Origin of the sequence: Sulfobacillus harzensis (assembly GCF_012933365.1) — a bacterium.
Lineage (GTDB): Bacteria > Bacillota > Sulfobacillia > Sulfobacillales > Sulfobacillaceae > Sulfobacillus_B > Sulfobacillus_B harzensis.
The window spans coordinates 1-48,518 of record NZ_JABBVZ010000021.1 but is presented as its reverse complement, the minus strand read 5'-3'; the positions used below and the strand labels follow the sequence as shown (position 1 = coordinate 48,518).

The window sequence follows — 48,518 nt, the reverse complement described above, 5'->3', positions numbered from 1 at the left end:
CTGAGGGTCGAGTTAACGGGCTACTCTACATGCGGAGCGACGGCATCGCGGACCGACTACGCACACAAGCTGCTAGGGGCATGGTTATTATGCCGAGGGGCCATTCTGCGACGGAAAAGGGAAGGGCGCCGCCTCTTTTCACCCGTTTTGGGGCCACCGCCAGTGGCGCTGTGGTTGGTTCGCCGATTGCGCGCCCACATCAACCATTCCCGTTCCGGAACTTGCGAAAAGACAGGATTTCCTCCAACATATCACGAAGGATACGGGGTTGATGATGTGGAGGGGGAGATCGCAATGGGGCTCTTGGAGGGAAAAACCGCCCTGGTTACGGGGATTGCTAACAAGCGCAGCATCGCCTGGGGGATCGCGCGGGCGTTTGATCGCGAGGGTGCACGACTCATTCTCACCTATCAAAATGATCGTCTGAAGGAAAATCTGGACAAGCTGGTGGGGGACTTGTCCAATGCTCCCATACTGGTAGCGCCGTTGGATGTGTCTGACGATGGGTCGCTAACGGCGTTGGCCGAGCGGATTGGGGATGTGACGGATGCTCTCGATGTGCTGGTGCATTCGGTCGCCTTTGCGAAAGGCGAAGATCTTTCCGGACGATTCCTCGAAACCAGTCGAGAAGGATATCACCTTGCGCAAGACATAAGCGCCTATTCGCTCACGGCCTTGGTACGGGCACTCTACGAACCACTTAAGAATGCGGGCCGGGCGAGTGTCATGGCGATGACCTATCAAGGCTCGATTCGCGTCATGCCCAACTACAATGTCATGGGGGTTGCTAAAGCGGCGTTGGAATCCTCGGTGCGGTACCTAGCCTTCGATTTGGGTCGCGAGGGGATCCGCGTCAACGCGATTTCCGCGGGCCCGATCAAAACCCTGGCGGCGGCGGGCGTGAAGGGCATTTCCTCCGCGCTGCACAGTACCGTGGAGCGTGCACCCATCGCCGAGAACATAACAACCGAGGACGTCGGCAATGCGGCCGTGTTTTTGGCATCACCGTGGTCTGAGCGGATTACCGGGCATGTGCTCTATGTCGATAGTGGTTTTCATATCATGGGATTCTAAGGAGGCGGAGGAATGGACAAGACCATAGCCGTCATTGGGGCGGGCACCATGGGAAGCGGCATTAGTCATGTCTCGGCTTTGCACGGATATCGGGTGCTGATGTTGGATGCCCAGCCAGGCGCGGTAGAACGAGCGCAACAGACGATTGCCAAGCGGCTTACGCGCGAGGTGGAAAAAGGAGGCCTCACCGCGGAGGAGAAGGACGCCGTGTTGGGCCGTCTTGTGGCCGCCGAGTGGGATGCGGTATCTGAAGCATCCCTGGCCATCGAAGCGGTGCTGGAAATCATGGATGTCAAAAAAGCGGTGTTTCAAAAATTGGATGAGCTTTTGCCAGCTGACGCGCTGATGGCGACAAATACCTCATCGTTGTCGATTACAGAAATCGCGGCCACCACACGTCGCCCGGAACAGGTACTGGGTCTGCACTTCTTTAATCCCGCGCCGGTCATGAAGCTGATTGAAATTGTACGCGGCGAAGCGACCAGCGACGGTGCTGTGGAAGAGGCGCGCGCGTTTGCCTCGACCATTGGCAAGGAAACGGTTGTGGTGGAAAAGGATACTCCCGGTTTTGTCGTCAATCGGGTTCTCATGCCGCTCTTTATTGAGGCGATGCGGATATATGAGGAAGGAATCGCCAGCAAAGAGGATATCGACAAGGCCGTTAAGCTGGGTCTCAACCATCCTATGGGCCCATTAACCTTAGCGGATCTCACCGGCCTGGATGTCGATTTGCATGTTATGGACTATATGTTTAATGAGTTTCACGACGACCGCTTTGCGGCCCCGTTGGTACTCAGGCGGCTCGTGCGGGCTGGGCGCTTGGGCCGGAAGACCAAGCACGGGTTTTACGACTACGATGCTTAGCTGCGACCATCCTCCCCCCGCCCTGCGGGGGTTTTTTGATCTATGTTTTGAACTGATATATCATACGGATATATTTCATCCGAGGCGAGAATGATGTACGAACTCTTCATCTTAGGCGAGTTGTCGGATGGTCCCATGCACGGGTACTTGCTGCATCAGATTTTGCTCAATGTGTTAGGACCAATGCGGACGGTGAGCTGGGGGACGCTTTATCCGGTGTTGCAGAAGTTGGAGCAGGAGGGGCTCATTGCTCTGGCAGAGGAGAGCTCCGGACCTCAATCGGGACGCCCGAAGAAAGTCTATGCGATTACCGATCGAGGACGGGAACAGTTTCTTCGATTAATGGAGCGGCCCTTGGAGCACAATGCGGAGACCGAAGACATCTTTCGCATAAAGCTCAGTAAGTTTCATCTGATGCCGGCTAAACTTTGCCAGACCATTTTATCCCAATACAAAGCTTGGTTGGATCTTGTGCTGGACGCCCTGGCCATGACGCGAGCCCGTGTCGAGCAGGAGATGCATATCGCCGATCAGGAGAGGCCCGACATTCTGCAGGCCATCGACTACGAGACAACCGCCTATATGGCCCGCCTTGAATGGGTGGAAAACGCCTTATTGCGAGAGGAGACACGCCAATGACCCCGTCGATTCAAGAAGACCCCCGCCGCTGGTGGGCGCTCGGCGCCATTGCCTTCGGACTTTTCATGGCGCTCTTGGATGTCACCGTGGTGAATGTGGCGCTGCCCGCCATTCAAAAGGGGCTTCACGAGTCCTATACCAGCTTGGAATGGATCGTGAATGCCTACGCGCTGGTGGTGGCGGTCTTGCTGGTGACCTCCAGCCGGTTGGGCGACATTTTTGGGAGAAAAAAGATTTTTGGCGTGGGGATGGGCGTATTCACTCTGGGCTCACTGCTGTGTGCGTTGTCCCCGCATATTCATGTGGGGTCGCTGAGTGGGGCCGATGTGCTCAACATTTCTCGGGGAATTCAGGGAGTCGGCGGATCGGCCATGCTGCCCCTATCCCTGTCGCTAATTACGGCGACGTTTCATGGTCGCGAACGCGGCACCGCCTTTGGCATTTGGGGCGGTGTGGCGGGGCTGGCAACAGCCTTAGGACCGCTTTTGGGCGGTGTGTTGGTGAGTAAAGTCGGATGGCCATCGATTTTTTATCTTAATGTCCCGACCGGTATCATCGGAATTTTGCTGGGGTTATGGGCCATCCATGAGTCTAAGGACGAGCATCATCCCGGTTCGATCGATCTTTACGGGCTGGTGTCGCTGACGATTGCGCTCTTTTGCCTGGTATTGGCTCTCATGCGGGGAAATGACAAGGGTTGGGGCTCCACTTACATTCTGGTGCTCTTCATTGCGGGGGGCGTCAGTTTAGTCGCGTTTGTGGTGGGGGAGCTGCGCATTCGCCATCCCATGCTGGATCCGCGTCTTTTCAAAATCCCTAGTTTTACGGGTTCCGCCATCGCCGCGTTTACGGTGAGCGCTGGCGTCTATGCGCTGTTGTACTATCTCAGCATCTACATGCAGAACTATTTGGGCTTTTCAGCCCTCGGCGCGGGGGTGCGCTTCTTGCCGCTTTCGGCTCTGGTCCTGATCGGGGCGCCATTGGCTGGACGATTCACCGATCGGATTGGCGCAAAATGGGTGTTGGCGCTAGGCATGGCCTTTATGACGGGAGGCACCCTGTTTTTGACTCGGTTGGGGCATGCCACGGTGGCGGCCGATTGGACGATGCTGCTCCCTGGACTGATTCTCATCGGCGTTGGCAATGGTTTGGTGAATCCACCCATCTCCGCCCTAGCAATGGGGACGGTAAAACCGCGTCAGATCGGGATGGCATCCGGTACCAGCAACGTGGCTCGGCAAACCGGGATGGCGTTCGGCATCGCCGCGTTAGCGGCCTTCTTAGCCAACCGTTACAACCATACGGTTCATCAATCGATGGTGGCGCTAACCATTCCCCACGCGCCGGCATCGGTCAAAACGGCCATCATGCACGGCATCAAGGCGGCCGGCCCCATCGCGGGCAGTCTGGGGTTAAAGTCCGCCGGCCCGCAATACACCCATCAGGCCATTTTTCCTCAGATTGCGGCCATTGCCCGCCATGCATTTTTGGTGAGCACCCGCGACACCGTATGGTTGGCTACGCTCTTTGTGGCGGTGGGCCTTATCGCAACCGTGGTGCTGGTTCGAAAGCAGGATATGATGCATCACCAAGCATCGCCGCCAGAGCGCTCGACCCTTGGGATGCGCCGCCAAGCGCTTATCGTCGCAGTGACGGCGGCGTGGATGGCCCGTCGAGGAGCCGCGCCCGATGCGACGTGGGACGAGGAAGAAAGACTGAAAAAAGCTCTCGCGCTTATCAAGCAAATTCTTGAGCAGCGGTAACCAAATCTACTGGTAGTTTTTTAAAGCCTGACGCGACGATTGGTGCAGGCCAGCACGGGCCTTGTCGAATGCCTTGACCGAAGATGGCATCCATGCTATACTGTGTTTCGTCGTCGCGGAAGTAGCTCAGTGGTAGAGCATCGCCTTGCCAAGGCGAGGGTCGCGGGTTCAAATCCCGTCTTCCGCTCCAATTTTTCGCCTTATCATCCCGGCGACGTAGCCAAGTGGTAAGGCAGGGGTCTGCAAAACCCCTATGCCCCGGTTCGAATCCGGGCGTCGCCTCCAAGGTTTGGGTGGTTAGCTCAGTTGGTTAGAGCGCTCGCTTGACATGCGAGAGGTTCACAGGTTCGAGTCCTGTACCGCCCACCATCTTTTATTTTGCGCCCCTTCAGTCCGCGTTGTCTAGCCGTCGAATAGCCCTGCCCAAACTGCATATACTATCGTGGATAGACATGGCAGGGAAGGCAGGCGAGAGCGTGTCCCACTGGGTTGTGACTAGCAATCACCCCGTCCTAGGCGAAGGGCTGGGCGAATTCTTGGCGCGAAGCATTGCCGGTCAATGGACGGAATCTCGACAGGGTCAGCATGTCGCCTATACGCTAAGCGACTCGGGCGAGGAGCGCATTCGTCATGCATGGCCGATGGCCAGGGCGCTAGCTCAGTACTTGCTCATATATCATGAGCGAGATTGGCTCGACGAATTGCTCGCGCGGCGCTACCACAGCTTTGACCCCGACGAACACCGTCAGATTGTCAAGGACGTGTTAAGTCTTCTCCATAGCGATCGAGAGCAAGATGTCGGGCGTCTGGATTTGGCCGCCACACTGATATTCAGCTATTTAGAATCGAGCTCTACGGTGGTAGTCGAGGGCATTCGCACCTTTCTCCTTCCGGACATTCGGGTGGAATTCGAAGAGGCCATCGATCACGCGGTGGATATTTTTCTCATGGAGCAAGAATATCAGGAGTTTGTCCGTCTGCTGCGTCAATTGGTTCAGGTTGCCGGCCACTCCAAGGAGTGGATTCACGTTCGATTTCGCGACAACCGGTTTTTCTTTGAGGATGGGTCGGGCACACGAATTGGTGAGGATTTGGTGACCGACATGCTGGAGGGCGTGGACCACGAGGAAGGGGCTTTGGACGATGTACTGATCAGCGCATTGGTCACGTTGGCGCCCGCCCGGATTACCATTCACCGTGGGCAGCTGCATGCCGAGGGCCGCGAAACACTAAAGCAGGTCTTTGAGGGCAATGTGCTTTTTTGCCATGGATGTGCGCGTTGCTACAGCCGAGAGATTGACACGGACCGGCGAAGTTTCTAGAATAATGTCAATATCCATAGTGAAACGATGATGAGGACGATAGCAGAGAATCCTCGAGAGAGAATCGGTCATCGGCTGAAAGCCGATTCAGGCTCTTTTCTGTTAGACCACCTCGGAGTTCCGGCAACCCCTAAGAGCTAAGTCGGCGGAGCGTCCGATATCGCGCATCAAGTGGAACCTCTGTTCAAGGGTGGTGGAACCGCGGCCATGGCCGTCCCCCCGAGAGCCGGGGCTTTTTTAGTTTAAGGAGGGTATCTCATGGCAGCGTTGCATTTTGAAGTGGAGGGCCATCCCGTGGAAGGGGAACCGGGCATGCGGGCGGCCGATTTGGCGGAGGTGCCGAAAGACGCACTGGCTGTTTGGGTCAACGGACAAACGGTGGATCTTAGCCGGCCGCTGCATGACGGCGGGCAGGTCCAGTTCTTAACTTTCGCGGATTCGGCCGGACGTCATGTGTTTCGTCACTCCAGCGCACATCTTTTGGCCCAGGCGGTCAAAAGGCTCTGGCCGGAGGCCAAATTGGGGACCGGACCGGCCCTGGAAGACGGATTTTACTATGACATCTGGCTTCCGGAACCGCTTGCCGAGAAGGATTTGCCGCGCATCGAAGAGACCATGCGCCAAATCGTTCAAGAAAACTATCCCATTGAGCGGTTAGAATTGTCCCGCGAGGAGGCGCTCAAGCTCTTTCACGAGCGGGGCGAAACTTTTAAGGAAGAGATTATCGAGCGCATTCCCGACGGCGCTGTGATTTCTGCATATCGTCAGGGGGAGTTTGTAGATCTTTGTTCCGGTCCTCATTTGCCCGCTACCGGGCACATCGGGGCATTGAAGTTGACCCAAGTGTCAGGCGCCTATTGGCGAGGAGACGAAAAGAACCCGATGATGACTCGGATTTATGGCACCTCGTTTCCCGACCCGGAGGGTTTGGAGCAGCACTTGGCTCGCATCGAGGAGGCTAAATTGCGCGATCACCGGAAGCTGGGGCCGCAGTTGGAGCTCTTCACCTTTCGCGAGGAGGCCCCGGGCTTTGTCTTCTGGTATCCCAAAGGCCATGACCTCTACAAGCGGCTGGAAAACTTTTCGCGCGAACTGCAGTCGGCGCGCGGCTATGAAGAGGTGGCGACGCCATGGATTTACCGGGTCGGTCTCTGGGAGAGGTCGGGCCATTGGGATCATTATCGCGACAATCTATTTCTGATTGACCGGGATGATGAGCTGCAGGGCGTCAAGCCCATGAATTGCCCAGGCCACTGCTTGCTCTATAAGGGCCAGATGCATTCGTACCGGGACCTTCCTTGGCGGCTTGCGGAGTATAGTCCACTGTCCCGCTATGAGCGCTCGGGCACGTTACACGGCTTGATGCGGGTGCGGGGATTTCATCAAGACGATGCCCACCTGTTTGTACGGCCCGACCAAATTCGAGACGAGATGTTCGGTGTACTGGACTTGGTAGACGTCGTCTACCGCACCTTCGACATGCCTTACGAGGTGGTATTGTCTACACGGCCCGATGATTACATGGGAGAATTGGCGCTTTGGGAGCGGGCCGAGGCAGAGCTGGAAGAGGTGTTGAAGGCACGGGGCCTCAAATACCAGATCAATCCCAAGGATGGGGCTTTCTATGGCCCCAAGCTGGATATTTACGCCGTAGACAGCTTGGGCCGGCGGTGGCAATGCGCGACAGTGCAGTTGGACTTCCAATTGCCTGAGAAGTTTGAGCTGGAATATATCGATCAGGACGGCCAAGCCAAGCGGCCGGTGATGATTCACCGCGCTATCATGGGTTCCATTGAGCGCTTTCTCGGCATTTTGGTGGAGCACTATGGCGGATCCTTTCCCATGTGGTTGGCTCCCGTACAGGTGCGGGTGCTGCCCATTACCGACGCTCAGAACGCTTACGCCGAGGCTATTGCCGACCAGTTGAGGAAGCAGGGCGTGCGGGTGGAAGTAGACAGCCGCAACCAGAAGATTGGCTACAAGATTCGCGAGGCACAGGTGGCCAAGATTCCGGAGATGTTGGTGGTGGGAGGCCGCGACCAGGCAGCCAATACGGTGTCAGTTCGGTCCCGCGAAGCGGGGGACTTGGGCGCTCAACCGCTGGCCGATTATCTGGCGGGGATTAGTGAAAGAACCCGAATTCCCAGCTAAGGCAAGCATTGACGCCGCCTACACCACTCAGTACAATATGGTCAGGAACTCCGAACAAAGCAGAAGTATCAACTTCTCACCCCGCGGCACAGGCCAAAAGGGTTGGATTTGGAAGAGGATCAAGGCGGAAACAAGACACCAGCCGGTAAATCTTCTGTTTGGACGGGTGACGAGACCCGTCCTTTCCTCGCTTTGAGGTAGTTTCCTGAGGCGAACCGTTTTGAGACAAGGAGGGACGCGATTATTAAGGATCTTCGGATTAACGAGCAAATCCGAGTGCGCGAGGTTCGCGTAGTCGGTGACGGCGGTGAGCAGTTCGGCGTGATGTCGACCCGAGACGCGTTGCAGCTGGCCCAAGATCGCCACGTAGATTTGGTGGAGGTTTCGCCGACGGCCCGACCTCCCGTTTGCCGCTTGATGGATTATGGGAAGTATAAATACGAGCAGGCCAAACGGGATCGCGAATCCCGCAAGAAGCAAAAGATTGTTAGCGTCAAAGAACTGAAGATGCGGCCATCCATTGAGGATCACGACTTTGACGTCAAGGTCAAAAACGCCCGGCGCTTTCTTGAAGAAGGCGACAAAGTCAAGTGCACGATGGTCTTCCGTGGCCGTGAGATTGTTCATGCGCCCTTGGCTCAGCAGACGTTGTCCAAGTTGGCCGAGCTCGTATCGGACGTGGGTGCCGTTGAACGTGTGCCGCGTGTCGAAGGACGAGCCATGATCATGATTTTGGCACCGAAAAAAGGAGCGTAAACAATGCCGAAAATGAAGAGTCACCGGGGTGCGGCCAAGCGCATCAGCTTGACGGGCACGGGCAAACCGAAGCGCCACAAAGCGGGCAAGAGCCACTTGTTGGAGCACAAGTCGGCGGGCCGCCGTCGTCGTCTCCGCCATCCGGAGCTTTTGTCCAAGAGTGATCAGCATCGCACCAAGCGGCTCTTGCCGTACGGCTAACTTTTCGCGTCAACATCAGGTTTCGGAGGGAGCTTAACAAATGGCACGTGTAAAAAACGGCATGGTGCGCCACCGCCGCCACAAAAAGATTCTTAAATTGGCGAAGGGGTATCGTGGAGCGCGCTCACGGCACTTTCGCCCCGCCAATGAGGCGGTCATGCACTCTCTGTGGTATGCATATCAGCACCGCAGGAAGCGCAAGGGCGACTTCCGGCGTCTTTGGATTTCGCGCATTAATGCAGCTGCCCGTATGAACGGGATGTCCTATAGCCGCTTAATGAACGGTTTGAAGCGGGCTGGTATTGGCTTGGACCGGAAAGTGCTGGCTGATTTGGCAGTTCGCGACATGGACAGCTTCCGCGTTTTGGTCGACAAGGCGAAAGCGGCTCTCTAAATGGTCATCCAACCGCTCGACTCAGCTGACAACAAAATGATCCGGCGCATCAAACGGCTGAACACGAGCCGCCAAGCCCGGATCAAAAGCAACGCCACCGTTGTGGAGGGCGGGCGGCTTTTAGAGGAAGCCTTAGCTGCGGGGTTTCAGCCGCAGTTGGTCGTCTACAGTCCCAAATGGGTGGAACGGGTCGAGGGGCGCGCGATGTTAACGCGCCTGCAAGCCCGTTCCACCTCTTTGTTTTACGTGACCGACCGGCTCTTTGAGGAACTCTCGCAGGTTGAAACTCCCCAGGGTATTTTAGCGGTCATCTCGCTTCCTCGCTCCGTAACGCTCGGCGACTTGTTGGACAAGAGTCCCCAGCCCTTGCTCTTTCCCATTGCTTTGGGGATTCAAGACCCCGGCAATCTTGGCACCCTGATGCGGGCAGCGCTGGCGGCCGGTGCTCATGCCCTGGGGGTCGCCTCCGGAACGGTGGAAGCCTTCAATCCAAAATGTCTGCGGGCTTCTGCGGGCGCAGCCTTTCGGTTGCCGGTGGTGTCCTTGGACGAGGGCTGGCCTGACGTTCTGCGGACCGCGGGTGTCACCATCCGCACGACCGCCGTCGACCGCGGCTTGCCCTACCACCAAGCCGATTGGACGGGGTCGACGGCACTGGTGCTGGGCAACGAAGGAAACGGGCTTGACCCTGCATGGTATCGCGATACTGAAGTCGTCACCATTCCGATGTCCCCGGCATCGGAGTCTCTCAACGTCTCCATGGCAGGCGCCATCGTTTTATTCCATGCGGCATTTCGGCGGCAGGAGAAGGGCATTGGCTTCGCACCGCCTGCTATGGTATAGTCCCATTATCAACGCGATGATCCAGACTAGTAGATAGATTCGGGAGTTGCCCAGGGAGCGCATCCGCGACTGTAAGCTGCGCCTTCTCCTCCTATCGAATTCCCTGGGGAGTGCTTGCTTGAACCATGGAGTAGGGCAGGCCGGTCGAACCCGTTACGTTCGTGCGAGTGGATTCCACGCGTGTGCGTTCGGGATCAATGAAGGTGGTACCACGGGAGAGTTTTCCCGCCCTTTAGGGGGCGGTTTTTTGTTGTTTAGGGGGAGGATATGATGGCCGAACCGTTTGATTTAGATAGCGCACTGAGTTCCATTCAACAGGCAGGGTCCAAAGCGGAAATTTTGGAACTGCGCGGACGCTTTGTGGGTAAAAAGGGATGGATTACCCAAGAGATGAAAGGGTTGGGTGCCCTGTCGCCCGATGACCGCCGGACCCGCGGGGCGGTCTTAAACGGCTGGCGGGAGCAGGTGCTCAATGCCTTGGCCGCACGCGAACAATGGCTGGAGGAACAGGAGGAAGCGCGCCAACTTCGTTCAGAGCGAATGGATTTGAGTCTTCCCGGACGCCTTCCCACGGTTGGTTTATTGCACCCCTTAACGCGGATGCGCCGACGCATCGAGGACGTTCTCATGCGGCTAGGATTTTCTCTCGCCTATGGTCCGCAAGTGGAGTCAGAATGGTACAACTTCGAAGCGCTGAATATTCCGTCGGGCCATCCCGCTCGGGAGATGCAGGACTCCTTCTTCGTGGACGTTCCGGGGTTGGTACTGCGCACGCATACCTCACCCGTGCAAATTCGGACCATGCAAGCGTATGAGGGCCGTTTACCCATCCGTGTCGCGGCGCCCGGCTTCACCTATCGCCGGGATGACGATGCCACCCACGTGCCCATGTTTCAGCAGGTTGAGGGTTTGGTGGTGGATCGCGGCATTAGTTTAGCCGATTTAACCGGCACGCTCACGGTGATGGTGCGGGAACTCGTGGGACAGGAGGTGGGGACGCGGTTTCGCCCCAGCTATTTTCCTTTCACCGAACCCTCAGTGGAAATGGACGTGACCTGTGCGTCCTGTGGCGGCGGCGGGTGCCGGGTTTGCAAGGGGACCGGGTGGGTCGAGATTTTGGGCTCGGGCATTGTCCATCCCACCGTCCTGAAAAATGGTGGGTACGATCCGGACCAAGTCTCGGGTTTCGCGTTTGGGATGGGCATTGAGCGGGTAGCCATGCGGCTCTTTGGACTGGATGATTTGCGGCTTTTATACCAAAACGACCTTCGGTATTTGGAGCGCTTTCAAAGTGGGGGAGGGCACGGACTATGATTGTAAGTCACCGCTGGCTCAAGCGGCATTTGCCGAATCTTCCGGAACCCCGCCAGGTGGTGGCGGGGCTGGAACAAATCGGCGTGGAAGTTGCTGCCACTAAAGCCTGGGGAGAAAACTTTGCCATGGTGGAATTGGTGGAGGTCGTGGCTCGGACGCCTCATCCGGAGAGTGACCACCTATCTTTAGTCGACGTCCGGCGAGGGCGGGGAGAGGTCACCCGTATCGTCACCGGTGCCTCCAACGGATTTCCCGGTGAGCGGCTGTGGTATGCACCGCCTGGGACTACCTTGCCTGATGGGCGGACGTTGAGCGTACGGGCCTTGCGCGGCATTGATTCGCCGGGCATGCTTCTCTCGCCTGAGGAGTTGGGATATCAGACGGCGGGCGGCGACCTTTGGGTCTGGGATGGTCCAGATCCACTGGGCACCACATTCCTTCAGGTCATTGGGGGTCCCGATACCCTATATGAGGTTGAATTGACGCCTAATATTGCCCAGTATTTGCAAAGCGTGCGCCACTTGGCGCGGGAACTGGGCGCCATTTGGCATCTACCGCTCGCTCCCGCCGTGGCCCCCTTTGCCTACCAAGACAATCCCCTGGCTGTGGTGGAAGCGCCGGAGCGCTGTCCGCTGTACGGTTTGGTGGGGTTGAAAATAAAACCGGGGTTGGTCTCCCCGCTCTGGCTGCAGACGCTGCTTTTGGCTATGGGACATCGCATCATCCATCCGGCCGTGGATGTGACCAATTTTGTCCTCTGGGATTTAGGCGAACCGCTGCATGCCTTTGATCAACGGCGCGTGAACGGGCCCATTCGGGTGCGCCTGGCTCAGCCGGAGGAATCCCTCACGCTCTTGGATGGGGCGGTCATCACGCTGGACAGCCGCGATCTCGTGATTGCGGATCAAGACAAGGCCTTGGCGCTGGCTGGCATCATGGGGGGGATAGACTCCGGGGTTGCGCCGGACACCGAGGAGATTTGGTTGGAATGCGCCCACTTCAGCGCCCCCGGTATTTACCAGAGTTTCAAGAAACATGGCCTGATGACCGATGCGGCGGTCCATTTTGGACGCGGCACCGATCCCCTGGCGGTCTTCGAGGCGCCCGCCGTGGTTACCCAAATTTTGGCCGAGGCGGGGGTTTTGGTTGAGGTGCAGGTCAGCGGGGTGGTGGGCGATCTCCCCACGGAGCGTCTCATTCCGTTTAATCCGGCCCGTATTCGTGCGCTGTTGGGCGTTGAGTGGGACGATGAGAAGATGCGACAGGCGCTCCAAGGCTTTGGGTATGCCTTTCTTGATACCCAGGTGGTGGTGCCCCGATATCGGCACGATGTGGAGTCCATCTATGATCTAGCCGAAGATGTGGCGCGCTTCCACGGTCTGGACAACATCGCCCCGCGCCTTCCTTACGGGGTAACGGGTCTGGCCCGACGAAGCGCTGCGGTGCAGTTTGAGGAAGAAATGCGCGATGTGGTGGCGAGCGCTGGGTACCACGAGGTGGTGACGCGGACGTTTGCCAATCCCGCCTGGGCACCCCTATTTTCTGAGAGCGAGGCCGCCTCGGTGCGCGTCACCAATCCCCTCCGGGAGGAGGAGAGCGTTCTGCGCCAGCACATTCTCCCGAGCCTGCTTGAGGTGGCCCGCTATAACCGCTCACGACACGACTTGGCCATTCGCATTTTTGAGCTGGGTTCGGTGTTCGCCCGCGAGGCAGCGCAAATACAGGAGGGGCGCGAATTGGGCGTGCTGTTATCCCTGGAGCCCGCCGCGTCGTTTCCCCCTCGTGAGGAGGCGACCATTTACGATCTGACCGGCCTCGCGGATTTCTTGTTTTCCCGACTCGGTCTCGGAGGACACCGTGAAGCCATGCCGAATCCTCCGGCCTATGTTCACCCGGGCCGGGTGGAAGCTCTGGTTGTGGAGGGCAAGACTATCGGTTGGGTGGGGGAGCTTAGGCCTCGTATTGCGCAGCACTACCGGGTGCGCCGTCTAGGCGCGCTGGTGATGCAGGTGGATGCGAATCTCATCCGCCGGGTGTCACAGCCGGGGAGGCCATCGCGATTCCCGGAAGTGGAACGCGACTTGTCCTTGGTGATTCCTGAGGCGGTACCATATCAGGCGTTGGTACAGGCGATTGATCAATTGAACATTGGCGTATTGCAGGCGATGCGTCCCATTGACCGATATCACGGTGATTTTGGCACCTCGTTAACGGTTCGCCTTCGCTTCCAATCCGACCAGGAAACGTTGACCGATGAGCAGGTGGACCACGAGGTGGGCCGAATTCTTGAGCAGTTGGCAGCGTTGGATGTGAAAATCCGCCAATAATTTTCCAATTTCAGCAGGATTTTCCCCGCATTGTCGAGAATTGGTATAAAACTTGACACGAAGGGGCGAATGTTGTGGGTGAACAGATTCGGACCACCGTAACCATCTACGGGGAGGATTACTCGCTGGTCGGCGACTTGCCGGAAGATGTGGTTAAAGCTCTGGCATATCATGTGGACAACCGGATCCGGGTATTGGCTTCCAAAAATCCCCGGGTCAGCCTTAATCGCCTGGCTGTCTTGACCGCCCTCAACATCGCCGAAGAGTTCTTTGAGCTGCAAGAACAGCACCAGGAACTGATATCGGCTATGCAGCAGCAATGGCGCTCCAAACGCGAGGTCAAGGACGCCACCAAGTAAAATCGCCAGCGGGAACCTGGTATAATAGAAGGAACCGGAACCACAGGTCGGCATTGTCCGGCCTGTGTCTTTGCGAAGGCGGGACAGAATGACCTTAGAATTGCCTGATACCCTGGCTGTGTTGGAGTGGGACACGGTATTAGAGCGCATTGCTCAATTGGCTGGCACCCGGATGGGCCGCAGAATGGTGCTGCTGTCCCGGCCGATGTCGGACAGGGTGTGGTTGTTTGAAATCCAAGCGGCCGTCCGAGAATGCCTGGTGTGGATTGACGCAGGACTGCCGACGGCGCACGGTGCTGAGCCGCTGGACGACATGGTGGAGCGCATGAACAAGGGCGGGGTGTTGTCCCTGGCCGACTTTGTGGCGCTCTTGAAAACCTTGTCGGTCTTCCAACGGCTGGATGAGGTGGCTGATGTTGAGCGCTTTCCGCATATCGCCGAGCGGATTGGGGGGACTGTGCTACCGCATGGCCTTATCGAATCCTTAAATCAGGTGATTGACGCGGAGGGTCAGATCCGTGATCAGGCCTCGCCGGAGCTGGCCGATATTCGCCGGCGTATGCGGCAGTTGGAGCGCGAGATTGATGATGTCTTTGAGCGGGTGCTGCGGAGCGCAGAATGGTCCAGATATCTTCAAGACGGCATCATCACCGTGCGTTTTGGACGGCGGGTTGTGCCGGTGCGAAACGAATTCCGACACTCGGTGCCGGGCATCGTGCATGATCAATCTGGCAGTGGGCAAACCGTGTTTGTTGAACCGTTGGCCGTTGTGGAGCGTCAAAATCGGCTGACCACCCTGCGCCAGGACGAAGCGCGGGAAATTGAGCGTATTCTGGCGGCGCTCACCGCCAAGGCATCTCAGGTGGCTCCGACGCTCAGCGCCATTCATGACCATCTGGCCTGGTTCGACCGGCAAATGGCGGCGGCCCAATACGGCCGGCTGGTCGACGGCACGCTCCCTGAACTGGGAGGTCACACCCTCGTTATCCAGGAAGCGCGCCATCCCCTTTTAGAAAATCCGGTCCCCATTTCGTTGGAACTGTCGCGCGAGCGCCCGGCGATTATTATCACCGGGCCCAATACCGGGGGCAAAACGGTTGCGCTGAAGACCACGGGCATTATTGTGTTGCTGGCGTTGTCAGGGTTTATGGCGCCCGTGCAAGAGGGAACGCGTATTCCGTTGTATCGCCAAATATTTGCCGACATTGGCGATGAACAGAGTCTAAGCCAAAATCTGTCGACCTTTTCTAGTCATTTAGTCCGCCTAGGGCCGATGATGCGTCAAGCGGGACCGGATACGCTGTCGCTCATTGATGAGATTGGGGCCGGAACTGATCCAGAAGAAGGCGCGGCCTTGGCTGAGGCCATGATTCAGCACTTGGTGGACAAGCAATCACCGGTTATTGCGAGCACCCATTATAGCCGCCTGAAGCTTTTGGGCCTGAAAGATCCCCGGATTCAAAACGCTTTGGTGGAGTTCGACCGAGAAACCTTGGCGCCAACCTATCACCTCGTGTTGGGATCGCCCGGCAGCTCCCACGCATTCTACATCGCCCGGCGGTTAGGATTTCCGCCGGAACTGGTCGATCGCGCCGAATCTCTCTTGGACCGGGAGGCTGTGACCTTATCGGATGCCATTTTGGAGATTAACCAGCTGCAAAGGACACTGCGCGAGCAGGACGAAGCACTCCGGGCTCGCCAAGCCGACTTGGATGTTCGTCAGCGGGCGTTGGACGACAAAGAGCGGATTTTAACCGAACGTTTGGAACGGGATCGGGAACGGGCCGAAAAGGCTTGGCGGCGCGAGCTGGATGACATGACCCAGAAATTCAATCAGGCGTTGGAAGCGGTGCGGCAGCAGGAGGGCAAAGAGCGGGCACGTGCCGTGGAGGCCTTGCGCGAGCAGTATCGTGGCATCGCCAAGCTTCCTCGAAGTATCGCGCGCCGGCAAGCTCAGGCTGGGACGCCGCCCGACGCGGTGGGAGACCGCGTCCGCGTGGCGGGTTTTCCCGACGTGGGTACCATTGTTGAGCTTAAAGGCCGTACGGCGACGGTCGAAGTCGGATCGCTGAAATTGAAGTTGGCCGTCGATGAGTTGGAGCGCATCGAGGGGGGCGTCCGCCCCGCGGCCGCGAGAACGGGAAGCCCACCATCGTGACTTAGGCCGTGCAAAAAGCGAGAGCATGGGCTTGGAGTTGGATTTGCGCGGCATGACCGGGGAGGAGGCCGCCGAGGCGCTGGATAAGTACTTGGACGATGCGGTATTGGCGTCTGCGCCTTTTGTGCGCATCATCCATGGCAAAGGCACCGGCGTGCTGCGGCGAGTGGTCTCGGAGCAGTTGAAGCATGACCCTCGGGTCGTCACCTACCGATTAGGAGGTCCTGGCGAGGGCGGCGATGGAGTCACGGTCGCACAACTCGAGGAGACCGACTAAACTTTTTGATCCCAAAAGGGCTGTGCTATACTCTCGGCAGTAAATAGGGGAGGACCATCGTGTCGGATATTCAAAACGAGGTTGAATGGCTGCTCAACGGGGCGGATGACGTGGTCAGCCGCGAAGGACTGGAACAAAAGCTGGCCCGTTCCAAAACGACCGGCAAGCCGTTGATTGTGAAGCTAGGGGTGGATCCCACCGCGCCAGATATTCACTTGGGACATACCGTGGTGCTGGAAAAACTTCGCCAATTCCAGGAGCTGGGCCATCAAGTGGTCTTTCTCATTGGCGACATGACAGGTCGCATTGGGGACCCGACAGGGCGATCAGAAACGCGCCGGCAACTATCGCAGGAGGACGTGGAAGCCTTTGCCAAAACGTATGTGGCACAGGCAGGCAAGGTCCTCGACGCCGACCGCCTGCAGCTTCGCTACAACAGTGAATGGCTGGCCCCGCTGAATTTGGTCCAGTTAATCGAGCTGATGAGCCGCGTGACCTTGGCCCGCATTCTGGAGCGGGACGACTTTCATGAGCGATTTGCTTCCCATTTTCCTATCCATTTGCACGAACTGTTGTATCCCTTGATGCAGGCGTATGATTCGGTGGCGCTCAATGCGGACGTGGAGCTGGGGGGAACCGATCAACGCTTCAACATCCTGACGGCGCGCCAAATTCAAGAAGCGTACGGTCTTGAGCCGGAGGTCGGCATCTTCATGCCGCTTTTGGAAGGAACCGACGGAGTGCGGAAGATGTCCAAGAGTATAGGCAACTATGTCGGGATCGAAGAGCCGCCCGGGGAGATTTTCGGCAAAGTGATGTCCATCCCCGATGACCTCATGGTACGCTGGTATCAGTTGCTGTTGGGCGAACGGCCTGAGACGTTGAAAACGCGTTTGGAATCCGGGCAAAACCCCCGCGATTTGAAGGCTGCGTTGGCCCGACGGTTGGTCTCCCGCTTTTGGGGGGACGCGGCCGGTGCCGAGGCGGAAGAAAGCTTCAATCGTACGTTTCGACACCGAGAAGTGCCCGAGGACGCTCCCGTTTTGCCCTATGAGGACACATTGGCCGCCATTGCGGCTTTGGATCTGGTGGGTGGGCTTCCTGATATGCCGAGCCGTCAAGAAGCACGGCGGTTATTGCAGCAGGGCGCCGTGGTGGTGGATGGCGAACGGGTGGAAATGAATCAAGTATTGCATCTGAAGCCGGGGTCGTGGATCAAGGTAGGCAAGCGCCGTTACTTCCGGGTTCAAGAGATTAATTCGTAGAGGGGTTTTAGATGTCGGCACTGGACGAAGGACAAAAAGGTTGGGCGAGCGTCGAAGTTCAGGACTGGGCTGACGCCGAAAAGCACTTTCGTAAGGCTTTGGAGATGGACCCCTTTCAGGCCGACGCGTTGACGGGTATGGCGGCGCTCTATCTTAGAGCGGGCGATGCGGACCAGGCTCGGGAGTTGTGCGAGTTGGCGACGGCTCAGGCGGAGCGCGACTTGCCCCGCACCAAGCGCCACACGGGATGGGATGATGAGCAGGTGCGTCCCTACCTCCGTGCGCTCTATTACTTATCCTTAACCTATATTGAACAGCATGCGTGGGCGTTGGCGCAGCCGGCGTTGGAGGAAATTGTGGCTTGGGACGTGACTGGCATGCAGGGGCGGGCCCTGGATCTGCTGGCGCAGGTTCTCTACCGCATCGAGCGGTGGGAAGAGGCGGTGCATGCGTTTTTAGAAGCTGCGGAATACATTCCTGAGGATTACTATTCTGCCGGATTGACTCTCTTTAAATTAGGCCGCACCCGCGAAGCAGAGCGTTTTTGGCGCCGGGGGCTGGAGCGGCGACCGCGGTTGGCCGCCCTCATTGCCCATTACCCCCACGTGTTGGTAAACCCGCGCGGCAGTTTTTGGGATCAGGAGTTTCGTGACGCCGTAAAATATCTACAGCATCAAGCGGAATTGTGGGATGCGGCTAGTCAGCGAGAACTGGCCGGTTTTCAAGAGCGGCGCGCGATTTCCAACGGGTGATGGTATGAAGGCTGCGATTGTGGGGGCCGGGGGCATCGGAAGCCCGTTGGCCCAAGCGTTGAAGGAGACCGAGGGATTCGACGGGGTTTGGATTATCGATGGGGATCACGTCCAGCGTTCGAACTTGCCGCGTCAGCCTTGGTATACTGCCGATACACTGGGGGATAACAAGGCAGAGGCATTGGCCGCCGTTCTTGGCGCGCCGTTTCATGCCGTCCATAGCTTCGTTGATGCTCAATTCAACTGGCCGGATCTCGACATTATTTTTGACGCCAGCGACAACTGGCCGGCTCGTTTGGCCATTCAAGACGCCGCCCGTCGAATGCATATTCCCTGGATTTTTTCGAGCGCCGTGCGCTGGGAGGGTCAATCGGCCTTCATGAGCCCGGATGGGCCGTGCCTTGCCTGTCTATTCGGCGAAACGCTGACGGAGGGCCTCCGCTGTTTTGAGGCGGGGGTGGTCGGATTCGTCACTCTAGCGACGGCGGGCCAGGCGCTCGACTTATTTTTGCGTTGGCGGGAGAATCCCGAAGATCCTGAACTTCGTCGCCTGCATCTTTTGGAGGGGCGACAGGGGCTCAAGTGGTCGGTGGGTTTTCCACCCGGGAGGTGTCAGCATGGAATGGTCCAATGAGGTATTGGAGCAATATTCGCGGCAGATGTTAGTGGATGAAATTGGCTTTGAGGGGCAGGCTAGACTGTTTGAGACTGCCGTTGTGCTCCGGGGTCCCGAGCCATGGCGGGGCTGGGCCTCACGATATCTGCGCGCCAGTGGGGCGCAGGTTGAGGAGGTGGAGGCGGACCGACTTTCGCTTGAAGAGGCCGACGGTCGCATTATTGAGATTGATCTTGGGGACGGCCGGGGCGCGAGTCTTCGCCATCTCGGCTTGGCTTTGGCGGGTTGGCTTTATGAGCATGTGTCGTCGACATGAGGAGCGGACTTGTGGGCATACGCATGGATGCGGGCGCGGTGGTGAAGGTCATCGATAGGTTGACGATTAGGCCGTAACCCCTATTTCCGGTCCGCGGGTGACCAAAGCGCTGGTTTGCGTTCCGATCCGAAGGATGAGGACAGCTTGCCGCCGTATGATATATTGGATCAGATGCTGAAAGGGTATATCGAAAATGATATGACCCCGGGACAGTGAGTACGGATGGGTTTAAACGCGGAGGTGGTCCGCTGCGCCATGAAGCGGGTGGGCCAGAACGAGGGCGAGCGGCGGCTGGCGTCGGTGGGGATAAACGTAACTCCGCGCGCGTTCGGCCGTCATCGCCGTATGCCCATTACCGGCCGATTTTTGTAAAGGGGGGGCTCTCATGTCGGGACATTCAAAGTGGGCCAATATTAAGCGCAAGAAGGCCAAGGTTGACGCTGTCAAGGGCAACGTGTTTTCGCGCCTGACCAAAGAGATTATGGCAGCCGCCAAGCGGGGCGGTGGGAACCCGGACACCAACTTCAAATTGCGCATTGCTATTGACAAGGCTAAGGCCAACAATCTGCCAGCTGCCAACATCGAGCGGGCTATCCGTCGTGCCACGGGTCAGGAGGCGGGAGTCAGCTATGAGGAGGCCGTCTATGAAGGCTACGGTCCAGGTGGTACGGCGGTTTATATGGAGATTTTGACCGACAATCGCAACCGCACGGCGGGCGAGGTACGGCACATCTTCTCGCGGCACGGCGGGTCGTTGGGTGAAACGGGCTGCGTGGCATGGATGTTTGAACCTAAGGGCCGTCTGGTTTTGGGCGAGACCACGCTCGGGGAAGAGGAATTGCTGGATATCGCCATCGAGGCAGGAGCCGACGATCTATCCCAGGATGAGGGAGAGTCGGTGGTGCTCACGGCGCCGGAACTACTTGACGAGGTGCGCCAAGCGTTCGAGGAAAAAGGTATTCATGTCGAGGAAGCCGAATTGGTACGTCTGCCTAAAACGACCGTGGCGATTGCGGGACATGAGGCCGAACAGTTGATGGAACTGTTGGATCTCTTGGAGGAACACGACGACATTCAAAAGGTGTATTCCAACGCTGACTTTCCTGACGAGATGCTGGAAGAGGCCTGAGACAGCAGAACCCCGGGAAGCCGGGGTTTTTTATTTGTGGTGTTGTAGGACGTGCCCATCTTCTACCAGGCCTTGGGCATGACTCCCAACGGAGTTCTGAAGGAAATCCTCATCGGCGGTCCACGCGTGGCGGAGGATGCAGCGGCTGATTCGCTACTAGGAAGCTTTCCTCTTACCGTGCCGTCAGTCTTTTTCAGAACCTGTGGCTCTTGACTGGCGTCAACCAGATTCAGATAGTCCCTCGGTTGAGGCGCGCGAAACCATGCAGGCATCGGACGTTTTGACCCGCAAAATCTCCGATCAGCCTTGTCGATCGTTGCCCAGGCCTCGATGAGGCAACCGAGCGCGGACCCATTAACCAACGTCGTGCCCTTGGCCGATTGTTGCGCCATCAGCCATAGTGTGGAACGGAGGGATGGGGGGGGTAATGTGCGGGCGCGCAACCGTCCAGCACAAAAGCAATCGTCGAAGGCTCCAACGATGCGTCTGAAACTTGAACGACGTTCCGATGACGTAATGGTTGACGTAGAGTCTAGTCAGGCTGTTTGGGTTGGGAGGGGCACAGATGAACCGCACCAAATACGGGATTTTCGGAGCTGCTGCGGCCGCGGTCGCCCTGGGTTCCGGAGCATATGCCGCGACGACGACGAGGGCTGCGTCTATCACAAATACGCCACCCACGTATGTCGTGAAGATTGCCGAACAGCAAGCAAAGGAGAATGGTGACCCGACGCCGGCGGGAGCCGTGGTGATCGACACAACCCGGGGAGCTGCCATGCATGCAGCGGAGGTCGGTGGGGTCGACGGGTCCCAGATCCCGGTGTGGCTCGTCGTGCTGCATGGATATTTCAAGGATCGTAATGCGAGCGTCCCCGCGGGACAACCGTTGCCAACGGGCCATGTCATTTTGTTCACTATCAACAAGCGCACCCATCAAATCATGGATTTCGGGATCGGAGACCGATCGCCCAATCTATCATCGTTTGGAACACTCGACAACTTCTCGTGACAGCGTATTCTTGTGGGACATTCAGGGGTATTAATCCCGCAGCCATGGGGTCCCTGGAACAGATTTTTGGACTTCACCGGGGCGATATTCCGGCCATTTCCGTTTCTTAATGAGCGGTCGTCCTCAGGATATCGCGTCTAGCCGCGCTAAAATTTGGGAACCTCACGCCATTTGGTTAGAAGGCGATCGAGTTTGTTTTCTTGCCATTGCTCGGGGGGAAAAGAAGCTCGAGGCGGCCGTAACGGACATAAATTCGCTGGCACGTACGGTAAGGGAACAAGGCGACTCGTTGCGCGACGCGATGTCCCATATGTCAACCGACAGTAGTCCTGCTCGCACGGTGCACGCGAGGGCGCGTACCGGAGAATGCAGCTTGGCTCATCTGTCTGTTCCTTCGCGCAACGACTGATTGAGAATCGGGGACGAGGGGCTTTTCGCGATCCTTGACACGGCCATCTCGCCCCGAAGTTCCTCAGGCTTAGTCTCGCCTTATCCCTTCGCATGACTATCTAGTCCAACACCCTTCGGATGTCCTTCAAGGCGCGGTCACACCCCGCTAGTTTTTTCCGAAAGTGGGAACACTCTGGGAGACAACAGGAATGTCACACTTCGGAGGACGACACCATGGCAACTTATGACGCCAAACTCATCAACCAGGCAATTGACAGCGTGGTTGAAAAGCATAGTCCGCGCGGGAATCGTATTGGCTGGCTTATGATCGCTTCCATTTTCGTGGAAGCATGGGACCTGTATTCGATTTCGTTTGTGCTGATTTTCTTAGAGAAAATTTATCACCCGTCATCGTGGCTTTTGGGCATGGTGGGTGCCGCCGTACAAGGCGGGGCCGTCATTGGCGCCGTGGTGGGCGGGTGGCTTACCGACCGGTTAGGGCGGCGCACCGTGTTTTTGGGTACGATGCTGATGTTCTTTGTGGTCGGTATTGCTCAAGCCTTTTCGCCCAACATGGGCGTTCTCACGGTGCTGCGCTTCATTTTGGGCATCCCCCTAGGCATGGATATTGCCAATGGCTACACCTACATTATGGAATCGGTGCAGCGGGGCCATCGTGACGTCATGGGCAATCGCTGGCAGTTCGTGTTCGCCGTTGGCGAAGTCTTTTCCATTGCGGTGGTGCTGTTGTTCCTGGTGCTGCACGTTCCCTATGGACCGATGTGGCGCGTTATCCTCGGGCTTTCCGGGGTTTGGGCGCTCATCCTTTTCTTCCTCCGCCGTGAATTGCCCGAAACCGTCATTTGGCTCATTCAGAAGGGACGCTTTAAAGAGGCCAAGCGGACTGCTGAGGAAATGTACGGGGATGATTTAGACATGTTGCCGGATGAGGATGTCGAGGTGCCGGAAGTTCACTTAGGTGGATTTCTCCGGGAAATTAGAAAGGACCGCACGCGTTGGCGGGCGAGCATCTTCGGCTGGATCGCGGGGTTTATGCAGTCCAGTGAATTCTCGACGTTTGGCTTCTATCTGCCGGTCCTATTTGTATTGTTAGGGGTGTCCGACGTTACTACCACGGACTTCATCACCCTGCTCATCTATCTGGTGGCGGTCATTTCGGGTTGGGTGGGACCGGCGTTGGTGCTCAAAATCGGCCAGCGCAAGCTCTCTATGTATGGGTTTGGCATTGTCTTTGTTGCGTTGATTGGCGCCGCGGTGGCCATCTTTGCCAAGGCATTGATTATCTTGCCGATTGCGGCAGCGGTGATGCTGTGGGGCCACTACTGGGACGCGGAAAATGTGATGACAATTCCGTCCATGGTCGCACCCGCCCGGTATCGGGGGACCGCCAGCGGTTTTTCCTATATTTGGGTCAAAATCCCCGGTTTCTTGAGCACTTTCCTGTACCCCAAGTTTTTTGACGCCATCGGCAAGGGTGGAGCCACCCTGTTTACCGCCATCTTTCCCTTAATCGGGTTGTTGGCGGCAATCTTCATCCTTCCTGAGGTGTATCGGTTTAAAGGCGAGAGTTGATTTGTTCGGCAATGGCACTCCAGGTTTCTACCACGCGGGCGTGAAGGCTGGCCTCTTTGGCTCGGTAACGGGCGCCGCCCTTAATCGGGGTGGTATCCTGATGTCCCAGGGCCAGGTCTACTGCGCCTAACAGCGAGGCATCGCGTTCATCATGCAGGACAATGTCTTGGCCAAGCGCATCCGCCATCCACTGCGCCATGGGAGGCATATCCAACAAGCCGGATCCGCCGCGAATTTCCTGCAAGGGGGCGCCGCTATTCCTGAGCGCGTCCAACCCATGCCAATATTGTGCCGCCATCGACATGAGCACCGACGCGACCAGTTCCGGGCGGCCGTGTTCGGGTGTGAGATTCAACCACGCCCCCGCCAAGTCTTCCCGCCACCATGGCGAACGTTCTCCAAACCAATAGGGAGCGCCAGCGGCAAGGGGCGGCCTTGATAGAGGGCGTTCAGCCCTTCATCAATCAACTGCTCAATGCTGCCTCCGAGTGTGTGTCCCAGCCAAGCCAATAGATTGCCTACGTTGGAGAATGCGGACCCGACCAGGTAGCCCTCCCCGGGACCCAGCGAGTAGCTAAAGAGTTCCGGATTGTCGGCTGGCGTGCGCTGGGTGGTGCGAAGCGCCCCGCTGGTGCCCATCGCGAGCACTCCTACCGTGCCATCAGACGGAATATTTAGGTGGAGGTGCGCCGTGGCGCCATCGCTAGCGCCGACTACAACGTCGAAGAGCCCCTTTCGATCACCGATGCGTTCCGTCATGGACACAAGGGCCGGGAGCTGTTCGGGATCTAACGCAGCCAATGCCAGCGCCTCCGGAAGCCAGCGGTTGTCAAGACCTAAAAAACCGCTTGACGAGGCGGTGGTGTAGTCTGTCGCCCAGCGTCCGGTCATCTGGTACACAATATAATCTTTCAACGACACAGGACGGCTTTGGGGCGGCAGAGAGTCCTTGATGGAAAGCCATTTCACCAAGGGCGACATGGCATGCAGGGGAACGCCGGAAAGGTGGTGCAAACGAACTGACTCCCCCTGCCGGCGCAGCCGACGGGCCGCATCCTGGCCGCGTTTATCCATCCATGTCCAGCTTTTAGTCAGGGGACGCCCGCCAGCATCAACCACCACAAAGCTATGCATGGCTGACGAAAAGGCCACACGGGCGATATGGCCGTAGTTTTTGGCCTCATTGAGCGCCGTTTGGATGGTCCGCCAAATGTGGTCCGGGTCTTGCTCGGATGCCAGTCCGCGCTGAACGGCGCTCACATTGTCGCGCCCTTCCCAAAGCCGCAGACCGGACGCTTCTTCCACCACCACCCACTTGAGATGAGTGGTGCCTAAATCAAAGGCCATCACGGCATCCATGGGCGCACCTCCTGACGGTCCTAGTCTGCCCAATGCGATGTCCATTGGCAAGTTGCTTCCGGAAATAGGAAAATCGTCGTCCTGTGTCGTATACCTTAGCGAAAGGGGCGGGACCGTGCGCGTTTTAGGAATCGATCCAGGAACTGCGACGTTGGGATGGGGTGTCATCGATCATCAGGGATCAATGACGCGCGCGATCGCCTATGGGGCACTGATCACTAGTCCTCAATCGGCGCCTGAGCAGCGGCTGAAACAACTTTATGACGGACTCCAAGCGATTTGCCAAACGCACCATCCGGAGGCCGCGGCGGTCGAGAAACTCTACTTTGGACAAAACTCCCGCACCGCTATGGCGGTCGGACAGGCACGCGGCATCGTCCTATTAGTGCTGGCGGAGACAGCGCTGCCATACGTGGAGATGTCGCCAGCCGAGGTCAAGCAGGCGGTCACAGGTTATGGGCGCGCCGACAAGCGCCAGGTGCAGTTGATGGTGCAACGGCTGTTGGGATTGGAACAATACCCGAAACCAGACGACGTCGCGGATGCGTTGGCGATCGCCATCTGTGGCGCCGAGACGATACGGTTTCAACGGGCGCATGGTGAGAAACTGGGGCGGTGAACGTGATATGATTGTGGAGATTTCCGGCACAATTGGTGAAAAACGGACGGGTTGGGTCGTCATCCGCACATCCTCGGGACTAGGCTACGGGTTGGATGTGCCGCGGGAGACGGAAGAAAAGTTGCCGGGAACCGGGGAGGCCGTGCGTCTTTTCACCCATCTGATGGTGCGTGAGGACCAATGGCGGTTGATTGGTTTTGCCACCGAAGCCGAGCGGGACGTGTTCTTAGATTTGCTGGAGGTCAACGGGGTGGGGGTGCGCGGCGCACTGTCGCTGATGAGCCATCTCGGGATCGGCCGGCTTCGTGACGCGGTGTTGACGGGCGACTGGAAGTCCCTCAAGGGGGCTCCCGGAGTGGGCGCAAAAATTGCCCAGCGGGTGCAGTTGGAGTTGATGAGTCGATGGGCCAAATCGGCAGACCAAAGCCCCGTCTTGGTTCCAGACCCGCGGCCGACCAGCGCCGAAGGGGAGGATGAGGTGGTCTTGGCCCTCGTAAACTTGGGCTATCGCCCCGAAGAAGCGCAGTTGGCTCTGCAACAGGTCCAGGCCGACGATGAAGCGACGCGCCTTCGGTTGGCACTCAAGGCACTGGACCGGGGGAGGGCACGGTAATGGATCAGAACCGTATCATTAGCGGAGCGGCTTGGGAGGGGGAGGACCAGGATGTGTCGGTCCGCCCTCAGCGGCTGGCCGAGTATATCGGGCAGGAGGCGGTCAAGGAGCGGCTGTCGATTTTTATCGAAGCCTCCCAACAGCGCCGTGAAGCGTTGGATCATGTGCTCTTATACGGCCCCCCCGGTCTTGGCAAGACCACGTTGGCCCACATTATTGCCAACGAGCTGCATGTGAACATTCGCTTTACCTCGGGCCCGGCCATTGAGCGGGCTGGGGACTTGGCCTCGGTGCTCACCAATCTGGAGCCCGGGGATGTGTTGTTCATCGATGAGATTCACCGGCTGTCTCGGTCCGTGGAAGAGGTCTTGTACCCGGCCATGGAGGACTTTCATCTAGACGTCATGTTGGGCAAGGGGCCAAGTGCCCGGTCCGTGAGGCTGGATCTCCCCCGTTTTACCTTGGTGGGAGCTACCACTCGGGCCGGGATGCTGACAGCGCCGCTTCGGGATCGCTTTGGCGTGATCGTGCACTTAGACTTTTATGAACCAGCCGACCTGGCGGAGATTGTCAAGCGGACGGCGCGCGTTTTGGACGTGCCGCTGGCGCCCGAGGCGGCCGTTGAAATCGCGCGGCGCAGTCGCGGCACGCCGCGGATTGCCAATCGGCTTTTAAGGCGGTTGAGGGATTATGTGGATGTGCGCGGCAACGGGGAAATCACCTACGAAATGGCACAAGAGGGTCTGGCGCTCTTAGAAGTGGATCCCCATGGCTTGGACGTCGTGGATCATCGCCTGTTGGAAGCGCTCTATCACCGCTACCGTGGAGGACCCGTGGGGCTCGAGACATTGGCTGCCGCCATCGGGGAAGAGAGCGGCACCATTGAGGATGTCTATGAACCCTATCTTTTGCAGCAAGGCTATCTACAGCGTACCCCCCGCGGCCGCACGCTGACGCCGCTGGCGCTGGAACGGCTGGGATGGCCCCCGCTGGCCCCGGTACAGAAAAATTTATTTGAATGAATCTTTGCCCCCCAAAATGACCCTCGGACCGCGAAGAATTTAGAAGGCGGGGTGATAGTCTGGGCATCCGATTTCGGAGAGCACGCCACGATGACCCGAGTGCGCTGTTGACACGGGCTAAAGCAGGCGACCAGGAGGCTCGCAATCAGCTGATTCAGGACTACACACCCTTCGTGATGAAAGTGGCGAGCCAAAAAACGGGCCGTTTTCTTCGCCCCGGCGTGGATGAGGAAATTAGCGTCGCGTTGTTGGCCTTCAATGAGGCAATCACGGCGTACGACGGTGGTCGAGGCAGTTTCCTGTCCTTTAGTCAAACGGTGATTCAGCGCCGTCTGGTGGATTACTTCCGGCGCGATCGCAGCCGTCAGCACGAGGTGGCGTTAAGCGATTTCGAGGAGGATGATGATAGGCCCCATGAGCCTAATCCGTTGGATCGGCTGGCTCAGTCCACCTGGACGTTGGTTGAGGAACAGGAGGCGCGCCGGCAGGAAATTGTGGAGTACCAGGCGATTTTGGCCCGGTATGATATTGCCTTTTCAGACTTGGTGAAGGTGGCACCCAAACACCGCGACTCACGTGACCGGGCCATCCAGTTGGCTCGGGCCGTGGCTCGGGATCCGGTTCGTGCGGGAGCACTGCGCGAGCGTGGAGAGTTGCCAGTCAAGGCGCTGGTGGAAGAGTTCGGCGTAAGCCGTAAACTCATTGAGCGAAATCGCAAGTACATTGTCGCTGTAGCGCTCATTCTGATGCATGATTTCCCCCATCTTCAGGGGTATGTGCTAGACCGTGGATAGCACGCAAGGAAAGGTCGTACGACATGAGCATTAAGGGGATTGTAATGGAAACCGAGCGGGGGCGGGCCACGGTGATGCTGCCGGGTGGGGCGTTTAAACGCATCGCCACGCGTGGCCTTGAGCTCCATGTCGGTCAGGAGGTATGGCTGCCTCAGTCGCCGCGGCGGTGGTACCGTTGGCTCGCCGTGCCAGCGCTGGCCGCCGTGGCTACCGCTTTTTGGATTCAGGCCCTACCATCGCCTCAACCGGTGGAGGCTGCCGTGTTGAGTGTCGACATTAACCCAAGCGTGAATTTGGATGTTTCGGCGAAGGGCGTTGTGCTGGGAGCCCAGGGGCTGGACAGGAGCGGTCGGCGGCTTTTAGAGCAGCGCCGTGTGAAGGGGCTCACGGTCCAGAACGCCGTGAGCACGCTGATCAAAATGGCCGCTCAGGATGGGTATCTGAAGAACAGCTCCAATACTGTGCTTATCGGCGCCGTTTTTAAGAGCCATCCCGAGGCATGGTTTTCGGGTCTTTCCAGCGACGCCTCGGGGGTTCTGAAAGAGGATAACCTTAGCGCCTCGGTAGTCGCGGTGTCGGGAGTCAGTGCGCCGTTGCTGCAGGCTATGCAGAAGCCCCAAGTGTCGGTGGGACGATATCTCGTCTGGCAACGTACCCTGAACGCAGCCCAAAACCAAACCCCGCTCACCCTCCGCGACGTGAAAAAGATGTCGGTGACGGATTTGGTTGCGCCCTTGGTCACCGTGGCGTCCCGAACGTCATCTCCCAAGGTGCCTCAGCGTTCGGGCGCTTCAAACCCTAAAGCCCCGGCAGAAGCATCCAAGCATGCGGCAAAGAAGCATTACCCACCCGTCGTGCTTCCCAATTTGCCGGTAACCGTGCCCACCATGGTGGTAACGCCGCCGGCAATTCCGACTCCCCGGCCGCAACAGCACGGCCGGGCGGGTCGGCGCGGGCATTCAGGCGGGATTAATAGGCATTCGCGTGGGATTCATCAGCATTCGGACGGGGTTGGCGATTCGTCAGGTGGGGCCAGCCCGTCGCCGTCGATACCTCCTTCGCATCTAGTCCCAAATCCTGTCCATACTGTAAGCAGCGTGGTCAGTAACTTGGGATTGTGAGGAAAAAGGATTTTTCCCCTTAGAGCGCGAAGCAACCGGGGAATGTCCGAGGAGGGGTTCTGGTGCACACAACGCACGGCACATCTGTGTATTGGATTTTCTTTGTTCTCTTAATCGCGATGACGGGGTGGATGTTTTGGCAGCAGTCCCGGCAGCAAAAGAATCGGCGGCAACTGCAGCAAAGCATTTCCCGAGGCGATGAAGTGGTGACGGTGGGCGGCATAATTGGCACCGTGGAGGCGGTCACCGACGAGGAAGTGACGCTGCGGTTGGGCAGCGACGTCCAGATTCGCGTCCTCAGAAAGGCCATTGGCGGAAAATACCAACCCGGAGGCTCGACAACAACCTCCCCAAAATGATGTGACGGCACGTCAGAATCCTTCGGGATGCGCTTATCCCGGGGATTTTTTTTCGGGCGGGTAGAAGACGGGCCTGTGCTATAATACCGACGAAACCAACTGGTTAGACATCCTGAAGGAGGCGTTACCGGTGGCGGATACGTCACTCAATCCGTTTCTACGGGCTCAGCAAAGTTTTAAGGAGGCCGTAGAGACGCTAGGATTGGAACCGGCAGTCTACGAAATTCTGAAACAACCGATGCGCACTTTTGAAGTAGCTGTTCCCTTTGTTCGTGACGATGGCACCCTGCAGGTCTTTACCGGGTATCGTGTTCAACACAACGATGCGCTGGGACCGACCAAAGGGGGCCTTCGTTTTCATCCGGACGTCAATGCGGATGAGGTCAAGGCGCTGGCTATGTGGATGAGCGTCAAATGCGCCCTCTTGGGCTTGCCATATGGCGGCGGCAAGGGGGGCATCGCCTGCGATGTCGACCAGCTCTCGGAAGGCGAAATCGAGCGGCTGAGCCGTGAATACATCCGTGCCGTCAATTTGGTGATTGGGCCAGACAAAGACATTCCTGCCCCGGACGTCTCCACCAACCCGCAAATAATGGCTTGGATGGTAGATGAGTATTCCCGCATTCGCGGCGAGAACACCTTCGGCCTCATCACCGGGAAGCCGTTGGTGATTGGGGGATCGCGAGGCCGTGTGGAAGCCACCGGTCGTGGTCTGGTGTTTGCCACTCGGCAATTGGCTACAGAAATGGGCATAGACTTTAGCAAGGCCCGGGTGGCGGTGCAGGGTTTCGGCAATGTGGGCTCGGTAGCCGCCACAATTGCCTATCGTATGGGCGCCAGCGTGGTGGCGGTTTCGGACAAGGATGGCGGGCTCTACAACGCAGCTGGAATCGACATTGATGATTTGCTGGAATACAAGCGGGTCAATCGCAATTTGGTTGGCTATCCCAAGGCGGAACCTATTTCCAACAAGGAGTTGTTGGAGCTGCCGGTGGACATTTTGTTCCCGGCGGCCTTGGAAAACCAGATTACCGCCGACAACGCGCCCAATATCCGGGCGAAAATTGTGGGGGAGGGCGCCAATGGGCCAACCACTCCGGAAGCGGACGCGATTTTATTTGATAAAGGCGTCATGGTGGTGCCGGACGTGTTGGGCAACTCGGGCGGCGTCACCGTGTCCTATTTTGAATGGGTACAAAATCAAAGCCGATTTTATTGGTCGGAGGACGAGGTCAACCACCGGCTCGAAGAGTATATGTCCCGAGCTATTTCAGAAATGCACCGTATGCATGAGCGGTTTGGTGTGACCTTGCGCAAGGCCGCCTATCTGGTGGCGACTGACCGACTGGCGCAAGCGATGCGCGTGCGTGGTTGGCTGAAATAGGAGGGAGTTCCGGCATGGGGAAGCGCCATTCATTGCAAGAGGCGCGCCAAATGTGGGAAGAGACGGTCTTGGCGCCATATCAGGCGAAGAGCGGGGAGCGCCAAACGGACTTCAGCACAGTGTCAGAGGTGCCGGTCGAGCGGCTTTACACCCCGCTCGACGCGCCCTCGGACAAGTATATGGAGAATGTGGGATTCCCGGGTGAGTATCCGTTTACCCGCGGGGTCTATCCGACGATGTATCGCGGCCGGCTTTGGACCATGCGCCAATATGCCGGGTTCGGAACGGCGGAGGAGTCTAACCTGCGCTATCGCTACTTGCTGGAGCAAGGCCAGACCGGACTCTCCGTGGCGTTCGACTTACCGACGCAGATGGGCTATGACTCGGATGACCCGGTCGCCCAAGGCGAAGTCGGTAAAGTCGGGGTAGCGATTGATACCTTGAAGGACATGGAGATTCTTCTCGATCAGATCCCCTTGGATCGGGTTTCGGTGTCCATGACCATCAATGCGCCCGCCGCCATCCTGCTTCTCATGGTGGTGGCGGTGGCCAAAAAGCAGGGTGTCGACTTAACGAAACTTACCGGCACCATCCAAAACGATGTCTTGAAAGAATATGCTGCTCGCGGCACGTACATATTTCCGCCGAATCCCTCAATGCGTATCATCACCGACATCTTTCGCTGGTGTTCGGCCCATCTTCCACGTTGGAACACCATTAGCATTTCTGGTTATCATATCCGGGAGGCGGGCTCAACGGCCGCTCAGGAAATTGCTTTTACACTCGCCAACGGCATCGCCTATGTGGAGGCAGCGGTGAAGGCAGGACTGCCCGTGGACAAATTCGGGCCGCGGTTATCATTCTTCTTCAACGCGCATATGGACTTTTTCGAGGAGATTGCCAAGTATCGCGCTGCGCGCCGCATTTGGGCGCGCATTATGCGGGACCGATTCGGCGCCCGGGATCCCCGATCCTGGCAACTTCGCTTTCATACCCAGACCGCGGGATCGACGTTGACGGCCCAGCAACCCGAGACCAATGTGGTGCGCGTGACGCTGCAGGCGTTGGCAGCGGTCTTGGGGGGCACGCAGTCGTTGCACACCAATTCCAAAGACGAGGCGCTGGCCCTACCGACCGAGGATTCTGCCCGGCTGGCGCTGCGCACGCAGCAGGTCATCGCCTATGAGAGCGGCGTGCCCAACACGGTGGACCCCCTTGGGGGGAGCTACTTTGTGGAATCTTTGACGGATCGGCTGGAACAGGAAGCCACCCGCTATCTCGACAAAATTGAAGCGTTGGGAGGTTCGGTGGCGGCCATCGAAACCGGATATATTCAGCGAGAAATACAGGATGCCGCCTACCGCTTCCAGAAGAAGGTAGAGCAGGGCGAGCAAATCATCGTGGGTGTGAACCGGTTTCGCCTTGACGAGGAGCCGCCCGAGAATATCCTCAAGATTGATGCATCATTGGAGGCGCGGCAAATCGCCAAGTTAAATCAGGTGAGAAAAGAGCGAGATGCGGCGCGGGTCAAGGCGGCCTTGGACAAATTAGAGCAAGCGGCAGGACAAGCGGATGCACCCCTGATGGAGCCCATGCTGGAGGCCGTGGAGGTTTACGCCAGTTTGGGCGAGATTGTGGGCGTGTTGCAAAAGCATTTTGGCCGCTACCGTCCGCCAGCCTTTATTTAACATGAGGTGAAAGCGTGAAACTGGACCATATCGGAGTTGCTGTGCGCAATATCGAGCAAAGTCTGAAGGCCTATGAGGCGTTGGGGCTTGAGGCGGTTCATCGTGAGCGCGTAGAGAAAGATCGCGTTGATGTGGCCTTTGTTCCCTTTGAAGGAGGGCGCTTCGAATTGTTGGAACCTTTCGAGGAAAGCTCCCCGGTGGGAAAGTTTTTGGCTAAACGAGGACAGGGCATTCATCATGTCGCGTTAGGGGTCGACAACATCGATCGGGAACTCACGCGCCTTCAGGATGCGGGTGTGCGGCTGATTGACCAGGCGGCGCGGCCCGGCGCCGAAGGAACCCGTGTGGCCTTTGTTCACCCGGAATCGACGGGTGGGGTCTTGGTGGAATTGGTGGAGCGGCCGCATGAGTAATCCCCGCGAAGAATTGAAGCGGCGCCGGACTGCCGTTGAAGGCATGGGTGGGCAAAAGCGCATCGAGCGCCAGCATCAAATGGGCAAGTGGACGGCACGTGAGCGGCTGGCGTATCTCCTCGACGAGGGAACCTTTGAAGAAATCGGCGCCCATGTCAAGCATCGCGGCACCTTGTTTGGCATGGCAGGCGCGGCGGCTCCCGCCGACGGTGTGGTGACCGGCTATGGACGCATTTTCGGGCGACCCGTATATGTGTTTGCGCAAGACTTCACCGTCTTGGGCGGATCGCTGGGCGAGATGCATGCTGCGAAAATTCAACGGGTGCAGGACTTGGCGCTGAAGTCGGGCGTGCCCATCATCGGCCTCAACGATTCCGGCGGGGCGCGCATCCAAGAAGGGGTGGATGCGCTGAACGGCTATGGTGAGATTTTTAAGCGCAACACCTGGGCGTCGGGCGTCATTCCGCAGATCACGGTCATTATGGGACCATCCGCGGGCGGAGCGGTTTATTCTCCAGCACTGACCGATATTATCATTATGGTGCGCAAGACGGCTCAGATGTTCATTACGGGCCCTCAGGTGATTCAGGCGGTCACGGGCGAAACGGTGACCTCGGAAGCCTTGGGCGGAGCCGACACCCATCTTAAGCGGTCCGGGGTGGCCCATTTGGCGGCAGACTCCGATCAAGAGGCGCTCGACATGGTACGCCGGGTGTTAAGCTTCTTGCCGCAGAATTTTCGCGAAGAGCCGCCGGTCGCGCCGACGGAAGATCCGTTGGGCCGTTTGGATGGGCGCCTGGCTGACGTCATTCCTCTGGACGCCAATAAGCCCTATGACGTGACCACTATCATTCGTTCGGTTCTCGATGATGGCGACTTTTTCGAACTGCAAAAAGGCTATGCCGATAATTTGGTGATTGGCTTGGGCCGTATCGGCGGCCGCCCGGTGGGAATCGTCGCCAACCAGCCGCGGGTGTTGGCCGGCACCTTGGACATTAACGCCTCGGACAAGCTGGCCCGGTTTGTGCGCTTTTGCGATGCCTTCAACATCCCGGTGGTGACCTTAGTGGATACGCCCGGATATTTGCCAGGGACGGCTCAGGAATATGGCGGCATCATCCGTCACGGAGCCAAAGTGCTATATGCGTATGCGGAGGCCACGGTGCCCAAGGTCACTCTCATCCTTCGTAAGGCGTATGGCGGCGCCTATCTTGCGACGTGCAGCCGGTCGTTAGGGGCCGATTTGGTATTGGCTTGGCCAACCGCCGAAATTGCCGTGATGGGACCGGATGGCGCGGCCAATATTATCTTCCGACGTGACATTGAGGCCAGCGCCGATCCCCAAGCAACCAAGGCGGCCAAGGCGGAAGAGTACCGAGAAGAGTTCGCCAATCCGTACGTGGCCGCGAGCCGCGGGTATATTGACGCGGTAATTGACCCGGTGGAGACGCGGGGCCACGTCGCCCGAGCGCTGATGGTCCTCTATAACAAGCATGACGAGCGGCCCGCCAAGCATCATGGCAACATGCCAGTGTAGGAGGTTAGAGTGGACAGGCAAGAACTGTGGGTAGAGGAAGAGATTGCCGCAATTCAAGCGGCCATTCTCATGATGTGGGATCGTGAACTGCCCCCCGACACGTTTCGCGTGCGGGAGGTTTGGCCCGAACCCTCCCCGTGGAGATGGGCGGGGCGGATGATGCGCAAGTGACGCAAAAAAATTTAACGGGAGGCCAACGTGCGGCGATTTCGGATAACGGTTAACGGCAAAGTTTTTGAAGTAGAGGCTGAGGAGCTGGACGCAACGGAACCCCAGGCGCCCGCTTCCGCTCCCAAGGTGGCAGACAGACCCGCTCCTCCACCCGAGCCCAAGGCGGCGCCCAGTCCAGTCGCTCCCCGGGTGGAAGCGGCATCGGGAAAGGCTGGCGGCACTTTGGTGGAGGCTCCTCTCCCCGGCATGGTCTTGGACGTGAAGGTCGCGGCCGGGCAGTCCGTAGAGGAGGGTCAAGTGCTGGTGATTCTTGAGGCGATGAAGATGGAGAACGAGATCATTGCGCCGCGTGCCGGTGCGGTCACTCAAGTGGCGGTGGAGAAGGGTTCCAGCGTCGCCGTCGGCGATTTGTTGGTGGTCTTGTCCTGAACGCGTCGGAACGCGTGTTGGTGGTGGCCCCCCATCCGGACGACGAAGCGCTGGGAGCAGGGGGCCTGATGGCCAAAAGGCGGCAGGCAGGCCACGAAGTCTTTGTGGCATTGCTGACGGTCGGTGATGGCTTTAAGGAAGATGCCGCCCGCTACTACCTCTCCTTAGCCGTATCGCCAGAGGAATATCTCCATATGGGTTATGAGCGCCAAAAGGAGACCTTGGCGGCTTTGGAGCGGTTTGGGGTGTCGCGCGATCACGTGTTCTTTCTCGGTTTCCCGGACGGTGGGCTGGATTCCCTATGGCTTAGTGCCTGGGATACAGACGAGCCCTGGACCAGTCCCACCACCGGCAAAAATCGGGTGCCCTATGTGACCGCCCGAAAACCTGACGCGCCCTATCGGGGAGAGACGCTGCGGGATTTATTGATGGAGCTCTATCAATCGGTTCGTCCGACCCAGTTAGTCATGCCGAGCGCCTTCGACACCCACCCGGATCATTGGGCAACCAATGCCTTTGCCACCTTGGCATGGGCGGAGATGGCCCGTCAGATGCCGGCTTGGCGGTCGATGGTGCGGCTGGGCTATTTGATTCACTGGCCTGCTTGGCCGATGGTTCTGGCCTATCGCCCCAAGATGGCTGAGGAGCCTCCTTCGGGCCTTTCGCAACTGGAGGAAGAGCCCTGGCATCAGGAGCCGTTGGAGAGTTGGACGGTGGAGACCAAGCGCGACGCATTGATGCAGTATCAGAGCCAGGTGGAACTGATTATGCCATTTATGCTAGCCTTTTGCCGGCGTAGCGAGGCATTCGCGGTGGAAAGCGCCTGGCGCCCGGCTCGCACTGCGGACGGCTGGATGATGAAGAATCCGCCGCAGGATTGGGTGACCCGCTCGGTGAGAAAGACTAATCCCTTGGCCCGTCTTACGGTGCAGCGCGACGGCATGGTGGTGGAGTGGTGGAAAAAGCCGCCCAAAGGGGCCGTGCTTGAGGCGGCTCTGAAGCCGATTGATGGAAAGGGTCGAAACTATCTGGTTCGTATGGGCGAGGGTGAGCCGCCGCCGGGTGTCCGGATGGAGCTGCAAGGCAACCGCTGGCGGATTGTGTGGCCAAAGGACTGGCTGTCCGGGGCGGACACGGTGATGGTGGGGGCCCAGGCGTTGGTGGAAGGGAAAAGCGTGGGAAAAATCCCGTTTCGGGTACTGCCCTGGGAGGTGGGCTAAGGATGAAGGTTTGGATATCCATTGACATGGAGGGTATTGCCAACGTGGTCGATCGCGACCAGTTGCTGCCCGATGGCCGGCGCTATGAGCGCGCCCGCATGTCTATGATGCAAGATTTGCAGGCCGTGTTAGGAGCGTTGAGGCGCCAGCCGGACGTGGAATCAATCGTGGTTAACGACTCGCATGACGGAATGCTGAACGTTTTAGCCGAGGAGATTCCCGATGGCGTGCGCCTCATTTCCGGAGGTGGGAAGCCCTGGTCCATGAATCAAGGGGTGGACCAAGCTAACGTGGCTTTTTATGTTGGATATCATGCCCGGGCCGGCACGCCAGGCGCCATCATGGACCATACCTATGCCGGAGAAATTGCCAACGTGCGCTTGAACGGCTACGACGTCGGAGAAACGGGCATCAATGCCGCATTGGCCGGGGCTTGGGGGGTGCCGGTGGCCTTCGTCTCGGGAGACGACAAAGCTTGCCGTGAGGCGCAAGAACTGCTTTCGGATGTGGTCACGGTCACGGTCAAGGAGGGCCTCAGCCGGCGATCGGCGTTGCTGCTGCCGCGAGCGGAGGCTGACCGCCGGCTCGCTGAAGGGGTGGAGGAGGCGCTGCGCCGGGTTCGCCAAGGCCATGTCAAGCCGTGGACGCTAACCGCACCGATCACCGTGGAGGTCGAGCTGATGACCCCTGATATGGTTGATCGCGCCTTATATGTTCCAGGTGCGGTGCGAAAAGGCGGGCGCTCTGTGACATTTGTTGAACCCACGATGGAGGAAGCCTTTCGCGCCTTTTACACCACCATGGTCATGGCGTCGGGTCGGCCCCTGTATTAAACCTGAAATTTTCCGTGGGATGCGAGTGGCATGATAGAATGGCGCCATGGAAGAACGGGCCAGCATCTGGCGCTTTTGGGCCGATAATGCCAATCTGGGCCTGGCGACGGTAGTCGCCGGGCTTTTCAACACGCTTTTTTCCCTCATTTTGGCTCATGCGCTAGGTCCCAAAGACTACGGGTGGGTGGCCGCGTTGAACAGCTTGGTTAGTTTATTCCTACTGCCGCTCCCCGTCATTGGCCTTGCTGCCATCCGATGGGGGAAACCGGCAGCGGGGCGAAGCGGGCTGGTCGTTGCCACCTGGGCTCTCGGCGGCGGCATCTTTCTGTTGGCCGCCGCCTTGAGTCCGGTTTTGGGAAGGGGGCTCGAGCTTCCTTCCAGCCTCATCACCCTTTTTTCGCTGTCGGTGCTCTTCAACTTTGGCTACGTGCTCTATATCGGTTATTTGGAGCGGGCGCGACGGTATCGGTTGGTTGGCGTAATGGTTGTGCTGTCGAGCGTGCTGGGAGTGGCCGCGGTTGCTCTCGCGGTGACGGCCGGACGCGCCCATCCCATCTTTTGGCTCGGCGCTCTGCAAGCGGCAGGGCTGGCCGTTTTGCTCTGGCTCGCCCGCCGTTCCGCCGACACCCTGCCGCCGGTGCCGCCCTCACGAATTTCTTCCCGCATTCTCGCGACCACCTTGGGGGTCGGGACTCTGCAATCGTTATGGGGACTGGCCGACTCTCTTTGGGCCAAGGCCAATCTCCATGCCCACGCGGCGGGCATCTACACTGGACTTGTCACCGTGGGGCAAGCGGTGCCGTTCGTGGTCTCCAGTCTGGCCACCGTGATGTTGACCGCTGTCTTGGAAGAACCGGCGCGCCGCCGCTACTTTTTGGCCCGCACGCTGGTCGCGGCGCTGGCACTTGACGGGATTTTTCTATCGATTCTCGCCCTCATGCCCAAAACCATTGTGCGGCTTGCCTTGGGATCCGCGTTCTTGCCCATGACCCCGTTAATTCAACACTATGGGGATGCCATGGCCGCCTTGGCGCTTGTTAGCGTGCTGGCCACCTACGGGGTGGCGGTGGGAGCGTATGGCGCCATGATTGGCGCAGCGCTCGGCACCGGGTTTTGGATTGTAAGCCTGGGTTATGCCCACGCCATGGCGAGTTTGGTATCCCGGACGTTGGAATCGATGGTCTTGACGCTCGGGCTTACAGGCATGGGGCTTTTGGTGGATCAAAAAGGCCGGCGCTAGGGCCGGCCTGCCGTTAATCCTTGGCGAGTTCCGGAGGGACGCGGTGGTGCGTCTTGCTCTCATAGGCATAGCCAAATTGGATCAGTTTTTGCTCCTCGAATGCACGGGCGGTGAAGGTGAGGCCGAGCGGCTGTCCGTCCGGTCCGTAGCCCATGGGAACGGTGATGGAAGGATACCCGGCTTTGGCTGCGATGCCCGCGCCGAGATTGCCCACGAAGAGGAGCGCATCCAGCCGGTGGACGGCCATGACGGCGTCAATCCCCTCTGCTGCCGCGACCCGCAAATCGCGGGCCCGGGCCTCCAGATATTCCGGCTCGGTGAGCGTTCCGGACGTCGCATTAGAGGCCAGCAACTGGGTTTGCCCATATTTGAGGCATTCGTCGGCGTTGGCTTCGTTATAGGCGATGACATCCTCCAGCGAAAGGACGGGGGTACGGTCCCCGAGCCAAGCGAGATAGGCGTTGAGGTCAGCCTTGAACTCATAGGTGAGCACCGTGTAGTCACGATGTTCGGGTACCCAGGACTCGATGTCCGCCGGGTCGACCACATGGGCACCGAGATCCGCCAAGTCTTTGAGGGCGCGGTTTAATAAGCTCTGTTCCCACGGATCCAGATCCTCGGTGAAATGGGCACGGGCAACACCCAGTCGGGCGCCTTCCAGGGCATGGGGGCTTAATCCTTCGGCAAAGTTGAGCGGGACGCGGCCCTCTCCGGCGCCCGTGGCGGGATCGCGCGGATCAAAACCCGTTAAAGCGGTTAGTGCGATGGCGGCGTCCTTTACCGTGCGGGCCATGGGGCCGGCGGTGTCCTGTGAATGCGAAATGGGGACAATGCCAAAGCGGCTCACGAGTCCCACGGTGGGCTTGATTCCCACCAGAGAGTTTTGAGTGGACGGGCTTAAAATCGACCCTGAGGTTTCCGTACCAATGGCAAACACGGCCAGTCCCGCGGCGATGGCGGCACCGGAACCGGAGCTCGATCCTCCCGTATCGATGTGCCCTGGGCCATAGGGATTGAGCACCTGTCCACCTCGCGAACTGTACCCATTAGGCATGTGATTAGTCATAAAGTTGGCCCATTCGGTGAGATTGGTCTTGCCCAAAATGACAGCCCCGGCTTGGCGCAGCCGCTCGGCGACGAAGGAATCTCCCGGGGCATACACATCCTTCATGGCCAGGGAGCCAGCGCTGGTGTGCATTTTGTCCCCGGTGGCAATGTTGTCTTTCAGGAGAACTGGGATGCCGTGCAGGGGACTGCGAGGGCCTCTTAGGCGGCGTTCCTGGTCCAGCATTTGGGCGATGTGATAGGCGTCGGGGTTGACTTCCACGACGCTGTTGAGCGTGGGACCGGAGCGGTCGAAGCGCCCAATGCGTTCCAGACATAACAGCACCAGAGTGGCGGCGTCGAGACGCCCCTCGTCAAACCAGGCTTGAATCTCCTCAATGGTGGCGTTGGCGATTTCTTTGCTGCTTACGGATGATGGCATGGAAACCTCCTTAAGGGGATGGCTTATTGGCTGGATGGGGCATGTGGAGATGAGCGAAACGGAGAAATGCCCGTGCGGAGGCGATGGCTTGCAGCCGTTCGGGTTGGAAAACTAGGTAAAACGGGCGCACAATGCGGAGATGCTTAATGGGCCAAATGGTGCTTTTGTCCAGTTCGCGGCGAAACAGCAGTTCGCGGGAGACGAAGCCGATCCCAAGGCCTGACTCGACGGCATCAATGAGCGCCGATCCGGTGTCGACCTCCAAGGCGACGTGCTGCGGCGTCAGCCAATTCTTTGCCCTCAGCGCCTCCAGCACCGTTTGCTCCGTCCCGGAACCGTCAGCACGGGCAATGAAGGGGAGCGTTCGCACCGCATCCCACGGTGCGGGATGGGGGAGGCTGGCATAGGGTGCCCGGCGTGGCACAATCAGCACAATTTCGTCCTCGCCGATGGCCAGGACGGAGAGCTTAGAATTCGTCGGCTTGACGCCCATGAAGCCAATGTCGCTTTGAGCGCTGGCCACATGGGATTCGACCGCTTGCGAGTTCATCTCTTGTAAACGTAGGCGTACCCCCGGGTTTGCTTTCACAAATTCCGCCATCCAGCGTGTCACCAGCCGGGCTGCGGGGCTCGAACTGGTTGCTACTGTCAGAGTGCCAATGGTGGAGTGGTTGAACCCGGCATTCAGCTTTAATGCGCGCAGCTTTTGCAGCACTTCGTCGGCAAAGTCGAGAAAGACAAAGCCCAGCGGGGTAAGAGACAGAGGATGCGCATCGCGGTCCAGAAGCGGGGCGCCGAGTTCCTCCTCCATGGCTTTTAACCGGCGCGACGCCGTTGGCTGGCTGACTTGCATCATCCGCGCCGCTTCCGTCACACTTTGTTTTTCAGCGAGTGCCCAAAAAAGCTCGAGGTCTTCAAACGTCATCGCTCTCACCTGCCCTTGTCCCCGTTATTCAGATTTTACATGACAAATTGCGCCCAGTTGCAAACTATTTTAAAGTAAGACGATCGCACGGAGGGGGGGCTTGACGATGGTTAAGAGGCTTACCGAAATGACCAGCAAATCGGGGTGAGGCTGTAAGCTGGGTCCAGAGGATCTGGACGCCATCTTGTCGACCGTGCCGCGCTTAGCGTTTCACGATTCGCGTATTCTCGTGGGAAATGATACCCACGATGATGCCGGTGTGTTCCAATTGACTGACGACATGGCTCTGGTACAGACGGTGGATTTCTTTACACCGGTGGTGGATGACCCGTACTTATTCGGACGTATTGCGGCCGCCAATTCGCTGTCGGACATCTATGCCATGGGAGGGGAGCCATTGACAGCCTTAAATCTCTTGGCAACGCCGGCGGATGCGCTCAAGCCGGACGTCGTGGCAGAAATGCTCAGAGGCGGACAGGATGTTATGGCTGAGGCGGGAACGGCCGTCATTGGGGGGCATTCCATTGACGACCCGGAACCCAAAATGGGCTATGCGGTGACCGGTCGGGTGCACCCCAGGCATATTTGGCGAAACTCCACCGCCCGGCCCGGTGAGACGCTGTTTCTCACGAAGCCGATTGGCAGCGGAGTGATTATCAAAGCCATCAAGGATGGCCAAGCCACACCGGAAATGGTTGACGCTGTCTCGCGTATGATGTCTACCACCAACGGCGGCGCGGCCGAGGCCATTCGGGCGGTCGCAGATCCCGGCGCCTGCACTGATGTGACCGGCTTCGGGTTGGTGGGGCACCTGTGGGAGATGGCCATGGCGGCCAATGTGGGCATTCGACTCGACGCCGCGAAGGTCCCGCTTTTGCCAGGGGGCCTGCAATTGGCGGAAGCGGGCCGTTTTCCCGCCGGAAGTGTGCGGAACTTTCATTATGTCGAGCCTCATGCTCGTGGCTTGAACTCCCAAAAACCGCTGCACCGCCTGTTGGCGGATGCGGTGACATCGGGCGGGCTGCTGTTCACGGTGTCGCACAAGCAGGTAGGACCGATTCAGGAAAGCTTTGCCGGGCGGGGGCTCCCGCTGTGGGCTATCGGCGAGGTGATCGACGGACCACCGGGCATTGAAATAGGGGGCTGAGTGAATCGCCCTGTTGGAGGGATGAGATGCGATGCAGGTGCCCATAGAATCTCAACGTCCGCGTAGACGTTGGGCTTGGCCTATCGCCATCTTTGTGGCGATTGCGGTATTGGGGGTTTTTTACGCCAAGTGGGAACCGTATTATTTTAAGGCGTTTTCGGCAGCAGCCACACACACTTTAGGGAAGTCCATTGTCACGGGAAGCGCCTCGCACGCGCCGGCGGTGGGATTCCAAGCTGCCCTAAGCTACACCGTGGGCTACTTTAAGGATATTTGGATTGCGCTGGTGGTAGGCCTCTTGGTCGGGGCCGGGGTGCAGACGCTATTGCCGGCCAGCTGGTTATACCGTGTGCTGGGGCGCATCAGCCCCAAGAGTCGTGCTTTGGCCGTCGCGGCGGCCGTGCCTTCCATGATGTGCACCTGCTGCAGCGCACCGATTGCGGTGAGCATGAAGAAAAAGAACCTATCTACCGGTGCCACGCTCGCCTATTGGCTGGGAAATCCGGTGCTTAATCCGGCCACCATTATTTTTATGGGATTTGTCCTGGGGTGGAATTGGGCATTGCTCCGGATTGCCATGGGCTTGGTGCTGGTCTTTGGCGTATCCTGGCTGGGCGACCGATGGATGACTCGAGGCGCCAAGCTAGAGTCCGATGCACTTCCCGATGTCACGCCGCCCCAAGATGAACCGGCCACGTTCGGGCGATTTTTCGGCACCTTGGGACGCTTGGTGGTGGGGTTAGTTCCCGAGTACATTGTGATTGTCGCCATTCTCGGAGCGGTCCGGGCTTGGCTGTTCCCCGCGATGAGTCCCTCGATTGGGCACGCTCTGTGGCTGATGGTGGCGCTGGCCATCTTTGGCACCTTGTTTGTTATCCCCACCGCGGGTGAGATTCCTATCATCCAGACGTTGATGCAATACGGGTTGGGATTGGGCGCCGGTGGCACACTCATGCTGGCTTTGCCGGCAGTAAGCCTCCCCTCCATGGCGATGGTGGGGCAACAACTGGGGGCCAAAACCATGGTGAAAGTGGCCGGCTTAGTCGCTGTTGCTGCGTTCATAACCGGTCTTTTGGCTATCTGGCTGTTGTAACGGTTCGGACGTTCATGCAGGCGTCCCTTGCGGGGGCGCCTGCGCTTTTTGTGGAGGGCGAACCAGGCTCCCTGTGGCTTCTTAGGATTTGGAGTCGGGCACCCTCGTTCCGAAAAACAGGGCTTCGACAATTCCTGCACCCAGGGAAACAATCAGCGAGCTTAAGATGGCGGCATGCGCGGGCAGCGATGGGGAGAGGCGATGGAGCCCCATCAGGACAATAATCCAGGTGGCCATGGCCGCTTGCATCGCCCGCCCCAGCGGGGGCAAGGTGACGTTTAAATGATCGATGACGAGCAGATTGGCGGCCGCCACCAACAGGGCTAATCCAAGTTCCGGGGCCCAGGGGAGCCGGAACTGCGGCACGACGACGTCGCGGGTTGCAAGCAAGAGCCAGATGGTGAGAGTGCGGATAACGGTCGCCACAAAATCACCTCAGCCGTATTATGTCCCAGATCGGATGAGATATCGGGGAAGTTATCCCCCCTATGGAACGGATGCGTCTGATTTAGGCCGCCTAATGCAGACGCTTCTCCACCATGACCATGAGCCCGTTTTGGGATGCGAGCGTCAATCCAGGAAAAATAGCCGGATGGGGGTCCTGGATGCGTACCCGAAAACGCTGCACAATTTCCCCGATGACTAGCGTGGCTTCTGTTTGGGCCAGATGCTCGCCGATGCATCGTCGCGGACCGGCGCCGAAGGGAATATAGGCGTAGGGAGGCAGCGTATCGCTGCCCGCGAGCCAACGGCGGGGATCAAAGCGGTCCGGGTCAGGAAACGTGTCGGGATTTCGATGCATAATCCAGGGGGAGAGAAGGATGAAGCTTCCTTCAGGAAGTGGCATATCGTCTACCACCGGAGCGTCCTGAATCGCCCGCCGACTTAAGAGCCATACAGGCGGATAGAGGCGTAGACTTTCCTTCAACACCGCCTCGGTCCAGAGTCGGTGGGCACCCTGATGCCCTTCTTCGAGGACGCGCTCCTCCGCCGCTTCATCCTGCGCCAGCTGGTGAATAGCCCAGGCCATGGCGTGACCCGTGGTCTCGAATCCGGCCACCACTAAGGTGGCGATTTCCTCAAGACGCTCCGGATCATTCTCTGTGAGCCCCGGCCACACGGATTCAAACGGGCGGGGATGCGGTTCAAGATTTCTGATGAAGGAATGGAGCTTTCGTTCGCGTGCATGATAGCGCCGATTAGAACCGGGAATGTGATATGGAAACCGCCAGATGCTTCGCGAGCGGCGATAGAAGTGGGCCATAAGCCATTGGACAGCTTGGCCGGCCTCCTCAATGGCTTTGTGTCCGGTGGAGTCGTCCGCAAATAGGGTCCGCACCGCAAAGGTTAAGCTGAGCCGTAAAAGGCGCGCTTCTAAATCGAACCATTGGCCCGACTCCCAGCGATCGAGCTCCTGGTTCACGATAGAGGCGAGCGTTGGCTGCATGCGCTCGATGTTGCGCCGGGTGAAGACTGGCGCTAGGCGGCGCCGCTTTGACACCCAGGCGTCCCCCTCGGACGTGAGCAGGCCTCGACCAATCAAGGGGTTGTTGGGATCAAGTCCTGGTCCCTTATGAAAAAAGCTTTGGTGGTGGCTGAGTACGGCGCCGACCGAAGACGGGTCGGTGAGCAGGAAGAAGTCCCAGGGACCCATACGAAACCGCACCCGCGGCCCATAGCGCTGCTGCAGCGCAACAAAAAAGCCCAGCGGGTCACGATGAAACGCACGAAGGCGGGCTAAACTACCGGATTTCTCAACCTCAACAACCACACTAAACCCTCCTTGGGATCTCGATCATTGTAGCACCGAGATCCCCGAGGGTTATTTGGAACCGTGAGCTTGCCGGGCGTTTTTGGGGGCGACGGCCAGTTCAGTCAGGCCAATAATCACTCCGAACACCAGGGCCGCCTCGAGATAGCCATAAGGATGACCCGTCGTCCGCGGCAGGGTGGTGAAATAAATTGCGAGAACCGCCCAGCCTGCAATCCAGGCTAGTACGGCCCGACCATAGGCCGAGGCGTAACCTCCCGGCATTTCCGTAACAGCGTAGGACACGAGAGCCACGGCAACCGAAACAATGGCGACATTGCCAATTCCAAATTTCGGAAAAATGGGCATGACCCTCTGGAGAACCCAGATCGCCAGAAAGGCCACCACGAATTCAATCACAATCCGAAACCAACTCACCTAGCATCAACTCCTATCCCTAGTGTTCATTCCGGACGCGAAAATATTCGCCAAAATTCAGGGCAAACGAGTCTCCACGCCCGTAATTGGGCACGCTAACCGCGACCGCGTCCTTTATTTACCGTTGAAGGAGTGAACGTGATGCAAAAGAAACATCGGGTGCTGGCGTTTTTGACGACGGCGACCCTGGTGTTGGGGGCCGCAAGCGCAGTTTCTGCCGCCTCGGTGACCGGCCACCCCAACTCGCATAGCCAGGTGGGGCGGCAAGGCACCAAGAACGATACCTCCACCCCCTCACTGAACGGCAAAGCGAACCGATGGCGCCGAAAGAAGGTGAACAACAACACCTCGACTCCGATGCCGGCGTCGATGGTGGCGGCTGGGGCAAAAATTTTTAAGGCACAGTGTGAAAGCTGTCATGGTCCCAGTGGCAATGGCACCACCACGGCGCCGCGGCTAGCCGGTCCCTCAGGCGTTTGGTATACCTTTCACACCGAATCAGCCCTCCGCGGCTACATTCAGGCGCACATGCCGGCCAATCATCCCGGGACCTTGCACGGGACCGCCCTCAAGGATGTGTCGGCGTACGTCTGGACCATCGCCAAGTCCAAATAGAGGTTAGAGGACAAAGAAAAGCTCCGCCGATGTGCGGAGCTTTTCTTTGTGAGCAGCGTCGTTAGCCCGCCAGTGTGGCAACCACCACGGCGGTGAAAATGCCGGCCATGTATAGTAGTGAGGCGAAGAAAACCCGCTCGGGCGTAATGCGAGGATGCGGGAGACTTAACGCAGCCGTGAGCATCCAAAAGATCACGCCTAAAAGCAACGCAAGGACGATATAGAGCCAGCCCAAGCGCGCATCAGTCCAGTGAAGGGCGAGGGTGCAGGGAATCAGCAAGGTGGCATAGAGTACCATTTGGCGGATTGTGGTTCGGGAACCTTTCACCACCGGCATCATGGGAATATTGGCCCGTTGGTAGTCCTGACGTTTATAAAGAGCCAGTGCCCAGAAGTGGGGCGGCGTCCACAGGAAAATGACCAGGAACATCAGCCACGGTGTCCATCCCAGGTGGTTGGTGGCCGCCGCCCAACCGACCAGCGGGGGAAACGAACCCGCTGCGCCACCAATCACGATGTTTTGTGGGGACCGGCGCTTCAGCCAGACGGTATAGATCAGCACATAAAAGAGAAAGCCCGCGAACGATGTCTCGGCAGCCAGCAAATTAACGCGGCTGGCCAGCCACACAAAGGAGGCGCTTTGCAGGAAAATGCCAAAGCTCAGGACCTCTGAGGGGGCCATGCGTCCCGACGGGAGGGGGCGATGGCGGGTTCGTTCCATCAAACGGTCGATATCACGGTCATACCACATGTTGATGGCATGGGCGCCGCCAATGGAGAGGGCGAGACCGCTCAGCGTGTTCACGGTAAGCGCCATCGAGGGGATGCGTCCTTGCGCCACAACCATGGCGCAAAATGCGGTAATGGCTAAGAGTGAAATGATGCGTGGCTTGGTCAGCGTGACGTAATCCTTTAAGCGAATGCTTTTTGGCCGTGTGGCCAGCGCCAGGTGTTCCATCTCCTAACCCCCTATCCGTTCTTGGTGGCGCTTTACCTGGGTGTCGAGGTGGAGACCCAGTGCCATGAAGAACAGCAATGGCACCCACAACTGATTCATGCCCCCCATCAGTGCAGCAGTGCCGACATGCTGGGTAAGCAGGTCAATCGATACAAACAGGGCTAAGATGCGAAAGCTGAGCGCTGTCCAATGGCGCCAGGCCCCATAGGCCACGCCCATGAGTCCGATGCCTAAGCCCAAGTGGGCTGTGTTGTGGAGGCCATAGGATGTGATTCCCGCGTCAATGGCCAACAGCACGGCGGCCAGCGATAGCACAGCACGGTAGCGTGAGGGTGCCAGCATCAGGTAGGCCGAGGCGCCCGCCAGGAGATAACCGCCCGGTCCGAAGGGGTGCGCCGCGCCCCACGGGGCGCTGCTGGCCGTCAACAGCCATCGTGCAGTCCCCCATAAAGCCGCTGCCCACAGCAGCCAACGGGGATGGCGGCGATAGCTAAAGGCCAGACCCAAAACCAGACCGGCGTCGGCCATCAGGGCGGCAAAATCCCACAGAATGGGGTTTTGCTCCCATAGCATGGCCGCCCAGTGAAGCCACGGCACCATCAGATCGGCGCGGATCAGGGGCCGATAAAACGATGGGGTGACCACCACCGCACGGGAATGCCAGACCAAGTCCGAGGCCCACCAGGTGGCGACGATTAAGCCTAGCCAGCGGGTTTGGAGCGGCATGGCGGGAGCCGGCGCTGAGGACGGTGAAGCATCCTCCACGGCCAAACCCTGATAAAAGTTCCAGGCTAAGGCCGTGATAACCACGATGGCGACAGCTATCCAGACCAAGGCGAACAGGTCCACGTTAAACATGTTTTCCAAGAGGCGACTTTTCGGATCCATAGAATCTCTTCCTTAGGGTTTCTTGACATCCTTTTCCTTGGCCGGCCCGGTCTTCTTGTGAAAGCGCGCGTCGACTCGATCAGCGGATTTGCGGAACCAGATTAAGAGGTAGGCCATGGCAAAGATTTGAAAGGCCCACCAAAAAATGTCCCACCAATGCTCCATTCCGGGACTGTTGCCGATGCGGACGGGCAGCCCTGGAAAGAAGCCCACGGCCAACAAGTGCGAAACTAACATCGTTGTTATCCTCCTTTCGTAAGCACGCGTTCAGATCCAATAGAACAGGAGATAGCAGGCGATGGCGGCGAATCCTTGGAAGACCCAGTACCAGGTCACGGCCTGAATATCCCAGTAGTTTTGGGCGTTCAAGCGGGCTCGACCAGAGCGCACGGCAACAGCGACGAGGACAAACAAGCCTGCTAGCGTGTAAAAAGCTGAGACGCCAAGGGAGCTGTAGAAGTTTTCCCCAAACCGGGTGCCCACAGGGATGGAACGCTGACTCCACTCGTAAATCAAGAGCGCCATGTAGACGAGGCCCAGACCCACGGTCGCTTTCAAGCGGTGCTGGGTCTTAACCAAGTCATCCTGGCGAATGGCGCCTAAGGCCGACACGCACACGCCCATGCTGATGAGCATAACAAAAGCATCGGCTGCCCCCAGCCATTGATTGACGGTAGGCGCCACATACCAGGCCACCAGTTCGTAGCGAAGCGTGAAGAGCACAATGAAGGGGATAATCTCGATGCCCAAAAAAAGGCGGAATCCCCAGCGGAGCGCGGCCAAGTGGCGCTCCTGATCGATGGCGTTAAGTGGGTTTTCCATACCAAACCTCCTCGTATAAAAAGAATTAGCCTACTAGCCCAAGACCTTGGTCTCGGGGCTTGCCGCGTAGCGGCAAGCGGCT

General features: G+C 58.3%; 51 protein-coding genes, 3 tRNA genes and 1 other annotated feature. Of the genes, 43 read left to right on the top strand and 11 right to left on the bottom strand.

Annotated elements, in window-relative coordinates:
• Positions 1 to 294: 294 nt before the first annotated feature.
• The 25 genes from HIJ39_RS08450 (at position 295) to HIJ39_RS08330 (ending at position 23,512) form a co-directional block, all read left to right on the top strand.
• Positions 295 to 1,074, top strand: a complete 780-nt coding sequence (locus tag HIJ39_RS08450) for an enoyl-ACP reductase FabI (protein ID WP_169098629.1) — start codon at positions 295 to 297, stop codon at positions 1,072 to 1,074.
• Positions 1,075 to 1,086: 12 nt separating this feature from the next.
• The gene (locus tag HIJ39_RS08445; protein ID WP_169098627.1) at positions 1,087 to 1,938 is read left to right on the top strand and encodes a 3-hydroxyacyl-CoA dehydrogenase family protein; all 852 of its coding nucleotides are present in this window, start codon (positions 1,087 to 1,089) and stop codon (positions 1,936 to 1,938) included.
• A gap of 90 nt (positions 1,939 to 2,028) precedes the next feature.
• Positions 2,029 to 2,577 (top strand): PadR family transcriptional regulator, encoded by a 549-nt coding sequence (locus tag HIJ39_RS08440; RefSeq protein ID WP_169098625.1) that lies wholly within the window; start codon positions 2,029 to 2,031, stop codon positions 2,575 to 2,577.
• On the top strand, positions 2,574 to 4,340 hold the full coding sequence (locus HIJ39_RS08435; RefSeq protein WP_169098624.1) for an MFS transporter: 1,767 nt from the start codon (positions 2,574 to 2,576) through the stop codon (positions 4,338 to 4,340). The genes HIJ39_RS08440 and HIJ39_RS08435 overlap by 4 nt, the downstream gene beginning before the upstream one ends.
• Positions 4,341 to 4,455: 115 nt before the next feature.
• A tRNA-Gly gene (locus HIJ39_RS08430) sits at positions 4,456 to 4,530 on the top strand.
• Positions 4,531 to 4,550: 20 nt separating this feature from the next.
• Positions 4,551 to 4,625, top strand: a tRNA-Cys gene (locus tag HIJ39_RS08425).
• A 6-nt stretch (positions 4,626 to 4,631) separates the two neighbouring features.
• Positions 4,632 to 4,709, top strand: a tRNA-Val gene (locus HIJ39_RS08420).
• A gap of 107 nt (positions 4,710 to 4,816) precedes the next feature.
• Positions 4,817 to 5,662, top strand: a complete 846-nt coding sequence (gene ytxC / locus HIJ39_RS08415; RefSeq protein ID WP_169098622.1) for a sporulation protein YtxC — start codon at positions 4,817 to 4,819, stop codon at positions 5,660 to 5,662.
• Between the two features lie 258 nt (positions 5,663 to 5,920).
• Positions 5,921 to 7,813: a threonine--tRNA ligase gene (thrS, locus tag HIJ39_RS08410; protein WP_169098620.1), complete on the top strand. Its 1,893-nt coding sequence runs from the start codon at positions 5,921 to 5,923 to the stop codon at positions 7,811 to 7,813.
• Positions 7,814 to 8,056: 243 nt separating this feature from the next.
• Entirely contained in the window at positions 8,057 to 8,569 is a 513-nt protein-coding gene (gene infC, locus HIJ39_RS08405) for a translation initiation factor IF-3 (RefSeq protein ID WP_338055116.1), read from the top strand.
• Between the two features lie 3 nt (positions 8,570 to 8,572).
• A complete protein-coding gene (gene rpmI, locus HIJ39_RS08400) occupies positions 8,573 to 8,770 on the top strand; it encodes a 50S ribosomal protein L35 (protein WP_169098618.1) in 198 nt (65 codons plus the stop codon).
• A gap of 40 nt (positions 8,771 to 8,810) precedes the next feature.
• On the top strand, positions 8,811 to 9,164 hold the full coding sequence (gene rplT, locus HIJ39_RS08395) for a 50S ribosomal protein L20 (RefSeq protein ID WP_169098616.1): 354 nt from the start codon (positions 8,811 to 8,813) through the stop codon (positions 9,162 to 9,164).
• Positions 9,165 to 10,007: a TrmH family RNA methyltransferase gene (locus HIJ39_RS08390; protein WP_169098614.1), complete on the top strand. Its 843-nt coding sequence runs from the start codon at positions 9,165 to 9,167 to the stop codon at positions 10,005 to 10,007.
• A 7-nt stretch (positions 10,008 to 10,014) separates the two neighbouring features.
• Positions 10,015 to 10,243, top strand: a binding site (T-box leader).
• A 31-nt stretch (positions 10,244 to 10,274) separates the two neighbouring features.
• A complete protein-coding gene (gene pheS / locus HIJ39_RS08385; RefSeq protein ID WP_207711550.1) occupies positions 10,275 to 11,321 on the top strand; it encodes a phenylalanine--tRNA ligase subunit alpha in 1,047 nt (348 codons plus the stop codon).
• Positions 11,318 to 13,648 carry a phenylalanine--tRNA ligase subunit beta gene (gene pheT, locus HIJ39_RS08380; protein ID WP_169098612.1) on the top strand — a complete coding sequence of 777 codons (2,331 nt, stop codon included), beginning with the start codon at positions 11,318 to 11,320 and terminating at the stop codon, positions 13,646 to 13,648. Before pheS ends, pheT begins: the two co-directional genes overlap by 4 nt.
• Before the next feature lie 74 nt (positions 13,649 to 13,722).
• Complete coding sequence (locus tag HIJ39_RS08375; protein ID WP_169098610.1) at positions 13,723 to 14,007, top strand: cell division protein ZapA; 285 nt, start codon at positions 13,723 to 13,725, stop codon at positions 14,005 to 14,007.
• 88 nt (positions 14,008 to 14,095) lie between these two features.
• Positions 14,096 to 16,165, top strand: coding sequence for an endonuclease MutS2 (locus HIJ39_RS08370; RefSeq protein ID WP_169098608.1), 2,070 nt, complete (start codon positions 14,096 to 14,098; stop codon positions 16,163 to 16,165).
• A gap of 25 nt (positions 16,166 to 16,190) precedes the next feature.
• Positions 16,191 to 16,442 carry a Smr/MutS family protein gene (locus HIJ39_RS08365; RefSeq protein ID WP_243239450.1) on the top strand — a complete coding sequence of 84 codons (252 nt, stop codon included), beginning with the start codon at positions 16,191 to 16,193 and terminating at the stop codon, positions 16,440 to 16,442.
• Between the two features lie 59 nt (positions 16,443 to 16,501).
• Positions 16,502 to 17,707, top strand: a complete 1,206-nt coding sequence (tyrS, locus tag HIJ39_RS08360; RefSeq protein ID WP_169098604.1) for a tyrosine--tRNA ligase — start codon at positions 16,502 to 16,504, stop codon at positions 17,705 to 17,707.
• Positions 17,708 to 17,718: 11 nt separating this feature from the next.
• A complete protein-coding gene (locus HIJ39_RS08355; RefSeq protein ID WP_169098602.1) occupies positions 17,719 to 18,459 on the top strand; it encodes a tetratricopeptide repeat protein in 741 nt (246 codons plus the stop codon).
• Between the two features lie 4 nt (positions 18,460 to 18,463).
• Positions 18,464 to 19,093 (top strand): HesA/MoeB/ThiF family protein, encoded by a 630-nt coding sequence (locus HIJ39_RS08350; RefSeq protein ID WP_169098600.1) that lies wholly within the window; start codon positions 18,464 to 18,466, stop codon positions 19,091 to 19,093.
• A complete protein-coding gene (locus HIJ39_RS08345; RefSeq protein WP_169098598.1) occupies positions 19,077 to 19,391 on the top strand; it encodes a hypothetical protein in 315 nt (104 codons plus the stop codon). The genes HIJ39_RS08350 and HIJ39_RS08345 overlap by 17 nt, the downstream gene beginning before the upstream one ends.
• A gap of 385 nt (positions 19,392 to 19,776) precedes the next feature.
• Positions 19,777 to 20,520: a YebC/PmpR family DNA-binding transcriptional regulator gene (locus HIJ39_RS08340; protein WP_169098596.1), complete on the top strand. Its 744-nt coding sequence runs from the start codon at positions 19,777 to 19,779 to the stop codon at positions 20,518 to 20,520.
• A 565-nt stretch (positions 20,521 to 21,085) separates the two neighbouring features.
• Positions 21,086 to 21,529, top strand: a complete 444-nt coding sequence (locus HIJ39_RS08335) for a hypothetical protein (RefSeq protein ID WP_169098594.1) — start codon at positions 21,086 to 21,088, stop codon at positions 21,527 to 21,529.
• Positions 21,530 to 22,153: 624 nt separating this feature from the next.
• Positions 22,154 to 23,512, top strand: coding sequence for an MFS transporter (locus HIJ39_RS08330; protein WP_169098592.1), 1,359 nt, complete (start codon positions 22,154 to 22,156; stop codon positions 23,510 to 23,512).
• Here HIJ39_RS08330 and HIJ39_RS08325 read toward each other — a convergent pair.
• A complete protein-coding gene (locus HIJ39_RS08325) occupies positions 23,496 to 23,882 on the bottom strand; it encodes an FGGY-family carbohydrate kinase (protein ID WP_169098637.1) in 387 nt (128 codons plus the stop codon). The genes HIJ39_RS08330 and HIJ39_RS08325 overlap by 17 nt on opposite strands.
• Complete coding sequence (locus tag HIJ39_RS08320; protein ID WP_169098590.1) at positions 23,864 to 24,871, bottom strand: FGGY family carbohydrate kinase; 1,008 nt, start codon at positions 24,869 to 24,871, stop codon at positions 23,864 to 23,866. The genes HIJ39_RS08325 and HIJ39_RS08320 overlap by 19 nt, the downstream gene beginning before the upstream one ends.
• Positions 24,872 to 24,986: 115 nt before the next feature.
• On the opposite strand from HIJ39_RS08320, the gene ruvC reads away from it, so the two are divergent.
• The 15 genes from ruvC (at position 24,987) to HIJ39_RS08245 (ending at position 38,314) form a co-directional block, all read left to right on the top strand.
• Entirely contained in the window at positions 24,987 to 25,490 is a 504-nt protein-coding gene (gene ruvC / locus HIJ39_RS08315) for a crossover junction endodeoxyribonuclease RuvC (protein WP_169098588.1), read from the top strand.
• A gap of 7 nt (positions 25,491 to 25,497) precedes the next feature.
• Positions 25,498 to 26,103 carry a Holliday junction branch migration protein RuvA gene (gene ruvA, locus HIJ39_RS08310; RefSeq protein WP_169098586.1) on the top strand — a complete coding sequence of 202 codons (606 nt, stop codon included), beginning with the start codon at positions 25,498 to 25,500 and terminating at the stop codon, positions 26,101 to 26,103.
• Positions 26,103 to 27,125, top strand: coding sequence for a Holliday junction branch migration DNA helicase RuvB (ruvB, locus tag HIJ39_RS08305; protein WP_169098584.1), 1,023 nt, complete (start codon positions 26,103 to 26,105; stop codon positions 27,123 to 27,125). Before ruvA ends, ruvB begins: the two co-directional genes overlap by 1 nt.
• 107 nt (positions 27,126 to 27,232) lie before the next feature.
• Positions 27,233 to 27,919, top strand: a complete 687-nt coding sequence (gene sigI / locus HIJ39_RS08300; RefSeq protein ID WP_243239449.1) for an RNA polymerase sigma-I factor — start codon at positions 27,233 to 27,235, stop codon at positions 27,917 to 27,919.
• 23 nt (positions 27,920 to 27,942) lie between these two features.
• On the top strand, positions 27,943 to 29,040 hold the full coding sequence (locus tag HIJ39_RS08295; protein ID WP_207711549.1) for an anti-sigma factor domain-containing protein: 1,098 nt from the start codon (positions 27,943 to 27,945) through the stop codon (positions 29,038 to 29,040).
• Between the two features lie 62 nt (positions 29,041 to 29,102).
• Positions 29,103 to 29,399 carry a preprotein translocase subunit YajC gene (gene yajC / locus HIJ39_RS08290; protein ID WP_338055115.1) on the top strand — a complete coding sequence of 99 codons (297 nt, stop codon included), beginning with the start codon at positions 29,103 to 29,105 and terminating at the stop codon, positions 29,397 to 29,399.
• Between the two features lie 130 nt (positions 29,400 to 29,529).
• Entirely contained in the window at positions 29,530 to 30,783 is a 1,254-nt protein-coding gene (locus tag HIJ39_RS08285; RefSeq protein ID WP_169098580.1) for a Glu/Leu/Phe/Val dehydrogenase dimerization domain-containing protein, read from the top strand.
• A 14-nt stretch (positions 30,784 to 30,797) separates the two neighbouring features.
• Positions 30,798 to 32,471 carry an acyl-CoA mutase large subunit family protein gene (locus HIJ39_RS08280; protein ID WP_169098578.1) on the top strand — a complete coding sequence of 558 codons (1,674 nt, stop codon included), beginning with the start codon at positions 30,798 to 30,800 and terminating at the stop codon, positions 32,469 to 32,471.
• 14 nt (positions 32,472 to 32,485) lie between these two features.
• A complete protein-coding gene (gene mce / locus HIJ39_RS08275; protein ID WP_169098576.1) occupies positions 32,486 to 32,884 on the top strand; it encodes a methylmalonyl-CoA epimerase in 399 nt (132 codons plus the stop codon).
• Positions 32,877 to 34,421, top strand: a complete 1,545-nt coding sequence (locus tag HIJ39_RS08270; protein ID WP_169098574.1) for an acyl-CoA carboxylase subunit beta — start codon at positions 32,877 to 32,879, stop codon at positions 34,419 to 34,421. The genes mce and HIJ39_RS08270 overlap by 8 nt, the downstream gene beginning before the upstream one ends.
• Before the next feature lie 9 nt (positions 34,422 to 34,430).
• Positions 34,431 to 34,592 (top strand): hypothetical protein, encoded by a 162-nt coding sequence (locus HIJ39_RS08265; protein ID WP_169098573.1) that lies wholly within the window; start codon positions 34,431 to 34,433, stop codon positions 34,590 to 34,592.
• Positions 34,593 to 34,619: 27 nt separating this feature from the next.
• Positions 34,620 to 35,021: a biotin/lipoyl-containing protein gene (locus tag HIJ39_RS08260; protein ID WP_169098571.1), complete on the top strand. Its 402-nt coding sequence runs from the start codon at positions 34,620 to 34,622 to the stop codon at positions 35,019 to 35,021.
• A 14-nt stretch (positions 35,022 to 35,035) separates the two neighbouring features.
• Positions 35,036 to 36,241, top strand: a complete 1,206-nt coding sequence (locus tag HIJ39_RS08255; RefSeq protein ID WP_169098569.1) for a PIG-L family deacetylase — start codon at positions 35,036 to 35,038, stop codon at positions 36,239 to 36,241.
• Positions 36,242 to 36,243: 2 nt separating this feature from the next.
• The gene (locus tag HIJ39_RS08250; protein WP_169098567.1) at positions 36,244 to 37,074 is read left to right on the top strand and encodes a M55 family metallopeptidase; all 831 of its coding nucleotides are present in this window, start codon (positions 36,244 to 36,246) and stop codon (positions 37,072 to 37,074) included.
• A 46-nt stretch (positions 37,075 to 37,120) separates the two neighbouring features.
• Positions 37,121 to 38,314 (top strand): MATE family efflux transporter, encoded by a 1,194-nt coding sequence (locus HIJ39_RS08245; RefSeq protein ID WP_169098565.1) that lies wholly within the window; start codon positions 37,121 to 37,123, stop codon positions 38,312 to 38,314.
• A 13-nt stretch (positions 38,315 to 38,327) separates the two neighbouring features.
• Here HIJ39_RS08245 and HIJ39_RS08240 read toward each other — a convergent pair whose 3' ends face one another.
• Both HIJ39_RS08240 and HIJ39_RS08235 read right to left on the bottom strand, forming a co-directional pair.
• Positions 38,328 to 39,800: an amidase family protein gene (locus tag HIJ39_RS08240; protein WP_169098563.1), complete on the bottom strand. Its 1,473-nt coding sequence runs from the start codon at positions 39,798 to 39,800 to the stop codon at positions 38,328 to 38,330.
• Between the two features lie 10 nt (positions 39,801 to 39,810).
• Positions 39,811 to 40,725 carry a LysR family transcriptional regulator gene (locus HIJ39_RS08235; protein ID WP_169098561.1) on the bottom strand — a complete coding sequence of 305 codons (915 nt, stop codon included), beginning with the start codon at positions 40,723 to 40,725 and terminating at the stop codon, positions 39,811 to 39,813.
• A 106-nt stretch (positions 40,726 to 40,831) separates the two neighbouring features.
• Between HIJ39_RS08235 and selD the strand changes: the two genes are divergently transcribed.
• Both selD and HIJ39_RS08225 read left to right on the top strand, forming a co-directional pair.
• The gene (selD, locus tag HIJ39_RS08230; protein WP_169098559.1) at positions 40,832 to 41,872 is read left to right on the top strand and encodes a selenide, water dikinase SelD; all 1,041 of its coding nucleotides are present in this window, start codon (positions 40,832 to 40,834) and stop codon (positions 41,870 to 41,872) included.
• Between the two features lie 31 nt (positions 41,873 to 41,903).
• Positions 41,904 to 42,965, top strand: a complete 1,062-nt coding sequence (locus tag HIJ39_RS08225; RefSeq protein ID WP_169098557.1) for a permease — start codon at positions 41,904 to 41,906, stop codon at positions 42,963 to 42,965.
• 81 nt (positions 42,966 to 43,046) lie between these two features.
• On the opposite strand, the gene HIJ39_RS08220 is transcribed toward HIJ39_RS08225, so the two are convergent.
• The 3 genes from HIJ39_RS08220 to HIJ39_RS08210 form a co-directional block, all read right to left on the bottom strand.
• The gene (locus tag HIJ39_RS08220; protein WP_169098555.1) at positions 43,047 to 43,391 is read right to left on the bottom strand and encodes a hypothetical protein; all 345 of its coding nucleotides are present in this window, start codon (positions 43,389 to 43,391) and stop codon (positions 43,047 to 43,049) included.
• A 91-nt stretch (positions 43,392 to 43,482) separates the two neighbouring features.
• A complete protein-coding gene (locus HIJ39_RS08215) occupies positions 43,483 to 44,736 on the bottom strand; it encodes a cytochrome P450 (protein WP_169098553.1) in 1,254 nt (417 codons plus the stop codon).
• A 51-nt stretch (positions 44,737 to 44,787) separates the two neighbouring features.
• Entirely contained in the window at positions 44,788 to 45,153 is a 366-nt protein-coding gene (locus HIJ39_RS08210; protein ID WP_169098551.1) for a hypothetical protein, read from the bottom strand.
• A gap of 141 nt (positions 45,154 to 45,294) precedes the next feature.
• On the opposite strand from HIJ39_RS08210, the gene HIJ39_RS08205 reads away from it, so the two are divergent.
• On the top strand, positions 45,295 to 45,768 hold the full coding sequence (locus HIJ39_RS08205) for a c-type cytochrome (RefSeq protein WP_169098549.1): 474 nt from the start codon (positions 45,295 to 45,297) through the stop codon (positions 45,766 to 45,768).
• Between the two features lie 61 nt (positions 45,769 to 45,829).
• Here the strand turns inward: HIJ39_RS08205 and HIJ39_RS08200 are convergent, their stop codons facing one another.
• The 4 genes from HIJ39_RS08200 to HIJ39_RS08185 are packed head-to-tail and all read right to left on the bottom strand — an operon-like array spanning position 45,830 to position 48,436.
• Positions 45,830 to 46,726 (bottom strand): heme o synthase, encoded by an 897-nt coding sequence (locus HIJ39_RS08200; RefSeq protein WP_169098547.1) that lies wholly within the window; start codon positions 46,724 to 46,726, stop codon positions 45,830 to 45,832.
• A gap of 3 nt (positions 46,727 to 46,729) precedes the next feature.
• A complete protein-coding gene (locus HIJ39_RS08195) occupies positions 46,730 to 47,614 on the bottom strand; it encodes a hypothetical protein (RefSeq protein ID WP_169098545.1) in 885 nt (294 codons plus the stop codon).
• A gap of 12 nt (positions 47,615 to 47,626) precedes the next feature.
• Positions 47,627 to 47,851 carry a hypothetical protein gene (locus HIJ39_RS08190; RefSeq protein ID WP_207711547.1) on the bottom strand — a complete coding sequence of 75 codons (225 nt, stop codon included), beginning with the start codon at positions 47,849 to 47,851 and terminating at the stop codon, positions 47,627 to 47,629.
• Positions 47,852 to 47,881: 30 nt separating this feature from the next.
• Entirely contained in the window at positions 47,882 to 48,436 is a 555-nt protein-coding gene (locus HIJ39_RS08185; protein ID WP_169098543.1) for a cytochrome c oxidase subunit 3, read from the bottom strand.
• Positions 48,437 to 48,518 lie beyond the last annotated feature (82 nt).

Coding starts and splice junctions, on each gene's coding strand:
- HIJ39_RS08450 (WP_169098629.1), top strand. CDS start 295: ATGGGGCTCTTGGAGGGAAAAACCGCCCTGGTTACGGGGATTGCTAAC.
- HIJ39_RS08445 (WP_169098627.1), top strand. CDS start 1,087: ATGGACAAGACCATAGCCGTCATTGGGGCGGGCACCATGGGAAGCGGC.
- HIJ39_RS08440 (WP_169098625.1), top strand. CDS start 2,029: ATGATGTACGAACTCTTCATCTTAGGCGAGTTGTCGGATGGTCCCATG.
- HIJ39_RS08435 (WP_169098624.1), top strand. CDS start 2,574: ATGACCCCGTCGATTCAAGAAGACCCCCGCCGCTGGTGGGCGCTCGGC.
- thrS (WP_169098620.1), top strand. CDS start 5,921: ATGGCAGCGTTGCATTTTGAAGTGGAGGGCCATCCCGTGGAAGGGGAA.
- rpmI (WP_169098618.1), top strand. CDS start 8,573: ATGCCGAAAATGAAGAGTCACCGGGGTGCGGCCAAGCGCATCAGCTTG.
- rplT (WP_169098616.1), top strand. CDS start 8,811: ATGGCACGTGTAAAAAACGGCATGGTGCGCCACCGCCGCCACAAAAAG.
- HIJ39_RS08390 (WP_169098614.1), top strand. CDS start 9,165: ATGGTCATCCAACCGCTCGACTCAGCTGACAACAAAATGATCCGGCGC.
- pheS (WP_207711550.1), top strand. CDS start 10,275: ATGATGGCCGAACCGTTTGATTTAGATAGCGCACTGAGTTCCATTCAA.
- pheT (WP_169098612.1), top strand. CDS start 11,318: ATGATTGTAAGTCACCGCTGGCTCAAGCGGCATTTGCCGAATCTTCCG.
- HIJ39_RS08370 (WP_169098608.1), top strand. CDS start 14,096: ATGACCTTAGAATTGCCTGATACCCTGGCTGTGTTGGAGTGGGACACG.
- HIJ39_RS08365 (WP_243239450.1), top strand. CDS start 16,191: ATGGGCTTGGAGTTGGATTTGCGCGGCATGACCGGGGAGGAGGCCGCC.
- HIJ39_RS08355 (WP_169098602.1), top strand. CDS start 17,719: ATGTCGGCACTGGACGAAGGACAAAAAGGTTGGGCGAGCGTCGAAGTT.
- HIJ39_RS08350 (WP_169098600.1), top strand. CDS start 18,464: ATGAAGGCTGCGATTGTGGGGGCCGGGGGCATCGGAAGCCCGTTGGCC.
- HIJ39_RS08345 (WP_169098598.1), top strand. CDS start 19,077: ATGGAATGGTCCAATGAGGTATTGGAGCAATATTCGCGGCAGATGTTA.
- HIJ39_RS08340 (WP_169098596.1), top strand. CDS start 19,777: ATGTCGGGACATTCAAAGTGGGCCAATATTAAGCGCAAGAAGGCCAAG.
- HIJ39_RS08335 (WP_169098594.1), top strand. CDS start 21,086: ATGAACCGCACCAAATACGGGATTTTCGGAGCTGCTGCGGCCGCGGTC.
- HIJ39_RS08330 (WP_169098592.1), top strand. CDS start 22,154: ATGGCAACTTATGACGCCAAACTCATCAACCAGGCAATTGACAGCGTG.
- HIJ39_RS08320 (WP_169098590.1), bottom strand. CDS start 24,871: ATGGATGCCGTGATGGCCTTTGATTTAGGCACCACTCATCTCAAGTGG.
- ruvA (WP_169098586.1), top strand. CDS start 25,498: ATGATTGTGGAGATTTCCGGCACAATTGGTGAAAAACGGACGGGTTGG.
- ruvB (WP_169098584.1), top strand. CDS start 26,103: ATGGATCAGAACCGTATCATTAGCGGAGCGGCTTGGGAGGGGGAGGAC.
- HIJ39_RS08295 (WP_207711549.1), top strand. CDS start 27,943: ATGAGCATTAAGGGGATTGTAATGGAAACCGAGCGGGGGCGGGCCACG.
- HIJ39_RS08280 (WP_169098578.1), top strand. CDS start 30,798: ATGGGGAAGCGCCATTCATTGCAAGAGGCGCGCCAAATGTGGGAAGAG.
- HIJ39_RS08270 (WP_169098574.1), top strand. CDS start 32,877: ATGAGTAATCCCCGCGAAGAATTGAAGCGGCGCCGGACTGCCGTTGAA.
- HIJ39_RS08250 (WP_169098567.1), top strand. CDS start 36,244: ATGAAGGTTTGGATATCCATTGACATGGAGGGTATTGCCAACGTGGTC.
- HIJ39_RS08245 (WP_169098565.1), top strand. CDS start 37,121: ATGGAAGAACGGGCCAGCATCTGGCGCTTTTGGGCCGATAATGCCAAT.
- HIJ39_RS08240 (WP_169098563.1), bottom strand. CDS start 39,800: ATGCCATCATCCGTAAGCAGCAAAGAAATCGCCAACGCCACCATTGAG.
- HIJ39_RS08235 (WP_169098561.1), bottom strand. CDS start 40,725: ATGACGTTTGAAGACCTCGAGCTTTTTTGGGCACTCGCTGAAAAACAA.
- HIJ39_RS08225 (WP_169098557.1), top strand. CDS start 41,904: ATGCAGGTGCCCATAGAATCTCAACGTCCGCGTAGACGTTGGGCTTGG.
- HIJ39_RS08205 (WP_169098549.1), top strand. CDS start 45,295: ATGCAAAAGAAACATCGGGTGCTGGCGTTTTTGACGACGGCGACCCTG.
- HIJ39_RS08200 (WP_169098547.1), bottom strand. CDS start 46,726: ATGGAACACCTGGCGCTGGCCACACGGCCAAAAAGCATTCGCTTAAAG.
- HIJ39_RS08195 (WP_169098545.1), bottom strand. CDS start 47,614: ATGGATCCGAAAAGTCGCCTCTTGGAAAACATGTTTAACGTGGACCTG.
- HIJ39_RS08190 (WP_207711547.1), bottom strand. CDS start 47,851: ATGTTAGTTTCGCACTTGTTGGCCGTGGGCTTCTTTCCAGGGCTGCCC.
- HIJ39_RS08185 (WP_169098543.1), bottom strand. CDS start 48,436: ATGGAAAACCCACTTAACGCCATCGATCAGGAGCGCCACTTGGCCGCG.